The sequence below is a fragment of the Candidatus Eisenbacteria bacterium genome, assembly GCA_020847735.1.
Classification (GTDB): domain Bacteria; phylum Eisenbacteria; class RBG-16-71-46; order RBG-16-71-46; family RBG-16-71-46; genus CAIXRL01.
The window spans coordinates 1-57671 of sequence record JADLBL010000021.1; the positions used below are offsets into that span (position 1 = coordinate 1).

Annotated in this window: 45 protein-coding genes (1 of these 45 running past the window's edge); 30 read left to right on the forward strand and 15 right to left on the reverse strand. The window is 71.9% G+C overall.

The window, feature by feature from the left end:
* Positions 1–258 precede the first annotated feature (258 nt).
* From IT347_10915 to IT347_10935, 5 genes are read left to right on the forward strand one after another with little or no spacing between them, the layout of a single operon-like run.
* Entirely contained in the window at positions 259–1863 is a 1605-nt protein-coding gene (locus IT347_10915; GenBank protein MCC6350086.1) for an acyl-CoA dehydrogenase family protein, read from the forward strand.
* Positions 1864–1897: 34 nt separating this feature from the next.
* Positions 1898–2281 (forward strand): hypothetical protein, encoded by a 384-nt coding sequence (locus IT347_10920; GenBank protein MCC6350087.1) that lies wholly within the window; start codon positions 1898–1900, stop codon positions 2279–2281.
* 19 nt (positions 2282–2300) lie between these two features.
* Entirely contained in the window at positions 2301–3452 is a 1152-nt protein-coding gene (locus tag IT347_10925; GenBank protein MCC6350088.1) for an acyl-CoA dehydrogenase family protein, read from the forward strand.
* Positions 3453–3480: 28 nt separating this feature from the next.
* A complete protein-coding gene (locus IT347_10930; protein ID MCC6350089.1) occupies positions 3481–4260 on the forward strand; it encodes an SDR family NAD(P)-dependent oxidoreductase in 780 nt (259 codons plus the stop codon).
* A complete protein-coding gene (locus IT347_10935; protein ID MCC6350090.1) occupies positions 4257–5690 on the forward strand; it encodes an FAD-binding oxidoreductase in 1434 nt (477 codons plus the stop codon). The genes IT347_10930 and IT347_10935 overlap by 4 nt, the downstream gene beginning before the upstream one ends.
* A gap of 313 nt (positions 5691–6003) precedes the next feature.
* Here the strand turns inward: IT347_10935 and IT347_10940 are convergent, their stop codons facing one another.
* A complete protein-coding gene (locus IT347_10940; GenBank protein ID MCC6350091.1) occupies positions 6004–6516 on the reverse strand; it encodes a helix-hairpin-helix domain-containing protein in 513 nt (170 codons plus the stop codon).
* A 1329-nt stretch (positions 6517–7845) separates the two neighbouring features.
* Here IT347_10940 and IT347_10945 point away from each other — a divergent pair.
* Complete coding sequence (locus IT347_10945) at positions 7846–15333, forward strand: S8 family serine peptidase (protein ID MCC6350092.1); 7488 nt, start codon at positions 7846–7848, stop codon at positions 15331–15333.
* Between the two features lie 81 nt (positions 15334–15414).
* On the opposite strand, the gene IT347_10950 is transcribed toward IT347_10945, so the two are convergent.
* Complete coding sequence (locus IT347_10950) at positions 15415–16191, reverse strand: zinc ribbon domain-containing protein (GenBank protein MCC6350093.1); 777 nt, start codon at positions 16189–16191, stop codon at positions 15415–15417.
* Between the two features lie 263 nt (positions 16192–16454).
* On the opposite strand from IT347_10950, the gene IT347_10955 reads away from it, so the two are divergent.
* Entirely contained in the window at positions 16455–17651 is a 1197-nt protein-coding gene (locus IT347_10955; GenBank protein MCC6350094.1) for a hypothetical protein, read from the forward strand.
* A gap of 78 nt (positions 17652–17729) precedes the next feature.
* Here the strand turns inward: IT347_10955 and IT347_10960 are convergent, their stop codons facing one another.
* Together IT347_10960 and IT347_10965 are read right to left on the reverse strand one after the other, a co-directional pair.
* Positions 17730–20126: a hypothetical protein gene (locus tag IT347_10960; protein MCC6350095.1), complete on the reverse strand. Its 2397-nt coding sequence runs from the start codon at positions 20124–20126 to the stop codon at positions 17730–17732.
* Positions 20123–22291: a hypothetical protein gene (locus tag IT347_10965; protein ID MCC6350096.1), complete on the reverse strand. Its 2169-nt coding sequence runs from the start codon at positions 22289–22291 to the stop codon at positions 20123–20125. The genes IT347_10960 and IT347_10965 overlap by 4 nt, the downstream gene beginning before the upstream one ends.
* Before the next feature lie 1253 nt (positions 22292–23544).
* Between IT347_10965 and IT347_10970 the strand changes: the two genes are divergently transcribed.
* A complete protein-coding gene (locus IT347_10970; protein ID MCC6350097.1) occupies positions 23545–24537 on the forward strand; it encodes a hypothetical protein in 993 nt (330 codons plus the stop codon).
* Between the two features lie 136 nt (positions 24538–24673).
* On the opposite strand, the gene IT347_10975 is transcribed toward IT347_10970, so the two are convergent.
* From IT347_10975 to acpS, 6 genes are all read right to left on the reverse strand, one after another.
* Positions 24674–25306 carry an aquaporin gene (locus IT347_10975; protein ID MCC6350098.1) on the reverse strand — a complete coding sequence of 211 codons (633 nt, stop codon included), beginning with the start codon at positions 25304–25306 and terminating at the stop codon, positions 24674–24676.
* Positions 25307–25546: 240 nt separating this feature from the next.
* Positions 25547–26029: a methylmalonyl-CoA epimerase gene (gene mce, locus IT347_10980; GenBank protein ID MCC6350099.1), complete on the reverse strand. Its 483-nt coding sequence runs from the start codon at positions 26027–26029 to the stop codon at positions 25547–25549.
* Positions 26026–27699, reverse strand: coding sequence for a methylmalonyl-CoA mutase (locus tag IT347_10985; protein MCC6350100.1), 1674 nt, complete (start codon positions 27697–27699; stop codon positions 26026–26028). Before IT347_10985 ends, mce begins: the two co-directional genes overlap by 4 nt.
* Complete coding sequence (locus IT347_10990) at positions 27696–28214, reverse strand: biotin/lipoyl-binding protein (GenBank protein ID MCC6350101.1); 519 nt, start codon at positions 28212–28214, stop codon at positions 27696–27698. Before IT347_10990 ends, IT347_10985 begins: the two co-directional genes overlap by 4 nt.
* On the reverse strand, positions 28211–29725 hold the full coding sequence (locus IT347_10995) for an acetyl-CoA carboxylase biotin carboxylase subunit (protein MCC6350102.1): 1515 nt from the start codon (positions 29723–29725) through the stop codon (positions 28211–28213). Before IT347_10995 ends, IT347_10990 begins: the two co-directional genes overlap by 4 nt.
* A gap of 4 nt (positions 29726–29729) precedes the next feature.
* A complete protein-coding gene (gene acpS / locus IT347_11000; GenBank protein MCC6350103.1) occupies positions 29730–30104 on the reverse strand; it encodes a holo-ACP synthase in 375 nt (124 codons plus the stop codon).
* A gap of 212 nt (positions 30105–30316) precedes the next feature.
* Here acpS and IT347_11005 point away from each other — a divergent pair, with 212 nt between their 5' ends.
* The 13 genes from IT347_11005 to rpe all read left to right on the forward strand — a co-directional run bounded on the left by IT347_11005 (position 30317) and on the right by rpe (position 42404).
* Positions 30317–30862 carry a sigma-70 family RNA polymerase sigma factor gene (locus IT347_11005; protein ID MCC6350104.1) on the forward strand — a complete coding sequence of 182 codons (546 nt, stop codon included), beginning with the start codon at positions 30317–30319 and terminating at the stop codon, positions 30860–30862.
* Positions 30859–31245, forward strand: coding sequence for a hypothetical protein (locus IT347_11010; protein ID MCC6350105.1), 387 nt, complete (start codon positions 30859–30861; stop codon positions 31243–31245). The genes IT347_11005 and IT347_11010 overlap by 4 nt, the downstream gene beginning before the upstream one ends.
* Complete coding sequence (locus IT347_11015; protein MCC6350106.1) at positions 31242–31706, forward strand: hypothetical protein; 465 nt, start codon at positions 31242–31244, stop codon at positions 31704–31706. The genes IT347_11010 and IT347_11015 overlap by 4 nt, the downstream gene beginning before the upstream one ends.
* Positions 31703–32350, forward strand: coding sequence for a Spy/CpxP family protein refolding chaperone (locus IT347_11020; GenBank protein ID MCC6350107.1), 648 nt, complete (start codon positions 31703–31705; stop codon positions 32348–32350). The genes IT347_11015 and IT347_11020 overlap by 4 nt, the downstream gene beginning before the upstream one ends.
* A gap of 409 nt (positions 32351–32759) precedes the next feature.
* Positions 32760–33986, forward strand: a complete 1227-nt coding sequence (locus IT347_11025) for a hypothetical protein (protein ID MCC6350108.1) — start codon at positions 32760–32762, stop codon at positions 33984–33986.
* Positions 33987–34160: 174 nt separating this feature from the next.
* Positions 34161–35315 carry a tRNA guanosine(34) transglycosylase Tgt gene (tgt, locus tag IT347_11030; protein ID MCC6350109.1) on the forward strand — a complete coding sequence of 385 codons (1155 nt, stop codon included), beginning with the start codon at positions 34161–34163 and terminating at the stop codon, positions 35313–35315.
* A 27-nt stretch (positions 35316–35342) separates the two neighbouring features.
* Entirely contained in the window at positions 35343–35690 is a 348-nt protein-coding gene (yajC, locus tag IT347_11035) for a preprotein translocase subunit YajC (GenBank protein MCC6350110.1), read from the forward strand.
* Position 35691: 1 nt separating this feature from the next.
* Positions 35692–36243, forward strand: a complete 552-nt coding sequence (def, locus tag IT347_11040; GenBank protein MCC6350111.1) for a peptide deformylase — start codon at positions 35692–35694, stop codon at positions 36241–36243.
* A gap of 11 nt (positions 36244–36254) precedes the next feature.
* Positions 36255–37190, forward strand: coding sequence for a methionyl-tRNA formyltransferase (locus IT347_11045; GenBank protein MCC6350112.1), 936 nt, complete (start codon positions 36255–36257; stop codon positions 37188–37190).
* A 1211-nt stretch (positions 37191–38401) separates the two neighbouring features.
* A complete protein-coding gene (gene rsmB, locus IT347_11050; GenBank protein MCC6350113.1) occupies positions 38402–39910 on the forward strand; it encodes a 16S rRNA (cytosine(967)-C(5))-methyltransferase RsmB in 1509 nt (502 codons plus the stop codon).
* Complete coding sequence (locus IT347_11055) at positions 39907–40710, forward strand: PASTA domain-containing protein (GenBank protein MCC6350114.1); 804 nt, start codon at positions 39907–39909, stop codon at positions 40708–40710. Before rsmB ends, IT347_11055 begins: the two co-directional genes overlap by 4 nt.
* Positions 40711–40775: 65 nt before the next feature.
* The gene (locus IT347_11060; GenBank protein ID MCC6350115.1) at positions 40776–41594 is read left to right on the forward strand and encodes a YwiC-like family protein; all 819 of its coding nucleotides are present in this window, start codon (positions 40776–40778) and stop codon (positions 41592–41594) included.
* A gap of 144 nt (positions 41595–41738) precedes the next feature.
* Positions 41739–42404: a ribulose-phosphate 3-epimerase gene (rpe, locus tag IT347_11065; protein MCC6350116.1), complete on the forward strand. Its 666-nt coding sequence runs from the start codon at positions 41739–41741 to the stop codon at positions 42402–42404.
* 69 nt (positions 42405–42473) lie between these two features.
* On the opposite strand, the gene IT347_11070 is transcribed toward rpe, so the two are convergent.
* On the reverse strand, positions 42474–43655 hold the full coding sequence (locus IT347_11070; protein ID MCC6350117.1) for an acyltransferase: 1182 nt from the start codon (positions 43653–43655) through the stop codon (positions 42474–42476).
* A gap of 95 nt (positions 43656–43750) precedes the next feature.
* On the opposite strand from IT347_11070, the gene ffh reads away from it, so the two are divergent.
* The 6 genes from ffh (at position 43751) to IT347_11100 (ending at position 49689) form a co-directional block, all read left to right on the forward strand.
* A complete protein-coding gene (ffh, locus tag IT347_11075) occupies positions 43751–45136 on the forward strand; it encodes a signal recognition particle protein (GenBank protein MCC6350118.1) in 1386 nt (461 codons plus the stop codon).
* 180 nt (positions 45137–45316) lie between these two features.
* Entirely contained in the window at positions 45317–45718 is a 402-nt protein-coding gene (rpsP, locus tag IT347_11080) for a 30S ribosomal protein S16 (GenBank protein MCC6350119.1), read from the forward strand.
* Between the two features lie 269 nt (positions 45719–45987).
* On the forward strand, positions 45988–46323 hold the full coding sequence (locus IT347_11085) for a tetratricopeptide repeat protein (protein MCC6350120.1): 336 nt from the start codon (positions 45988–45990) through the stop codon (positions 46321–46323).
* A 15-nt stretch (positions 46324–46338) separates the two neighbouring features.
* Positions 46339–46914 carry a DUF1211 domain-containing protein gene (locus tag IT347_11090; protein MCC6350121.1) on the forward strand — a complete coding sequence of 192 codons (576 nt, stop codon included), beginning with the start codon at positions 46339–46341 and terminating at the stop codon, positions 46912–46914.
* 146 nt (positions 46915–47060) lie between these two features.
* On the forward strand, positions 47061–48344 hold the full coding sequence (serS, locus tag IT347_11095; GenBank protein MCC6350122.1) for a serine--tRNA ligase: 1284 nt from the start codon (positions 47061–47063) through the stop codon (positions 48342–48344).
* A gap of 52 nt (positions 48345–48396) precedes the next feature.
* Positions 48397–49689 carry a HAMP domain-containing histidine kinase gene (locus tag IT347_11100; protein ID MCC6350123.1) on the forward strand — a complete coding sequence of 431 codons (1293 nt, stop codon included), beginning with the start codon at positions 48397–48399 and terminating at the stop codon, positions 49687–49689.
* Between the two features lie 12 nt (positions 49690–49701).
* Here the strand turns inward: IT347_11100 and IT347_11105 are convergent, their stop codons facing one another.
* Positions 49702–50574, reverse strand: a complete 873-nt coding sequence (locus tag IT347_11105; protein MCC6350124.1) for a DUF4097 family beta strand repeat protein — start codon at positions 50572–50574, stop codon at positions 49702–49704.
* A 122-nt stretch (positions 50575–50696) separates the two neighbouring features.
* On the reverse strand, positions 50697–52376 hold the full coding sequence (locus tag IT347_11110; protein ID MCC6350125.1) for a M28 family peptidase: 1680 nt from the start codon (positions 52374–52376) through the stop codon (positions 50697–50699).
* 193 nt (positions 52377–52569) lie between these two features.
* Here IT347_11110 and IT347_11115 point away from each other — a divergent pair, with 193 nt between their 5' ends.
* The 3 genes from IT347_11115 to tsaB are packed head-to-tail and all read left to right on the forward strand — an operon-like array spanning position 52570 to position 55870.
* Positions 52570–54168 carry a response regulator gene (locus IT347_11115; GenBank protein MCC6350126.1) on the forward strand — a complete coding sequence of 533 codons (1599 nt, stop codon included), beginning with the start codon at positions 52570–52572 and terminating at the stop codon, positions 54166–54168.
* Between the two features lie 11 nt (positions 54169–54179).
* The gene (gene tsaE / locus IT347_11120; protein MCC6350127.1) at positions 54180–54647 is read left to right on the forward strand and encodes a tRNA (adenosine(37)-N6)-threonylcarbamoyltransferase complex ATPase subunit type 1 TsaE; all 468 of its coding nucleotides are present in this window, start codon (positions 54180–54182) and stop codon (positions 54645–54647) included.
* Complete coding sequence (gene tsaB / locus IT347_11125; GenBank protein ID MCC6350128.1) at positions 54644–55870, forward strand: tRNA (adenosine(37)-N6)-threonylcarbamoyltransferase complex dimerization subunit type 1 TsaB; 1227 nt, start codon at positions 54644–54646, stop codon at positions 55868–55870. Before tsaE ends, tsaB begins: the two co-directional genes overlap by 4 nt.
* A 62-nt stretch (positions 55871–55932) precedes the next feature.
* Here tsaB and IT347_11130 read toward each other — a convergent pair whose 3' ends face one another.
* Positions 55933–56955 carry a molybdopterin-dependent oxidoreductase gene (locus tag IT347_11130; protein ID MCC6350129.1) on the reverse strand — a complete coding sequence of 341 codons (1023 nt, stop codon included), beginning with the start codon at positions 56953–56955 and terminating at the stop codon, positions 55933–55935.
* Positions 56942–57671: the 3' portion of a cytochrome b/b6 domain-containing protein gene (locus IT347_11135; GenBank protein ID MCC6350130.1), read on the reverse strand. The gene runs 83 nt beyond the window's last position; the window shows 730 of its 813 coding nt (coding positions 84–813); its start codon lies beyond the right edge, outside the window — the gene reads right to left on this strand; it ends in the stop codon at positions 56942–56944. The genes IT347_11130 and IT347_11135 overlap by 14 nt, the downstream gene beginning before the upstream one ends.

Sequence of the window (57671 nt, forward strand, 5' to 3'; positions counted from 1 at the left end):
CCCCATACTGGAACCGGCGCATCGGACACCACCTTCGGGGGCGGGTCCATTCGCGGGGCGCGAGGGATTGAAGCACGCGCGATTTCGCGCCCCAGGGATCGCGCCTCGCGGGCCAACGGGCGGGCGGCCGCAAGAATCCAGTCCGCGGGCGCGTCGTGCGGGCTTGGACGGGCGGTGTTCGCCAGCGCGCATCTTGCTGAGCGAGCTGACCGCAGGGCGGCGCGCCCGCGCGCAAACGCGTCAAGCGGAAACTTCGCGATGCCTTCGCGCGTCGGGCGCCGCGCCCCGCTCGCGCCAGCGCCTCGAGCAGAAGCTTCGCGCCCGCCTCGCGCGCCGACCGCGACACCGCGCCCAGGCGCCAGCGCTTCGACCAGCAGCTTCGCGCCCACCACGCGAGCCGCCCGCCACACCGCGGACCGTCGCGCCAGCGCTTCAAGCACACACCTCACGCCCCACCCCCATGCCCCGCTCTCCGCGCCACCGCCGAGCGCCAGCCGGAGCCGACGACGCACCCACCGCGGTCGCCCGCGCGGTCCGGTCCTGCGCATTGCCAGCGCGACGTTTCGGAGGCAATATGCGACCCGCTCCGCGGAGGCGGCCGCTCCCGCCGTGGCACGCGCCGCGCGGAGCGCGACCAACCCCGAGGCCCTCCACCGCGAGGGCGGGAGAGCCCCACAGGTGCCCACGGAAACGGCCACGTCCGCCGGCCTCTCGTTCGAGCTGAGCGAGGAGGCCCTGCAGGTCCGCGAGATGGTGAGGGATTTCGCCGAGAGCGAGATCCGCCCGATCGCGGCGCGGATCGACGAGACCCACGAGTTTCCGACCGAGAACGTCAGGAAGCTGGCGGAACTCGGGCTGCTCGGCATGTTCGTGCCCGAGGAGTACGGCGGCGCGGGCATGACCTACCAGGCCTACGTGGTCGCGATCGAGGAACTCTCGCGCGTGTGCGCGAGCCACGGCGTCATCGCCTCCGTCAACAACTCGCTCGTCTGCTACCCGCTCATGACCTACGCGAGCCACGAGCAGAAGAAGCGCTGGCTCGAGCCGCTCGCGAAGGGCGAGCTGCTGGGCGCGTACTGCCTGACCGAGCCGAACGCGGGCAGCAACGCGGCGAATCAGCAGACGACCGCGGTGCTCGACGGCGACGAGTGGGTGCTGAACGGCTCGAAAATCTTCATCACCAACGCGGGGCCGGCCGACGTGCTGATCACCTACGCGGCGACCGACCGGGCCGCGGGCCCCAAGGGCATCTCGGCGTTCATCGTGGACGCGAAGGTGCCGGGCGTGCGCAAGGGCAAGAAGGAGCACAAGCTCGGCATTCACGCCTCGGACACGCGCGAGATCTACTACGAGAACGCCCGCATTCCGAAGGACTGCCTGTTCGGCGAGCTCAACAAGGGCTACTCGGTGGCGCTGGCGACGCTGGGCGGCGGCCGCATCGGCATCGCCGCGCAGGCGCTGGGCATCGCGCAGGCGTGCGTCGAGGCGGCGGTCGCCTACGCGAACACGCGCGAGCAGTTCGACCGCAAGATCGGCGAGTTCGACGCGATCCGGCAGATGCTCGCGGACTCCGCGGTCGAGCTCGAGACGGCGCGGCTGCTGGTGTACCAGTCCGCGTGGCTGCGCGACCAGGGCCGGCCGCACGTGAAGGAGGCCTCGCTCGCCAAGTGGCACGCCTCGGAGGCGGCCTCGCGCTGCGCGAACCTCGCCGTGCAGGTGCACGGCGGCTACGGCTACATGACCGAGTACCACGTCGAGCGCTACCTGCGCGACGCGAAGATCTGCGAAATCTACGAAGGCACCACCGAAGTGCAGAAGATGGTGGTGGCCGGCCAGGTGCTGAAGGAGCACGCGCTGTCCTGAGCCCGGCGTCCAATCCTCGAGGAGGTTCCAAGGCATGAAGCGTCCCGTTCGCCCCATCGCGCTGGTGATCCTCACGCTGTGCGCCCTCTATCCGGGCCTGACGTCGGTCTTCCAGGGTCTTTATCCGTGGGTCACGGCGCACGCCTTCGAACAGATGGGCCAGCAGGGGCCGTTCGTGGACATGCTCGTCAAGGTGGGGCTGCCGATCTGGGTGCCCAACCTGCTCAAGGCGGGCATCGGCCTGGCGTGGCTGGCCTCGGTGCCGGGCCTGTGGTTCGGCGAGGGCAGGGCGTGGCCGCTGGCTCTGCTCGCGGCGGCGGGCTCGCTGCTGCTGGGTCCGGGACCGGCGTTCATGGGCGTGGTCGGACTGATCTGCCTCACGGTCTTCCGCGAAACGGAACAGCACCGGCCGGCCTGAGGCCGCGCGAAGGGACGACGTGAACCTCGACCTGACCGAAGAGCAGATCCAGATCCGCGACGCGGTGCGCGAGCTGTGCCGCTCGGAGTTCGCCCCGCACGCGGCGGCGTGGGACGCCGAGCAGGGCGTGCCGCACTCGGCGATCGAGAAACTGGCCGAGCAGGGTTTCCTGGGCATGGCGATCCCCGAGGAATGGGGCGGCGTGGGCTACGACGCGCGCACCATCGTCATCGTGCTCGAAGAGATCGCGCGTGTCTCGGCGGCACTCGCGATCATGATCGCGGTGCACAACTCGGTCGGCGCCCTGCCGGTGTTCAGCTTCGGCAACGACGCGCAGCGCCGCCGCTTCCTGCCGCGGCTCGTGAGCCGCGAGCTCGGCGCGTTCTCGCTCTCGGAGCCCGCGGCCGGTTCCGACGCCGGCGCGCTCGAGGCGACGGCGGTGCGCGATGGCGACGGCTACCTGCTGAACGGCGCCAAGAACTGGGTCACGAACGGCATCAACGCGGGCGTCTACCTGATCTTCGCGCGCACCGACAAGGCGGCGGGCAACAAGGGCATCTCGGCGTTCATCGTCGAGAGGGGCGCGCCTGGTCTGGTGATCGGCAAGCCCGAGAACAAGATGGGCCTGCGCGGCTCCGAGACGGTGGCGCTCGCGCTCGACCACCTGCACGTTCCGGCCGACCAGTTGCTCGGCGCCGAAGGGGACGGTTTCAAGATCGCGATGAGCATGCTCGACGCCGGCCGGATCGGCGTCGCCGCGCAGGCGCTCGGGGTGATGACGGCCGCCTTCGAGGAGGCCGTGAAGTACGCGCAGCAGCGCCGGGCGTTCGGCGGCCCGATCGCGAGGATCCAGTCCGTGCAGTTCAAGCTCGCCGAAATGGAGCGCCGCGTGCAGTGCGCGCGGCTGCTGCTGCGCAAGGCGGCGTGGCTGCGCGACACGGGCCGGTCGTACACGCGCGCCGCCTCCATGGCCAAGCTGTACGCGAGCGAGGCGGCGACCTGGGTGACGCACCAGGCGATCCAGGTGCACGGCGGCTACGGCTACGTGAAGGAGTACGCGGTCGAGCGCTACTACCGGGACGCGCGCGTGATGGAGATCTACGAGGGCACCTCCGAGATCCAGCGGCTGGTCATCGCGCGCAGCGTGCTCAAGGACGGCGTGGCGGTCTGAGTCCGCGACCGGACCGCGCCCAGAACGCATGACCGCCGCCGCGACTTCGCCCTCCGCCCGCCCCGGCCGCTTCGGGCGGGCCATCGTGGTCGGCGCCTCGAGCGGCATCGGCGCGGCCATCGCGCGCCGCCTCGCGGCGGGCGGCACGGCCGTGGCGCTCGTCGGCCGCCGCGAGGCCGAGCTCGAGTCGGTCGCCAGGGCGATCCGCACCGCCGGCGGTCGTGCGCTCGTCGCCCGCCACGACGTGACCGATTACGCCGAAGTTCCCGCGACGTTCGAGCGGCTGGTCTCCGAACTCGGCGGACTCGACCTGATCGTGTACGCGGCCGGAATCATGCACGTGCCTGAGGAGGGCGAGTACGACTTCGCGAAGGACCGCGCGATGATCGAGGTCAACCTGCTGGGCGCGATGGCGTGGCTGAACCTGGCCGCGGCCCGGTTCGAAGCGCGCCGCGGCGGCACGATCGTCGGCATCTCGAGCATCGCCGGCGAGCGGGGACGGCGCTCGATGCCCGGCTACACGACCTCCAAGGCCGCGCTCACCGCCTGGCTGGAGGCGCTGCGGAATCGCGTCTCGCGCCACGGCGTCAACGTGGTGACCGTGAAGCCCGGCTTCGTGGACACCGTGATGACCCGGCACCTCGCCCGAAAACCCATGATCATTTCGGCGGAGCGGGCGGCCGATCTCATCCTCGAGGCGGCGCGTCGCGGCGGCAGCCCCTCGACGTTCGTGCCCGGCCGCTGGGGACTCGTGGCGTTCGTGCTCCGCCACATCCCATCGTTCCTGTTCCGGAAGCTCGACCTGTGACGACACGCCCGCGTTCGCTGCGCGCTTCGGCGCCGTGGCGGGTGCTCGACGGCTTCGGTAACTCGCTGCGCAGCGCCTCGCGCTGCGTGCAGCCGGGAAGCGTCGAAGAACTGGCAAGCGTCCTGCGGGCGGCGCGCGAGGAAGGGCTCACGGTCGCCTTCCGCGGCGCGGGCCGCAGCTACGGCGACGCGGCGCTCAACGACGGCCAGCTGGTGGTGGACCAGCGCGGGCTTTCGCGCGTGCTGGCGTTCGATCCCGCGAGCGGACGGATCGAAGCGCAGGGCGGCGTGACCATCGAGCAGCTGTGGCGCACCGGCCTGCCGCACGGCTGGTGGCCGCACGTCGTGCCGGGCACGATGTTCCCGACGCTGGGCGGCTGCGTGGCGATGAACGTCCACGGCAAGAACTGCTTCAAGGCCGGTCCGTTCGGCGACCACGTGCTGGAGCTGGACCTGATGACCGCGACCGGCGAGGTGAAGACGCTCTCGCGCGAGCGCGAACCGGAGCTGTTCCGCGCGGTGATCGCCGGGCTCGGCCTGCTCGGCGCGGTGACGCGCGTCCGCGTGCAGCTCCGCAGGGTCGAGAGTGCCCGGCTGCGCGTCGTTCCCATCCGGACACCATCGCTGGCGGCGATGTTCGACTGCTTCGAGGCGCGCCTCGCGAGCGCCGACTACCTCGTCGGCTGGGTGGACTGCTTCGCGGGCGGGGGCTCGCTCGGTCGCGGGCTCGTGCACCAGGCGAACTACCTCACCGCCGCCGAGGACCCGGCCGGCACGCGGTTGTTCGGGGCCGAACACCAGGAGCTGCCGCCGAGCATCATGGGCGTGCCGCGCTCGCTCGTGTGGCGGTTCATGAAGTTCTTCACCAACGACGCCGGCATGCGGATGGTCAACGCCGCGAAATACCTGCTGCCCGAGCACCCCGGCGGCGACGGCAGTTTCCTCGAGCCGCACGTGGCGTTCGCGTTCCTGCTCGACTACGTGCCGAACTGGCGCCTGGCCTACGGCGAGCACGGCTTCCTGCAGTACCAGGTGTTCGTGCCCGACGCGACCGCGCGGGCGACGCTGGCGGAGGTGCTCGAGCGTTGCCGCAGGCGCGGGCTCGTTTCCTACCTCGGCGTCTTCAAGCGCCACCGGCCGGACGAGTATCTGCTCTCGCACGGACTCGACGGCTGGTCGCTGGCGCTGGACTTCAAGCTGCCGAAGGACCCCGCGCCGCTGCGCGCGCTGCTCGGCGAGCTGACCGACCTCGTGCACGAGGCAGGCGGGCGCTTCTACGCCGCGAAGGACTCGGTGCTCGACGCGGCGCAGTTCGCGCGCGGCTACGGCGAGCGGCTCGGGCGCTTCCGCGCACTCAAGCAGGCCGTGGACCCGGAAGGGCTGTTCGCGAGCAATCTCGCGCGCCGGCTCGGCATCGTCGCGAACGACTGAGCCGGAGCCGCGCCGCGCGACGGTGTCTTCGCGACACCCGGCCCGCGGCGTCCGCGCGCCGGGTCCGACGGCCTCGGCGGGGCCGAGCCGCGATGACTCTCGCTTCGTGTCCTCCCGACGCGACAGAAAATGGGGGCGGTGAGCTCCCCCGCTCGACCGCCCCCGGGGAGGAGGACCGGCTGCTTCCTCCGCCCTTGTCACTGTCCGACCGCCGCGTCCGCCGGGCTCCCGCCCGCACGCGGGGAGGGGATCCCCGTGGCAGCGGGTGCGTCCGCCGCTTCCGGCGGGCGAAGTCCGGCGACCTTCGGCCGCGTTACTTCTTCGAGCCCTGGCTCGGCGCCTGCTTCGAGCCCTCGGCCGGCGCCTGCTTCGCACCCTCGGCCGGAGCCGACTTCGACACCTCGCCGGCCGCCTGCTTCGCGATCACGTGCGGCGCGAGCTTGGCGTACTCGCCGCGGTTCACGAGGCCGCGCGAAAGCAGCTCGCGCTTCGCCTTGAACGGCCGGCCCGCGACGATCTTGGCGGCGATCGCCTCGCCGATGCCGGGAACCTTCTCGAGCTCCTCCTTGCTCGCGGTGTTGATGTCCAGCCGGTCGGCCCTGGCCGGCGCGGCCTTGGCGGCGGTGGCGCTGGCGGTCTTCGCGTGCTCGCCGGCCGCAACCGCTGGAGCGGTCCTGGCCGCGGTCGCCGAAGTGGACGCGACCTTGGAAGCCGTCGCCTTCGCCGGCATGGGGCTCGCGGGGGTCGCGCTCGCGAGCGAGGCAAACGAACCGATCAGGACCAGGGCGCCAAGCGCCGACGCGACAGACCACGAACGACGAAGCATGGTGAAACCTCCGGATGGGGGACTCACGGAAGGCTCCTGCGCTCCCCCCGGGCGCGGAGTCGAGGTGTGCGGTCGCACACCAGGGAAAGGAAAGCGACCGCGGTGGCGCCGGCGGCGGCGCGCGCGCAGGCGGCGGCCCTGGGCCGTGGCCGGGCGTTCGATCGCGAGAGTCTGTGGAATGGGAAGGTGTGGCGGGCGCGCGGAGGTGGGCCGAAGGCGCGCGAAGAGGGAGGGGGTGGATTTCGCGTCGGGGCTCGCGCGCGGCGGGCCGCGGCCGGCCTCACGCAGCGATATCACGGAAGCGAAGCCGTTGCCGGCCTCCCATGCGAGCGCGCCGACGAGCGGCGGATCGAGCGGAACGCGAAACACTCCGAGAACCGCGGAGCGCGGGCCGTCGCGGTGCGGCGCATGCGAGGCGCGAGCCGCACGCGTGCGCGGGCGGTGCGGCAGGTGGCGCAGCGGTCCGCCGGCACCGGTGCGGGCGGGTTGCGTCGCGTGCCGGACGGCGGCGTGGTGCGCGCCGTGCGCGGCACGGCGGTGCGGGCGCGAGGAGGCGCGCACGTGCGTCGTGGAGCGGGCGGTGATCGCCGCGTGCGCGGGTCGCCCTGCGCGCACGTCGTGCGCGAACGCGCCGCCGGCGGTGACGCCGAGCGCGAAGGCGGCCAGAACCAGCGGCCGGATCATGGAGCGCATCGAACCCACGGAAACGCCGAGCCTCCGGGTGCACTCTCCGCGCCGGTGGTCGGCCCACAGGATCGACGGGTCAACGCGGCGCGGTGCTGCGGTGCAGATGCTCGATCCGACCGCGGAGCCAAGTGCGCGGGAATCCACACGGCGGCGTGAAATCACCGTCAAGCGATTGAGATCCTGTCGCGCCGCGATCCCGCATTTCATCAGCTCATGCGGAAGCGCCGCCCTCCGCCGCGGGGAGACCTCCGTCACTCCGAACTTCCGCCGGCCGACGCGCCGTGCGCCACCCGGGAATGCGTCAGACCCTTCGCGCCGCCATGGATGCGGCATCGTTCGACCGCCGGATCTTCGCCGTTCGCATACAAGGTTTTGCACCGCGTTACTCGACGGCCAAGGTGGCAATCTTTCTTCGAGAATGACGGAGCAACCCATAACTTTTCATTGACGCTGCCCGCGCGTCGGGAGTCTTCTGGCCGCCTTGTCGCAGCTTTTCGCGCGCGGCGCACTTCAGCCTTCGCGGAGGTTCCCCACCGGCATTCCGAGTTCGAACCACGGAAGAAGACGAGCAGCAGACCATGTTCACGCTCCGGTAAACGGCGCCGCCGACTCGGCGCTTCCCCAGCCCACTGGAGGCTGACCATGTCCCAGCGATCGTGGTATTCACGCATCCTCACGTTCGCCGCAGCGCTGATCCTCGCGCTGCCTGCCCTGGCGTCCGCCGCCCCCCCGCGGGCGATTCCGGGTGAGTTGATCATCCGCTACAAGAGCGGCGCCACACCCACCGCGCGCGCGGCCTACCTGTCACGACTCGGCGCCAGCCGCCTGCGCGCGTTCCCGCGCTTCAACATGGACTACGTGAAGCTGAGCGGGATCTCGACCGAAGAGGCCCTGCGGCGCTACTCGCTCGATCCCAGCGTCGAGTACATCGAGCCCAACTACGAAATCCATCTCGACGCGGTCCCGAACGATCCGCGCTTCCCCGAGCTCTACGGCATGCGCAACACCGGACAGACCGGCGGAACGCCCGGGGCCGACATCAAGGCGACCAACGCCTGGGACGTCTTCACCGGCGACCCGAACATCAAGATCGGCATCATCGACACGGGCGTGGACTACAACCACCCCGATCTCGCCGCCAACGTCTGGACGAACCCGGGCGAGATTCCCGGCAACAGCCTCGACGACGACGGCAACGGCTACGTGGACGACGTCCACGGCTACGACTTCTCCAACAACGACGGCGATCCGTTCGACGACAACGGCCACGGCTCGCACTGCGCGGGCACCATCGCCGGCGTCGGCGACAACAACGTCGGCGTGGCCGGCGTCAACTGGCACGCGAAGGTCATCGCCATCAAGTTCCTCAACGCGGGCGGGTCCGGCTCCACGGCCGGCGCCATCGCCGGCGTCCAGTACGCGATCGCCGTGGGCTGCCGGCTGACGAGCAACTCGTGGGGCGGCGGAGGCTTCTCGCAGGCGCTGCTCGACGTCATCAACCAGGCGGGCGCCACCGGCCAGCTGTTCGTCGCGGCCGCGGGCAACGCCTCGTCGAACACCGACGTGAGCCCGTCGTACCCCGCATCCTACGACTCGCCGTACATCATTTCGGTGGCGGCCACGGACCACAACGACAACCTCGCGTCGTTCTCGAACTACGGCGCGACGACCGTGGACCTCGCGGCGCCCGGAGTGGACATCCTTTCGTGCCAGCCGGGCGGCGGCTACCAGTTGCTGTCGGGCACCTCGATGGCGACGCCGCACGTCGCGGGCGTCGTCGGCCTGGCGATGGGCCGCTTCCCGAGCGCGACCAACCTGTTCATCAAGCAGCTCGTGCTGAACGCGGCGGACGTCAAGCCGCAACTCGCGGGCAAGTGCCTGACGGGCGGCCGGCTCAACGCGTTCCTCACCATCGCCGATCCCGACACCACCGAGCCGGGGTCGGTCTCCGACCTCGCGGTCACGGGGAGCGGTTCGAGCCACCTGTCGCTGACCTGGACGGCGACCGGCGACGACGGCGGCACCGGCCGCGCGTCCGCGTACGACCTGCGCTGGTCCACTTCGCCGATCACCGAAGCCAACTTCGCCGCCGCGACGCCGGTGGCGGGACCCGACCCGCAGCCGGCGGGCGGGGCGGAGGCCTGGGAGATCGGCGGCCTGGCGTTCAGCACCACCTACTACGTGGCGCTCAAGGCGCTCGACGAGTTCGGAAACACCGGAGCGCTTTCGAACGTGGCGACGGGCACGACGCTCGGCGCCCCCGACCTCGCCGCCTCGCCGGGCACGTTCGCGGCCACGCTGCTGACCGGCGCGGCCGAAACGCAGACGCTGACGCTGAGCAACGTCGGGCAGGGCACGCTCGACTTCACGATTCCGACGCCCGACCTGATGTTCACGCAGCCGGTGCGCTTCGAGTACGTGCCGCTCGCCAAGGGCGCCGACGACATCCGCGTCGGCCAGCCCGTGACGACCGGCACCGGAGGACCGGACGGGTTCGGCTACCGCTGGATCGACAGCAACGAGCCCGGAGGGCCGTCGTTCGCGTGGGAGGACATCACCGGCACGGGCGCGCAGCTCACGCTCTCGGGCGACGACGCCACCTCGGCCGCGGTGCCGATCGGCTTCGACTTCCCGTACTACGGCGGCACGTTCAACAGCCTGCGCGTCTGCACCAACGGCTGGCTGTCGTTCACGAGCGGCGCCACCGCGTACGACAACCAGCAGCTCCCGAACGCCGGGGCGCCCGACAATCTCGTCGCGCCGATGTGGGACGACATGGACTTCGGGAGCACGAACCGCGTCTACACCTACGGCGACGCCTCGCACTTCGTGGTTTCGTGGATCGGCGTGCCGCACTACCAGAGCGGCGGGCCGTACACGTTCCAGGTGATCCTCTTTGCGACGGGCGAGATCCGCTTCCAGTACCAGACCATCGGCGCGCCCGCCAACGGCGCCACCGTCGGCATCCAGAACGGAACGCGGAGCATCGGGCTGACCACCGCGTTCAACACCGACTACATCGCCGACGGCCTGGCCGTGCGCATCCTGCCGCTTCGCCAGTGGCTCACGGTCAGTCCGACCGCGGGCCGCATCGCCGCCGGCCAGAGCCAGAACCTGAACGTCGTCTTCAACGCGCTCGGCGTCGAGGGCGGCATCTTCGACGGCAACATCCGGATCGACAGCAACGACCCGGACGAGAACCCGACCGTGCTGCCGGCTCAGTTGCATGTGCTGGGCGCGCCGGACATCGCCCTGTCGCCGGCGACCGTGGACTTCGGCACCTTCTTCGTCGGCGCCAACCCGACGCGGACGCTGTCGGTCAACAATCCGGGCACCGACGCGCTGATCGTGAGCGGCATCACGAGCAGCGATCCGGATGTGCAGCCGGACGTGACCTCGTTCACCCTGAACCCGCACCAGACGCGCAACGTGGTCCTGACGTTCAGCCCGGCGACGACGCGGACGCTGAGCGGAACGGTCACGGTGGCGAGCAACGACCCGGACACGCCGAGCCTGAGCGTCAACGTGGTCGGCCAGTCCGTTCCGGCGCCGGTCGTGACCGCGACGCCGGACTCGTTCGACGTCGCGCTGCTCACCAACACCGCCACGTCGCAGACGCTGCGGCTGACCAACAACGGCGGCAGCAACTACGACTTCACCGCCGCCGCCGAGATCCTCGGCCAGAGCGGCACGGTGACGGTGCACGGCGACGCCGACAACGTGGACGTGCCCAAGGGCGGCACCGACACGCAGTTCGGCCCCGCGCCGGCCCGGGCCGGCGGTCCGGACGTGTTCGGCTACACGTACCAGGACAGCGACGAGCCGGGCGGCCCGACCTTCTCGTGGGTGGACATCAGCTCGACGGGCACGCCGATCCCGCTCAACGGTGACGACCAGAATCTCGGGCCGTTCCCGATCGGGTTCTCGTTCCCGCACTACGGCGCGAACTACCCGTCGTTCCGCATCTGCTCGAACGGCTGGCTCACGCTGAACGCGACGGCCACGCAGACGTCGTACAGCAACCTCGCGCTGCCGAACTCCGCCTCGGGCGCGCCGCCGAGCCTGCTGGCGGTGTTCTGGGACGACCTGTCGTTCTCGCCGACCACCTCGCCCAACGGCCGCGCCTACTATCAGTACGACGGCACGCGGACGATCATCCAGTACCAGAGCGTCTCGCGCCTGGGGGACAGCGCCTCGCCCAACACCTTCGAGGTGATCCTCTATCCGACCGGCGAGGTCGTCTATCAGTACCTGGCGATGAACGCCGTGACGAAGAACAGCGCGACGATCGGCATGCAAAACGGCGCCAAGGACGACGGGCTGCAGGTCGTGTACAACGCGCTGTACGTGAAGAACGACCTGGCGATCCGCTTCCGTCCGCCGGCCCGCTTCCTGACCGTGAGTCCGCCGAGCGGCAGCATCACGCCGGGCAACTTCCTCGACCTGACGGTCGGCTTCAACGCCGCCGGCCTGTTCGGCGGAACGTACGACGGCCAGGTGCACGTGACCGGCAACGACCCGGTGCGGCCGATGATCAACGTTCCCGCCACGCTGGTCGTGACGGGCGTGCCGGACGTCGCGACGAACCCGGACACGATCCCGTTCGGCGACACGTTCATCGGCTTCCCGAAGCTGCGCCAGCTGCAGGTGCAGAACGTCGGCACCGACGTGCTGAACGTGAGCGGCATCGTCTCGAGCGATCCGGCCTACGGCGTGGACCAGTCCACGTTCAGCGTGCCGCCGCTCGGGCAGGCGCTGCTGTTCGTCACCTTCAACCCGCCGGACGCCGCCGCGCATCCGGCGACACTGACGGTCAGCAGCAACGACCCGGACACCCCGGACCTGGTCGTGACGCTCGACGGCGCGGGAATCGTCGCGCCGGACGTGGACCCGCAACCGGCGTCGCTCGCGCAGACGCTGCCCATTCCGGGCACCGCCTCGCAGACGCTCACGCTCCAGAACCTGGGCGGCAGCAACCTCGACTTCGTGGTCGGCGCGCTCCTCACCGCGGCTTCGGTCCCGCATTACGAGTGGACCGAGCTCGGCAAGGACGAGACGGACACGCGGCCCGGCGTTCTCGGCAGCGGCGGTCCCGACGTGTTCGGCTACCGCTGGGTGGACAGCGACGACCCCGACGGGCCGGCGTTCGACTGGGTGGACATCACCACGATCGGCACGCCGGTGACGCTGCCCGGCAGCGGGGACGACGCCAACGCGACGGGCATTCCGCTCGGCTTCAGCTTCCCGTTCTACGGAAGCACCTACTCGACCGTGAACGTCTGCAGCAACGGCTGGCTGTCGTTCACGAGCACGTTGACGAGCCTCTCGAACAGCGCGCTGCCCGCGAGCGGGGCGCCGGAGAACCTGCTCGCGCCGTTCTGGGACGACCTTAATCCGGGCAGCAGCACCACCCGGCTGTGGCGCTACAGCGACGGCACGCGCTTCATCCTGTCGTACGTGGGCGTGCCGCGCTACGGCTCGGGCGGACCGTACACGTTCCAGGTCATCCTCTATCCGAGCGGCCGGATCGTGTACCAGTACCTCGACATGCAGGGCACGCGGCTGAACGAGGCGACGGTCGGCATCCAGAACGGCGCCGGTGACGACGGCCTCACGGTCGTCTTCAACGACGCCTACGTGCACGACGGCCTCGCCGTGCAGCTCTCGGTGCTGCCCGAGTACCTGACCGTCTCGCCCAGCACCGGCACGATTCCCGCCGGCGGCTCGGCGGCGCTCAACGTGAACTTCAACACCAACGGACTGTTCGGCGGCACGTACGACGGCGCGATCCGGATCGCGAGCAACGATCCGGACGAGGGCGTCAAGCTGGTGCCGACGCACCTGACGGCGGTCGGCACGCCGCACATCGGGGCTCAGCCGGCGGCGCTCGACTTCGGTTCGCTCTACGTCGGGCTCACCGCCGACCGGAGCGTGTCGCTGCGCAACGTCGGCAGCGACCCGCTGACGATCACCGGGTTGTCGCTCGACAACGCGACCTGGGCGGTCACGGACGCGCCCGCGTTCCCGGTCACGCTCGGCCAGAACGGCTCGCTGCCGCTGACCGTCCGCTGGACGCCCACCGCGGCGTGCGCACCGTGCACGGGCAACCTGCTGGTGGCTTCGAACGATCCGGACGCGGCCACGCTCGCCGTGCCGCTGACGGGCGTCGGCGTCATTCCGCCGGAGATCGGCGTGACGCCCGACAGCCTCAAGGTGGCGCTGGCCACGACGCTCGGGCCCACCGCGCTCACGACGACGAAGAAGCTGGTGATCGTGAACACCGGCGGCAGCGACCTCGACTGGACCGCGCAGGCGCTCTCGGCGCTGCCGGCGAGCCTCGCCAGCCCGAGCGCCGAGGCGGCCAAGAACGACGCCGGCGCCCCCGGCATCCTCGGCAACGGCGGACCGGACGCGTTCGGCTACCGCTGGGTGGACAGCGACGACCCGTTCGGGCCGGCGTTCAGCTGGGAGGACATCAGCGCCGTCGGGACGCCGATCGCGTTCACCGGCGACGATCAGAACCTCGGCTGGATCCACCTGCCGTTCTCGTTCCCGTTCTACGGCTCGTCGTTCGACTCGATCCGAGTGTGCACGAACGGCTGGCTGTCGTTCTCGAGCACGCTGACGTCGTACTCGAACAGCGCGCTGCCGAGCGGGGGCACGAGCGGCCCCGAGAACCTGATCGCCCCCTTCTGGGACGACCTGACGTTCAGCAGCTCGGGAGCCGCCTACTACCACTACGACGGGACGAAGTTCATCGTCTCGTTCGTGGCCGTGCCGCATCTGTCCTCGGGCGGTCCCTACACGTTCCAGGTGCTGCTGTATCCGAGCGGCACGATTGATTTCCAGTACCTGGACATGCAGGGCGACCGGCTCGACGAGGCCACGGTCGGCATCCAGAACGCGACCCGGGACGTCGGCCTGCAGGTCGTGTACAACGCCGCCTACGTGAAGAACAACCTGCGCGTGCGGCTGACGAACCGGCCGGGATGGCTGACGGTTTCGCCGCCGGGCGGCACGACGCCCGCGGGCGAACGCGACACGGTTCTGGTCACGTTCGACGCGACGGGTCTTGCCGACGGTGACTACTCGGGCCTGGTGCGCGTCGCGAGCAACGACCTCGACGAGCCGCTGGTGTCGGTGCCGGCGGATCTGCACGTCGGGGTGGTCGCGGCGAAGGTTCGCATCGAGCCGGGCGTCCTCAACCGCGCCTCGTGGGGCCGCTGGGTGCTGGGCAAGGCCTGGGCGCCGCAGGGCATGGACGCGCGCAAGATCGTGCGCTCGAGCCTGCTGCTGCAGCGCACCGTTCCGGCGGATCCGTGGTTCTGGCAGTGCTTCGAGGACGGCAACGAGCCGGTGTTCGGCTGGCGCTGGTGGGCCTGGTTCAAGTTCAACCGCCAGGCGCTGCTCGACGTGCTGCCGGACGGCAACAAGGTGATGGTCGAGATGATCGGCCGGGTGGACGACACGTCCTGGTTCCAGGGCTGGGACTCGGTGCGTGTCCTGAGGCCGCGCGTCTGCTGGGGCGGTGGATGGCACGCCACCAATCCGGATCAGCCGATGCCGAACTCGATCAACGCGCAGGCCATCGCGCCGCTGCAGCTCGTGGACCCGGCCGGGGCGACCGCGACGCGGTTCGAACTCTGGTATTCGCCGGACGCGGGCGAAACCTGGTCGCCGATAGACACCATGATCACCTCGCGCGATTTCAGCTGGGTCGTGCCCGAGGACGCCACGGACCAGGCGATGCTCGAAGTGGTGGCGTGGGACGACGAGGGCGTCATGGGCTCGCGGGTCACCAACCTGTTCGCGATCATGAACGGCACGACCGATGTGGACGACCGGCCGGCGCCCGACCGCTTCTCGATGCGTCTGGCCGGCCGCAACCCGGCCGCGAAGGCGCTGCTCGAGTTCGGCATGCCGGTCGCGGGACACGCTTCGGTTCGCGTCTTCGACGTGCGGGGCGCGCTCGTTCGCGAACTCGCCGGCGGCACGTACGCGGCGGGCTGGCACCGGCTGTCGTGGGACGGCTCCGGAGCTTCCGGCGCGCCGGCGCAGCCGGGCGTGTATTTCGTGCAGGCGAACGCCGGCGGCCAGCGGCTGCTGTCGAGGTTCGTGCTGCTCAAGTGATCCCGGGTCTTTCACGCTGAAGCGCGTCGCCCCGGCGGAGGGATCCGCCGGGGCGACGTGCGTTCGGCGGCGCCGGAAGCGTCAGAGGTAGCGTCCGCGAACCTTGCGACTTTCGCCCTCGGCGCGCCAGGCGCGCACGAGCACGTACGCCATCCACAGGATCGCGACCGCCATGACGATCACGCCCAGCACGTGCGCCGTGCGCGCCAGCTCGTGCTCGTGACCCAGATGGCCGGACTCGGTCAGCAGGTACTCCCAGTCGTGGAATCCGTAGGGCGTGCTCTCGCCGGTGTTGCCGCCGAGCAGCGGCAGCTCGCCCGTGCCGGCGTCGTCCATGTAGGGGGCGATGTCGAGGAAGTTCTCGCCGAACCACCACAACGCGGCGCCCGCGCCGAACGGGTCGCGCGTCTTGAAGAGCAGCACGAGGCAGCAGACGAGCGGCATCAGGAACTGCGCGAGCGTGCCGCCCAGGACGCGTACGAAGTCGCCGAATGGAGCGAACAGCACGTGCCCCGCCTCGTGGAACGGCAGGTTCACGAGGTGCAGCAGCGAGCGACCGGCACCGTTGCTCTCGGGACTGAACGCCCACAGCCGGGCTCCCCAGGCCGCGAGCAGCAGCAGCAGCGCCGCGCGCCCGGCGAGCGCCAGGCGCGAGCTTCCCGGCATCGGCGTGAAGAGCCGGGTCAGCAGCCAGCTCGAGGCCGCCGTGCCCGCGGGCGCGTAGACGGTGAACCTGGGATCCACCGGCACGCTGCCGACGATGGGTCCTTCCAGGCCGGCGCGACGAAACACCTGCCCGCAGTAATCGCACAGCAGGTTGCGGTCGTCCTGTTCCATCCGGCACTTCGGGCAGAGCATGGCGGAGCTTCCTCCAGGCTGCGAGGCGCGGGGGGGGGCAGGAGCGCCCGCGGCACCTCCGGTATCGGCATGCCTGGGCGGGCGATTCATGGGGGGTTCGGAACGCCGCGGGATTCGGGCCATCGGCTCGGCGCCGGGTCCAACAGCCCGGTCGTGCGCCGCCGGCCGTTCGGGCCTTCAGGCGCACCGGTTCCCTGGCCTATGCTGCGCGCATGAGCGACTCCGAGCGCACGACCTCGCGAGCCGGGAGCGATCCTCGGCCCATGGCAGCGCCCACGGCCGACGTGACGACGCCGCGTTCGGCGCCGATCGCGGCCCCGCCGCCGGCGCCCGCCGCGGCCGCGTCGCCGACGCCCGCCGACCTGCGCGTGCAGGGCGAGGTCGTGCTCTACCGGCTCTACGATCTCGGCTACGAGATCGATCTGGACCGTGTCTTCGCGCTGCTGGCCGAGAGCGCGCCCGAGCGCCCGCTTCCGGTGCGCGGCGAGGCGCAGGCGATCCACATTCCCAACCCTCCGGTCACCGCCGCGCTGGGGACCGAGACCCTGAGCCTCGCCGGCTCGCCGTGCGCCGCCGACTTCTCGGTGCGCGTGTTCGACTTCGGCGTGCTGTCGCTGCGGGCGCGGGTGGCGTTCCCCGCCGAGACGCCCTGGCGCGAGTACGTGGCCGCGGGCACGGCGCTGGCGAACGCGCCGCAGTGGCGCGAGGTGTTCCTGCGCGTGCGCGAGCGTTTCGTCGCCCGCATCGCCCCGGCGATCACCAAGCCGGGGGACTCGCCGGTGAGCGAGGACTACGCCGTCTTCCGCGTCAACCGCCTGTGCGGCCCCGACGGCGGCCGGCTCGGCAGCGAGGCGCTCCGCGAGGAGGACGTCGCGCGACTGCTGCTCGGTGAGACGCGGCCGCTGTCGGCCGGTGCGCGACGCGACCTGCTCTCGCAGCGCTTCACCTACTTCGAGGACGACCTCGCGGTGCTGACCTGGAACGCCGCGCTGGTCGTCGAGCCCGTCCCCGAGGACACCGACGTGCAGTACGTCCTCGAGTTCGCGAACGCCCAGCTGCTCGAGCTGCGTTACTACGACGCGCAGCTCGACCGCGAGCTGCCGAGGATGTACGACCGCATCGAGCAGGCGCGGCGCGGTCTGCCGCTGTTCGATTTCCGATACAGCCGGCTGCTGGCCTCGCTGCAGGCGCGCGTCGCCGACGCCACCGAGCTGGTCGAGCGCACCGAGAACTCGCTCAAGATGACCGACGACGTGTTCCTGGCCCGCATCTACGCGGCCGCGCTCGAGATCTTCCGCGGCCGCACCTGGCGCGCCGGCATCGCCGGAAAGCTGGCGATCGTCCGCGACGCCTACACCATGCTCAACGGCGAGTCGCAGGCCCGGCGCTCCGAGATGCTCGAGCTGGTCATCGTCCTGCTGATCGTGCTGGAGATCGTCGTTGCGTTCTGGCGGGCGTAGGGCGGCGGCCGGCGGTGCGAGTGCGCTCGAAGGTCGCGACCAGCGACAGACCGGTCAGCGGTACCCGTCCTTCGCGACTCAACGGATGATCACGAACCGGCCGACCTGGTGGCCCGAGGGACCGTCCACCGTGAACAGGTAGATTCCGGAGGCGACGTCCTGTCCGTTTCGGCTGATCAGGTTCCATGCGACCTGGCCGTCGCCCTGAGTGCCGTCGTGATCCATCGAGGCGACCAGATCCCCCGCGACCGTGTAGACACGAATCGTGCAACGTTCGCGCGGCAGGCCCATGAAATCGAGGTGCCGGGTGAACGGGTCGCCGGGCACGGGTGTCCGATCCCAATCGGCATGTCCCCGATAAGGGTTCGGAACGACCCATGCGCGCGGCGGCCCCGGGCGGGCCAGCGCATGAGGAACGAGGCGCCGGGTGTAGTCCGGGACGAACGGGCTCTCGCGCTCGGCGAGCAGGGAGGGCAGCGAGTCGGCGGGCGCGTGCGCGCGCGCGAAGGAGGTGACGACGTAGTTGTAGTCGGCCCCGTTGTGCAGATTTCGATCCACCACGCGATAGCGGCCGATCGGGTGCCTGGGAACGCCACCCGTTTCCCCGTCCGGCGCCAGTGACGAGTCCGTGATCGCGGCGAGCGGCAGCCCGCCGCTGCCCGACGTGTCGGCCTTGTAGATGGCGATGCACTGCCACTGATCGCTCGGTGGCAACTGGCTCACGCGTCTCCAGTCGTCGAGCCGGTAGAGCTTGTAGCCGCTGAAGGAGTAGGTGGAATCCCCGGTCATTCCCGCCCGGAGGGCGCTCTCCGGCGAGTCGTCCCATTCGATCGTGACCTGCGAATCGCCGGCCGCCATTCGGGACCGTGGCGGGGAAGGAGTCGGTCCCGCGATCGTCCAGCGACGGACGGTGTCCGTCCCGTCGAAACCGGTGCAGAGATCGCAGTCGAAGTCGGTCCACACGCAGGTTCCCGCGGCGTAGGTCACCGCGACGACGCTGTCGGGGCCCAGCCATCCGGGGCCGTGCTCGATGAGCGGGTCCGTGTAGAACTTCTCCGGGCAGTTCGGGTCGTAGGTGAAGGTGATGCCCGGCGGCGGTTCATAGCACATCTCGTGTCCGGTGATCCCCGTCTCACCGAGATACCAGGCGCGCCCGGCCGCGTCGGGCTTCAGGTTGTAGCGGCTTCCACGTGACAGCAGCCGGGCCGTCGCGGCCTCTCGCGGAATGCTGTCTGGAACCGACGCCCCGACGAGCGCGACGCTGAACTCGACACTTGCGCCCGGGGCGAGATAGGGGAACGGACCGCACGAAACCAGCACGGCATAGTCGTGCACTCCGTCTTCGCGAATGACCGGCCAGCTTCCCTCGAGGGCCTCGATGCGGCCCTCGTCCAACGCGGGGGGCCCGCCCTGGCCGGGCGGCATGTCCTGGGCGAACACGTAGGTGCGGAAGGTCGTGTCCTTCGCCGGAGCCCGGGCGTGCGACCGGGCTTCCCGCACACCCGGCAGCGCCTCGTTCCTGAGAAGGGCGAGTGGATCGGTGGTGTGCGTGAGAGGCACGACGGCGCCGCATGGAAGCCCGGAATCCGGGTTGTCATCAGCGACGACGACCGCCTCTCCCGACAGTCGGGTCAGGCAGGTCTTCCAGTTGTCGCCACCCGCCCTCGCGTTTGCGACTCCCTCGGGGACCAACAGCTCGTAGGGCAGGCGCATGACCCGGTCATCCAGATGTCCGCCCCGACTCGCCGCCTCGCGCGAATCGAGATCCACATAGAGCCCGAGGCGTAGATCGGTCAGCATCCGGTCCCCGGTGTTCGTAATCACAAACCGGAGGCCGGCGATGTCCTCGGCGTCTGCCTGGGTCCAGGCGAACGCCTCCTGGTGCACCGAGAGTCCCAGGGGGACATGCTGCTCGCCCGACGAGCTGTACAGGACGGCTTCGGGCTGGTCGTCCGTGTATTCCGCCGTCAGGAGTTGCTGCGAAGGCAGATCGAAGTCCTCGTCCACGAGGCCATCGCCGTCATCGTCGCGGCCGTTGAGAATCTCCTCGTCCACGCGGCCATCGCCGTCGTCGTCGTAGTTCCACCGCGTCCCGGGTTCGCCCGCCATCGCGCCCCTGACTCGATCGGTCGGATCCAGCGTCGGGCGCCACTCGTACATCGGGCCGCCTGAAACACGGCGGACGCCGTCCGGCTTCGTCGCCGCGACCCACAACTCCGCGCGGCCCAGCAGTTCGTGACCGGATCCGCGCGGAAACTCGAAGGAGGGATCGAACGAGCGGCCGACGCCGAACCACGGGTTGCCGATGACGCCGATATTGCTCACGCGCATGGCGAAGCGCCCGGCAAGGAGGAGCGGGCCGTGGTTCTCGATATCCATGACCGCCGGAGCCGGACGAGCCATCAGCAGCAGAACCGCCAGAAGGAGTCCCTGGCGCGCCGCACGGGCCTGCGACCTCGTCCGGGCCTGGCTCATCTGGGGATGGGCCTCCGCGTCAGGCCCCACATGCGCTGCAGGACGAAGTCCGTGACCTGAATGGCCTGATCGCGACGGAAGTACCACAGGGGAAAGCCCGAGAAGATCACCTGGGAGTTTTCACTGCCGTGGTAGACGGTCATGAGCGGGAAGCCCGTGCCCGACTGCCCGCCGACCGTCTCGTAGAGCGTGTCCAATGCCGAGGCGAGGGAATCGGCGGGCAGCCCCGGGAGATGCTCCCGCACGATGTTGGGCTTGCTCAAGTACTCCGAGTAGAAGAGCGTCGCGTAGAACTGCTGTCCGGTTCGCTGCGGCGGGAGGGGATCGGTCGCGGGGGACTTCTGAAGCAGGGTCGGCGGCAGCTGGGAATAGTCGGGCGCCCCAGGCCAGCCACCCACGGCCCGGTTCGAACGCCGCGCCTGGAAGCTCCGGTAGGTGGTGAACTCGCTGCGCCAGTGCGTGTAGCTCGACATGAAGCGGCCGGGGACGAGCTCGCCGTTGTCGCTCCGGAAGACGTTCTGGGCGTCGCCGATCACGCTGTAGTCCCGGTTCGAGGCGTAGCCCGCTCCACCTCCCATGAGCCACAGGCGGCCGCCCGCCCGCATCCACGAGATGAGCGGATTCTGCACTCCCGGTTGCGAGACGAAGCGAAACAGCGGCATGGGCTCGTAGCTCGTGTTGAAGATGCCGTCGAAGCTCGTCGCGCTCTCCCCGTCCACGATCCAGAGGATGTTTCGATACCGTCCCAGCAGGGACAGGCCGAAGTCGTCGAGCCGGCTGAAGTGGGTGCCGACCGTGTCGAAGTCGTAACCCGCGAACAGTCCGGGGCTCGAGAGCGTCCCGGCGGGATAGCATCTCCACGGCACGCCTCCGGTCGCGTAGAGGAACGTGTCCAGCTCGGCGGCCGTCGGCCAGGCCAGGGAGGGCGGCTGCGCACATCCTCCTGCGCCGGCCCGGTCCACGCGGAGAAAGGTGTCGTCCACGATGAGCAGGCTGCGAGCGAATGTGGGCCGGACGACATTGACCAATGCGCCGACCAGCGACACCTGCCCCGCATCGTCCCGGACCTCGAGGTAGAACCGAAAGGTCGCGGAGGAGGATCCCGCGGGCGGCGCGAGTCCCAGGACGTCGAACGATCGGGACGTGGACCAGCGACTCCAGTGGTGAATATCCAGGTTCTCGTCGGTGCGCGGCGACTCGTCGTCAATCGAGGCGAGGTCCACGGCCCAGCGGGCATCGAGGACGAGGCTGCCGCTCGGTGAGACCGCGCTCCAGCCGATGCTCACGGGGGATCCTGAGGCGAAATCAACGTTGGGCCACGCGCTCGTGTCGAGAATGACGCCTCCACTCGCGAACTCGTAGCTGAGGAATTCGGTCCGCAACGTCACGCGCGGTCCGGAGGTCGCAGCGGCTTCAACGTCGAACTGCAGGAGGTTCTCGTCCAGGGAGAGTACCGGCGACCAGGCCCCGGCTCGATCGATCGCGACGAGCGCGAAGAGATAGGCCTGCCCCGGCGTGAGATCGCGAAGCACGAGCGAGGTGTCCGCTCCACCCAGCGAATCCCAACCCGCGAAACGCGGTGCAAACAGGGTTCGAAGCGTGTCCGGATTCTGCCGGATCGCGTTGAGCGACGGCGTCGAACTCTCGCTGAAGAGCCGCCACCGGTACTGCGCCGGGAGATGTGAGGTCACACCATCGGGGTCGGAGCCCTGCCACGTGACCCGGAAGGCGGGCGACACCTGCCGCAGCAACAGCGTCGAGGGGCGTGGGCTCGTGATGTGGACGCTGGGCGCGATGGTCGTCGCGTCGAAGGAAACGTGTGCGGGCACGGACCGCGCGCCCCGGTCGTCCATGGCGACGACCACGAATGTGTGGTAGCGGCGCCCGGTGGGAACAAGCCCCGCCGCCACGCTGTCGGCGGCGAAGGTGAACGTCTGGCGGTTCGCGGTGGTCTCGATCCAGGTCGTGTCGGAACCGGACTGGGCCGGCGGGTCAATCGCGTAGCGAAACGCGAGCACTCTTCCGTCCGCGTCCTGCCCGGACCAGCGGATCTCGCAGACATAGGTGGACGGATCGAGCTGATTGGAGGGGTATTGGGTGACGCTGACCGTCGGGAGCTGGTTGGGGAATGGAACGCCCAGGTAGCTGCCGCTTCCGCAGCCCACGGAGGCGCTCAGCGCGAGCGGCAGGAGCCACCCAACCGTCGCATTCGAACGTCCGCCAAGTCGAGGGCGGTGCCCACGAACCGTGGGGCAAGTACGTGGCGCCATGAACAGTCCCGTGATCATCCGAGAGGGTCCTCCACCCCGCCGCTGCGCGCCGAACGTGTCCGTGCGCGGCGGTCCCAACCCTCAGCCGTGGATGACCCTCGGTCAGGGGCCAGCGCGATCTGGCGGATCTTTCGACCTTAAGTCACGGCATCAAAGGATTGGCGGTTGCACCCACGCCTAGTCGTCACATCCGACGACCTGCGAACTCGGGGGGCACTTGGTCCCGGCGGCGGGTTGGTTGCTCAGCCCGGACCATCCGCCCGAACCGTGCACACGAACGGCCCAGTAGCAGGTGTGACAGTCGTCCAGGTCCGCGATCTGCACGCACACTTGCGTGTTCTCGGTGCAGAAGCCCGACGCACCGAAATAGTATCCGGACCATCCCGGTTCGTTCATCGAGCCATCCCAGTAGCGCACTTCATAAGACGTGGCGCCAGTTGGGGCGGAGAAGACGGCGGCGGCGGTCCACCGCCCAGTGGTGATGGCAAGAGTGGTCACCGCGCCGGGTGGATCGGCTGCGGCCACGGGGGGGGGGGGGGATAGGAGAACCAGACACGCGGCGCACGTGAGGGCGAACGATTTCATTTCCGGCTCCTCAGCCTGGAGACTCGGTGGTGGCTCCGCCGGCTGTCGGCGTAGTCGTGGCCGAACTCGCGTCGGGGGCGCGCGTGGAAACCGTAGTCAACCGGCTGAGGAGGGGCAAGATGATTCCTTCCTGAAGTCCTGGCTCCAGAAGATGGTTTTCAATGTCTCCTGGGGACGTGGAGGGGATTCGGAGCGCATCCGAGCGTGAGGCCGTCAGCGTGCGCTGGCGGGCGACGCCGAGGCTTCGGCTGGAGTCTCCCTCCCCCGGGGTCTAGCCCGACCTATTCATGAGCCCATGGCCTGCAAGTGACGGATGCCCGCGAATCGCTGCGTCGCAGGGCTGGCCAGCTTCCTCGACGTGTCACCGACACGACTGCGCCGCTGGCCAGCCCTGCTCCTTGCGCTTCACGGGCATCCGTCACTTTCGGCTCACGGTTCATGAATAGGTCGGGCTAGCATCCCGCCGCGCACCGGGGGCAGGGCGCGGAGTCGCCGCGCTTGCCCGGCGCGGGTCGCGGTCCGCGGGGCCATGCGTTCCTCGCGGGCACGGGGGGAGGTCGAGGATGCGAGAAGCTCGCGGGTCTGGATTCCGTCACCGGATCGCTCCGGGACTCTGGACCGCCCTGCTTGCCGGGGCGGCGTTCGTTACTCCGGCGACGGCCGCCTGGAGCGGCACAGCGTCGCCTGATGCGACCGCGGGCGGCAAGGCTGCGCCTGTGGCGGTGAAGGGCGGGGCGACGGCCGCCACGGGCGGCGCGACGACTCCTGAAGCGCTCTGGCAGCGGCTCGGTCTGCCGCGCTACCAGCAGCCGGCCGCGTACAGCGAGGACCTCGTCGTCAGCGCCGAGGGCAAGACCTACACGATGAAGCGCGCGGTCGAGGGTCCGCGGGTTCGGACCGACATGACCATGGACGGCCAGAACATGATCATGATCGAAACGGGCGACGAACGCGGGACGTTCTACACGCTCGTGCCCGATCGAAAGCAGGCCGTCAAGCAGTCGCGCGCCTCGATGGACGAAATGATGGGCGGCAGGATGAGCACGATGGAGGCGAAGTCGGCCGGAGAGTCCGGCGAGGCGCCGGCTCCGGAGATGAAAGCCGAAGACCTGGGAGACGACACGGTCCAGGGCATCGCGGCGCGCAAGCTGCGCCTGATCTCCAGTGATGGCGACGTGCTGGCCTGGTTCGACAAGGCCTCGGGCCGGCCCCTGCGCATGCAGGGCGGCGTGGACGGCAAGGTCTCGACGATCGAATGGCGGAACTACGCCGAGGGACCGCAGAGCGCGAAGCTGTTCGAGGTTCCCAAGGGCTACAAACTGGAAGACATGGACGAGATGGCCGCGCAGATGCGGAAGATGAAGGGCATGGGCGGCATGGCACGGGGCATGATGTCCGGAATGGCGCAGGGCATGGGGCAGAGCATGGGCTCGCAACTCGGCTCGGCCTTTGGCGGAGCGCTCGGCGGACCGCTCGGCGCCGCGGCCGGTCAGTACATCGGCGGGCGCCTGGGCAGCGCGATCGGGAAGAAGGCCGGCGACGTCGTGACGCCTTGAGAGTCTCGCGGGTGCGGCCTCGCGCGCGCGCCGGCGCCGGGGGTGGCGAACCTTCGAAAGTAAACTTCGGGCCCCGCGCAGCGCGGGGCCCGAAGCGTTCAGCGGCAACGCGCCGATGCGCCCGCGCGCGAGCCGCTCACTCGTTGCCCTGCGACTTGAAGGCCCACGCGGCCACCACGCCGCCGAGGAGCGGGCCGACGAGGTAGATCCAGGCGAGATGGAACGGGCCGCGGGCGAGCGTCGCGTCCACGAGGATCGGCCCGAGCGCGACGGCCGGGTTGAAGGCGCCGCCCGAGATGCCGCCGCCGGCGACCGCGCCGAACGTGACCGTGAAGCCGATGGCCAGCCCGTAGTACGAGTTCCCCTGTGTCTTCGCCGAGGTCGCGGTCTGCAGCACGACCAGGCACAGCGCGAACGTGAACAGGAACTCGACGAGCAGCGACTCGCTGATCGTCGCCGAGGGCGAAGGGAAGAAGTGCATGGTCTGGTTCATGACGACGCGCGAGACGAGCGCGGCGAGCACCGCCCCGACCATCTGGAAGAACCAGTAGGGCAGGAGCTGCTTCATCGGCAGCTTGCCGCGCAGGGCGACGGCCAGCGAGACGGCGGGGTTGTAGTGGCCGCCCGAGATGTGGCCGCCCATGTAGACCATGACCATGAGCGAGGCGCCGATCGCGAGCGGCGCCAGCGGTTGATTGCCGAGAACGCTCAGGCAGACCGTGAGGACGAGAAAGAAGGTGCCGATCGTCTCGGTCAGGTATTCGCGCATCTGTTCCTCCCCTTGCGGGCGGGCCCGGAATCACCCGGCTCCACGTGTGCGGCACGGCGGGTGTCCGGCGCGAGGGCAAGAGAGGACGAGCGGAAGGGCGGCGGACTCCCGGACGACCGCGACATCGGACCATCGGCGACGGGCGGAAGTCAACGGAAATGGCCGCCCGCGCGGGCGGGGACATCCCGGTGCCCGAAGCGGCGGTTGAGCCGCACGGCGGGCGGACCGCCACGGCGGTGATCAGGTCTGGCGTTTCGCCCCGCACAGCTCGATCAGCACGCCGCCAAAGCTCTTCGGGTGCAGGAACGCGACGCTCGAGCCGTGCGCGCCGGGTCGAGGCGCTTCGTCCACGAGCCGCGCGCCGGAGGCCTTCGCGGCGGCGAGCCGCGCGGCCAGGTCGGCGACCTCGAGGCTCACGTGGTGCAGACCGGGCCCGCGCTCGCGCAGGAACCTCGCGACCGTGTGCGAGTCGTCGAGCGGCTGGAGCAGCTCGAACGTGACCGGCCCAAGGTGCACGAACAGCACGCGCAGGGTTCCGCCGTCGAGCACCTCCTCGGCGCCGCGGGTGCCGCCGAGCGCGGCGACCAGGGTCGAAGCGAGCGCCTCGGCGTCGGCCGTCGCGATCGCGATGTGCGAGAGCGCCTGAACCGCGGCGCGATCGGGCCCGGTGGCGCCGCCCGCCGCGGCGCCTTCCGGGCTCCTGGGGATCCCGTGGCCGCTCATATCCGCTCTCCCGGGTGATGCACGCCGAACACGTCGCGCATCGCGTCGCAGACCTCGCCGAGCGTCGCGCGCGCGACGAGCGCCGCGAGGATCGGCGGGACGAGATTGCCGGTGCCGCGTGCCGTCTCGGTCACGCGCGCGAGTGCGGCGCCGCTGGCCGCGCGGTCGCGCGCGGCGCGCCACTGGCCGAGGAAGGCCGCGCGTTCGGACTCGACGCGGGGGTCCTGCGAGAACGGCGGCGCCGGCACCGGCGCCCCGTCGGCGTAGCGGTTGACGCCGACCACCACGCGCGCACCGCTTTCGACGTCGCGCTGCCACTGGTAGGCTGCGAGGTGGATCTGCTCCTGCGCCCAGCCCGAGGCGATGGCCTCGAGCATGCCGCCGAGGGCGTCCACGCGCTCCAGCAGGACGCGCGCGCGCGCCTCGAGATCGGCGGTCAGCGCCTCGACGAAGTACGAACCGGCGAGCGGGTCCACGGCGTCGGTCGCGCCGCTCTCGTGCGCGATCACCTGCTGGGTGCGCAGCGCGAGCAGCGCCGACTCCCGCGAGGGCAGCCCGAGCGCCTCGTCGAAACTGTTGGTGTGCAGCGACTGCGTGCCGCCGAGCACCGCGGCGAGGGCCTGCAGCGTCACGCGCACGACGTTGTTGTCGGGCTGCTGCGCGGTCAGCATCGAGCCGGCGGTCTGCGTGTGGAAGCGCAGCTTCGCGGCCTCCGGGTCGGTCAGGCCGAAGCGTTCGGCGAGCAGCCCGGCCCACATCCTGCGCGCGGCGCGGAACTTCGCGACCTCCTCGAACAGGTGGTTGTGGGCGTTGAAGAAGAACGACATGCGCTTCGCGATGCGCGCGAGGTCGAGGCCGCGGGTCCGCGCGGCCTCCAGATAGGCGAGCCCGTCGGCGAGCGTGAACGCCAGCTCCTGCACGGCCGTCGCGCCGGCCTCGCGCATGTGGTAGCCGCTCACCGAAATCGAGTTCCACTGCGGCGTCTCGCGGGCGGTGAACTCGAACACGTCGGTGATGAGCCGCAGCGACGCCGCGGGCGGATAGATGTACGTGCCGCGGGCGATGTACTCCTTGAGCACGTCGTTCTGCACGGTCCCGCCGAGCTTCGCGCGCGGCGTGCCGCGCGCGTCGGCGACCGCGACGTAGAACGCCAGCAGCAGCGGGGCGGTGGCGTTGATCGTCATGGACGTGGTCACGCGATCGAGCGGGAGGCCGTCGAGCAGCGCCTCCATGTCGGCGAGACACGAGATCGCGACGCCGACCTTGCCGACCTCGCCGCGCGCGAGCGCGTGGTCGCTGTCGTAGCCCATCTGCGTGGGCAGGTCGAAGGCCACCGACAGTCCGGTCTGGCCCTGCGCGAGCAGGAAACGGAAGCGCTCGTTGGTCTGGGCGGCGCTGCCGAAGCCGGCGTACTGGCGCATCGTCCACAGGCGCGAGCGATACATGCCCGGATGGATGCCGCGCGTGTAGGGCGGCTCGCCGGGCGGCGGCGTGCGCGCGTCGAGGTCGGCGGGCAGGTCGGCGGGGTGGTAGACCGGCTTCACGCCGATGCCGCTCGGGGTCGCCCGCGGCGCGACGTCGGGCTGCGGGCCCGCCGCGCGCTTCCGCGCCGGGCGCCGGGCGGGCTTGCGGCCCGCGCGAGAAGACCCGCGCCGCGCCGCGCGCTTCACGCCGCGCTCCCGGGCTTGATGCGCACGAGCACCTGGCCCGCGCCGACGGCCGCCTTCTCGGCGACCAGCACCTCGGAGACGACGCCGTCCGCGTGAGCGGTCAGCTCGTTCTGCATCTTCATCGCCTCGAGCACGACCACGGCCTGGCCGGCGTGAACCGGATCGCCGGGCCGGACGCGAATCGCGACCACCGCGCCGGGCATCGGCGCGGTGACGGTCTCGCCCGCGGTCTTCGCTCGCGCGGCGCCCTGCTGACTGAGCATCTTCTCGAGCGGATGCCGCGCCTCGACCGGCACCGTCTGGTTCTGCCAGGTGACGCGCAGGCCGCCCTCCTCCCCGACGACGCACACCTCGTACGAGCGGCCGTCCACCAGCAGCGACCAGACGCGGCCGTCGGGCAGGCGCACGAAATCCGCGTCGAGCTTGCGGCCCTCGACCTCGAGCACCAGGCGTTCGCCGAGCGTCGTGAACTCGACCTCGGCGTCGTGGCCGTCGAGCGTGACCCAGACCTTCATCGTCCGCCCCGCTCGCGGCCGCGCCACTTCCAGACCGACGAATCGCCCGAGCGGTTGCCCTCGCGGCGCACCACCGCGACGCGCTGGCGCTCCTCGTGCGCGTGCAGGGCCGCGGCGAGCAAGGCCACCTCGTTCATCTCCGGCCCCGCGTGCAGCACCGCGGGCGTGAAGTGCTCCTCGAGGAAGCGGGTTGACAGGCGCCCGGCCGCGAACTCGGGGTGGGCGCACAGCCACTTGTGGAACCCGACGTTGTGGCGCGGGCCGTCGAGCACGATCTCGCCGAGCGCGCGCAGCATGCGGCGCCGCGCCTCGTCGCGGTCGCGTCCCCAGGTGACGAGCTTGGCGAGCAGCGAATCGTAGAAGAGCGGAATGTCGTAGCCGCGATAAACGCCGCCGTCGGTGCGCACGCCGGGGCCCTGCGGAAAGCGCACGCGCTCGATGCGGCCCACGCTCGGCATGAAGTTGCGAGCCGGATCCTCGGCGATGATGCGCGTCTCCATGGACCAGCCGCGCGGCGCGGGCGGTTCGTCTCCGAAGGAAAGCGGCAGGCCCTCGGCCACGCGGATCTGCTCGGCGACGAGGTCGAGGCCCGTGACCATCTCGGTGACGGGATGCTCGACCTGCAGGCGCGTGTTGACTTCGAGGAAGTAGAAGCGCCCCTGCTCGTCGAGGATGAACTCGACCGTGCCCGCCGACAGGTAGCCGACTTCCCTAGCGACCCGGCACGCGGCGGCGCCGAACTCGGCGCGCGTCTTCGCGTCGAACGCCGGGCTCGGCGTCTCCTCCAGCAGCTTCTGGTGACGGCGCTGGACCGAACACTCGCGCTCGCCGAGGAACACGACCCGACCGCCGGAGTCGGCGAGGATCTGCGCCTCGACGTGCCGCGGGCGCTCGATGAAGCGCTCGACGAACACGCGGTCGTCGCCGAAGGCGGCCTTCGCCTCTCCGCGCGTCAGCTCCCAGGCGGCGTCCAGTTCGGCGTCGCCGCGCACGACGCGCATGCCCTTGCCGCCGCCGCCGGCGGCGGCCTTGAGCATGAGCGGGTAGCCGATGCTCTTCGCGAAGGACTTCACCTCGGCCAGCGAGCCGACCGGTCCCGGCGAGCCTGGAATCACCGGCACGCCCGCGCGCACCGCTGCCTCGCGGGCCATGAGCTTGTCGCCGAGGGCGGCGATCGTCTTCGGGCTCGGCCCGAGGAAGGCGATGCCGGCGTCGGCGCAGGCCTGGGCGAACCCCGCGTTTTCGGCGAAGAACCCGTAGCCGGGATGGATCGCGTCGGCCTTCACGCGCTTCGCCGTCTCGAGCACGCGCTCCAGGTTCAGGTAGCTCTCGCGCGAGGGGCCGGGCCCGACGGGGTAGGCCTCGTCGGCCATCAGCACGTGCAGCGCGGTGCGGTCGGGGTCGCTGAAGATCGCCAGCGAGCGGCGTTCCAGCTCGCGCAGCGTGCGAATGACGCGCACCGCGATCTCGCCGCGGTTGGCGATCAGCACGCGCTGGAGGCGCTTCGCCATCGCCTCAGCCCTCCAGCACCACGCAGGCGACCGCGAAGCCGCCGTCGTGCGAGAGCGTGAGGTGCGAGGCCGTCGCGCCCAGGGCGGTGAAGCGCTCGAGCGCGACACCCGAGAAGCGCAGCGTCGGCACCCGGCCGCCCGGCTGCACGACCTCGATCTGCGTCCAGCCGACGCCGCCCGCCATGCCCGTCCCGAGCGCCTTCGACGCCGCCTCCTTGGCCGCGAAGCGCGCCGCCAGGTGCGGCGCGGGGTCGGCGAAGTGCTTGCAGTACGCCTGCTCGCCGGGCGTGAACAGGCGCTTTTCCATCCGCTCGCCGAAGCGGCGGAGCGAGTCGGCGATGCGTTCCACCCTGCAGATGTCCACGCCGATGCCTCGCACGGCCACGGGCCGCCTCCGGGTTGGTCCGAAATCAGATGCTCTCGGAGCCGTCGGACTCTACGCGGGCCGCCGCGCGGGGGTCAAAGCCCTCGCGGGTGCCGCAGGAGACGGACTACAGTCGGGTGTTCACCGGCCCGCACGCACGCGGCGGGGAACTCCGGCGGGAGTGGTTCGTCCATCCCCTCGAAAGGCGGGCACGCGCTCTGGCCGACATGGACGAACAGGATCTGATCGCGCGTTTGCGGGCCCGCGACCTCGAGGCGCTGGGGGAGGTCTTCCGGCGCTACGGAGACTCCATGACCACCCTCGCGGCCAGCATGCTGCGCAACCGCGCCGAAGCGGACGACGTCGTCGAGGACGCGCTGCTGCGCATCCACGCCGGCGCGGCCGCGTTCCGCGGCGAGCGGGGCCTGCGCACCTGGGTGCTGCGAATTACCGCCAACCTGTGCCGCGACCGGCTGCGCCGCCGCAAGTTCGTCGCGGGCACCGTTGAGGATCTGGAGCCCGCCGGGCTCGGCTTCGACCCGGTCGAAGACTGGGATGGAGCGATGGATCAGCGCGTGCTGGCCCGCGAGCTCGAGCGCGCGATCGCCGCGCTGCCGGCCGACCAGCGCGAAGCCGTGGTGATGCGCCACCGCCTCGGACTTTCGCATTCCGAGATGGCCGAGGCGCTGGGAGTGCCCGAGGGCACGGTGAAGTCGCGGCTCTCGCGCGCGCTCGCCGTGCTCCGCCAGTCGCTGGAGGGTTTTCCCCGATGACGAACGACGAACGACCCGACGAGGCCCGGCGCGAAGCGCGGCTCGCGAAGCTGATCGGCGCGACGCGCGCCAATTCCGACCCCGCGGTGCTCGCGCGCGCCTTCGCCCGTATCCGCGCGAGCGAGCGCACACCCGGCATCGCCCTGTGGCTGGCGCGGCCGGTGGTGCTCGCGGGCGCGGGGGCGCTGTTCGTGGCGTGCCTGACGGGTACGTTCGTGATCTCACGCAGCGCGAGCGCCACCGCCGGAACGACCGAGACGAACCTGATCTCGACGCTGGTGGGCGAGGAGGATCTGGGCCTGCCGGTCGCGGCGGGCGACGTCCCCGCAGGCGGTGCGGCGAACAGCGGCGCACGCGGCGACAGCGGCGGGGTGTCCCGGTGAACCGGCCGGCCATCATCCTCGCGCTCGTCGCGACGTTCCTGATCGGCGGCTCGCTCGGGCTGGTTTCGGGCCTCCTGATGTCGTGGCGCTTCCACCGCGCACCGGCATGGCTCGAGGCAGGTCGCGCGCCCGGCATGCGCGGCCGCGGCGATTTCGGTGTGCCCGGCGGCGAACGCGGGCGGCGGGTGATACGCCGCACGCTGGTGATGCCGCGACTGCGCGAGGCGCTGGAGTTGACGGACGCGCAGGTCGCGCGGATCGAACCGCTGGTCGAGGAGGCGCACCGCTCGATGGGCGCGGCGCGCGACAGCCTGCGCGCACGCATCGAACGCATCCTGACGCCCGAACAGCGCGATCGCTGGCGCCGGCTCGAGGCACGGCGGCGAAGTCACGAAGACTCACGAGGCTCGCGCGACCGCGAGATCCACACGCCACCACGCTCCGAAGGAGGCCAACCATGAAAGATCAGGTGACCGCTTCGCTGCGCCTCGCGGCCGGGCTCGCGCTCGCGCTGGGCGCGTGCCTCACCGCCGCCGCGAACCCGGCGGCCGCGCAAGCCCGGGAGAAGATCGTACGCGTCGAGCGCAGGGACGGGGACGCGCCGGCCGAGGTGCGACGCGAGAGCCGCGACGACCTGGGTCTGCTCGCCTCGGACCCGGGCGGGGCCCCGCGGCGCGTCGTGATCCGCGAACGCACGGATCGTCGCGGCATGGGCCGTGGAATGCGCATGCATCGAGGTGGAATCGGCGCCTTCGCGACGCTCGATTTGACCGAGGCGCAGCGCACGAAGCTGGCCGACCTCCGCGACCGCCAGCAGCGCAGGGCGATCCAGGCGCGCGCCGACCTGCAGATCGCGCGGCTCGACCTGAGGAAGCTCCTGCGCGCCGGGACGCCCAGCGGCCCCGCCATCAACTCACAGATCGACCGGATCTCGCGGATGCGCGCCGATCTGCAGAAGAGCCGCGTCGCGACGATGCTCGAAGCGAGGTCCGTGCTCACTCCCGGGCAACGGCAGCAACTGCGCGAACGCGGTGCGGGCGGCATGCGGGATGAGCGCTTGAGGTCGCAGGGCGAGCCGGGCGGAGGCGCACCGCGGTCGGACTGACCCGGCGGGCGTGGTCCGCGCGCGGCCGGACGGCGTGGAACGGCGCAGGGGCGAGGCGCCCCTGCGCCGATCGCGTCTGCTCGCGGCTCGTGTCCGGCCGGCGACGCGCATCCCGCACGGCGGGGCCGCGCGATTCGCGCTGGGGCCTTGCGCGCGGGCGCGCGGCGCTGCGCGCGTTGGCCCCGAGGCGGATTTCACGAAAGCACGATCCCGGATTGCACTGCGCCATTTCACCGCGTGCGTTCCGCGGCTTCGCAGTCCGCACGGCCGCTCCGGGCGTATTCGCTCAATCGGCGCGGTGGCGCGCTTCTTTCAGTGAGCTCGCGGTGCGATCGCGCGCGTGCGCGGTCCACCGGCGGCGGACCCTGCGTGGGGCAGGGCCCGTTCGCCCGGTGCCGGAGGCTGCGAGATGTCGATGCTCCGTTCGTCCCTGCAAGGTGCGCTGGTCCTGGCCGCGAGCGTCGCGCTCGCGAACGCCGCCGATGCGCAATGCGAGATCACGGGACGCACCGTGATCTGTCCCGACTCCAGCGTCACGCTGTGCGCGCCGGCCGGCGCCGGCTACATGTGGGTGGACGCGGAGGGCAACGTGCTCTCGCGCAACCAGTGCATCGTGGCGGTGATGCCCGACGTCTACCGCGTCTACACCTACGACCCCGCTCGCGACGACTGGTGGGGGCCCTGCTCGTTCCAGGTGAGAGCAGCGCCACCCGAGTCGTGCATGGTCGCGCCGCCGCCGCCGCCGCCGCCGCCCCCGCCTCCCCCGCCTCCCCCGCCGCCTCCTCCGTCGCGTGACACCCTGGCCTGCCCGATGCCGGCGAGTTGGTGGACGCGCCAGTGCCGGCCCGGGGGCGCGAAGGGAGTCGAGCTGAGCTCCGAGGACCTTGCCGCGGTCGGAGAGTGCGTGGACGAGCGTTCCGCGAACTTCGGCTTCGCGGATCGCGCCGCCGGCTTCTGCGGCGTGCTCAACCGCGGCCAGAAGATGGACCTGCGCCAGCGCACGCAGCGTCAATACGCGGCGGTGCTCGCCAACCTGTGCGCGCGCGCGTCGGCTTCGTCGCGGCGCAGCGGCGCCGCCTTCGGGCTCGGCGCGGAGGCGGTCTTCCGCGCCTGCTCGCGCTCGACGACCGTCGGCGACTGGGCGCTCGCGACCGAAACGGAACTGGCCCACCTGAGCGGCGCCTCGCTCAAGGACAAGGCCGTGCGCGCGGCCTACCGCCGCATCTTCGGCGAAGCGTGGGCGATCGGCCATGGCGTCGGCCTGGCGCGCGCGTGCCCGCTGCCGCCGGAAACCGTGGAAGCCGAGGACCTCTCGGTGCTGGCCGCGCTCGGGCCCGACGCGGAGGATTTCGACGCCGCGCTCACGCCCGTGGCGATGCCGAATCCGTTCCACGGCTCGACCCGGCTCGCGTTCACCATCGCCGACGCCGCCGGCGCCGACGTGGAGATGGGCGTGTTCGACGTCGCCGGCCGCCGCGTGGCGTCGCTGGCCCGCGGCCGGCTCGGCGCCGGCGCGCACGTCGTCCAGTGGGACGGCCGCGGCCTCGACGGCGCGCGCGCCCGCGCCGGCATTTACTTCGTGCGCGGCCGCATCGGCCAGGCGGAAATCTCGACGAGCGTGATGAAGGTCGAATAGTCCGGGGGGGACAGCCCCCTTCGTCCGGGGGGACCACAGGCGGGCCCGCGGCGCCGGTTGCGCCGCGGGTCCGTGTCGCTTGACCCCGCGCTCGGCCGCCGCCTACTGTCCGGGCCACGAACGTGCGCTGCACACGGCCCTGCGCCCGCGGGCGCGGCCGCTCAACCCCCTGGCATGACCTTCTCCTTCCAGCTCGAACATCGCGACGGCGGAACCGCGGCGCGCGCGGGTCGGATCACGACCGCGCACGGCGAGGTGCTGACCCCGGCCTTCATGCCGGTGGGCACCGTGGGCTCCGTCAAGACGCTCACGCCCGACGACTTGAAGGGCGCGGGCTGCGACGTGCTGCTCGGCAACACCTACCACCTTTATCTGCGCCCGGGCGTGGACACCGTGCGCACGCTCGGCGGGCTGCACCGCTTCATGGGCTGGCGCGGCGCGATCCTGACCGATTCGGGCGGCTTCCAGGTGATGAGCCTGAACGAACTGAACAAGGTGAGCGAGGAAGGCGTCGAGTTCCGCTCGCACCTCGACGGCTCGAGGCACCTGATCGGGCCCGAGACCGCGATGCGCATTCAGGACGGTCTGGGCGCCGACATCGCAATGAGCTTCGATCAGCTGATCGAGCTGCCGGCGCCGATCGAAAAGGTGCGCGAAGCGGTGGACCGCACGCTGCGCTGGGCCCGGCGCGGGCTCGACGAGCGCGCGAGGCTGCGCGGGGAGGGCCGCGGCGTCATGGCGCTGTTCGGCATCAACCAGGGCGGCACCGACGCGGCCGAGCGCGCGCGCTGCTTCGCGACGCTGCGCGGGCTGGAGTTCGACGGCTACGCGCTCGGCGGCCTGTGGGTGGGTGAGGGCCGCACGCTGGGGCTCGAGATGGTCGAGCGCGACTGCGCCGAGTTTCCGGCGGACCGGCCGCGCTACCTGATGGGCGTCGGTCACCCGGTGGACGTGGTCGAGGCGGTGGCGCGCGGCGTGGACATGATGGACTGCGTGCTGCCGACGCGGAACGCGCGCCGCGGAACGGTGTTCGTCTCGACCGGGCGGCTGGTGGTGCGCAACGCCGCCTACGCCCGCGACGAACGCCCGCTCGATCCCGAATGCGACTGCGACACCTGCCGGAAGTTCTCGCGCGCCTACCTGCGCCACCTGTTCGTCTCGGGCGAGCTGCTCGGGATGCGCCTGGCGTCGGTGCACGCGGTGCACCAGATGATCTCGCTCGTCCGCCGCGCGCGGACGGCGATCGCGGACGGTCGCTACGCGACGTTCCGCTCGGAGTTCCTCGACAAGTTCCGCAGCAACGAGACGCTCGTCCGGGCGGCCTCGTAAGCCCCTTCCTCCTCAAGGAGAGAACCGATGTTCCTCGTCACGGATGCATGGGCGCAGGCCCCGGGCGGTGCGGCGGCGGGCGGGCCGCTGGAGCAGTTCTTCAGCGGGCCGATGTCCACGATCGTCATGTTCGGACTGATGTTCGCCATCATGTACTTCATGCTGATCCGCCCGCAGAGCCAGGAGAAGAAGAAGCTCGAGAAGGCGATCGGCGAACTGCAGAAGGGCGACAAGGTGCTGACCACGAGCGGCATCGTCGCGACGGTCGTGTCCATAGACAAGAACCGCGCGGTGCTCAAGATCAACGACGACGTCAAGGTCGAGTTCGTGCGCAGCGCGATCGCCCAGGTCCTCAAGCAGCCCGAGGTGAAGTGAGGTGAGCGTCCGGCGCGTCGTCATCTACGGCGATCCGGTGCTGCGGCGGAAGGCCGGGGCGGTGACCTCGTTCGACGACACGCTGCGCGCGCTGGTGGCCGACCTGTTCGAGACCGCCCGCGCGTACAACGGCGTCGGCCTGGCCGCGAACCAGGTCGGCGTGCCGCAGCGCGTGTTCATCATTGACGTGCCGATCGGCGAGGGACTGCGCGACCGCTTCGCGGTCGTGAACCCGGTGATCGACCGGCGCGAAGGGAAGGAGTCGGGCGAGGAGGGCTGCCTGTCCATGCCGGGGTTGTACGAGGACGTGGTGCGCGCCGAACGCGTGCGCGTGCGCGGCTTCGACGAGCACGGCAAGCCCGTCGAGCGGGTCGTCGAGGGCTACCTGGCGCGCGCGGTGCAGCACGAGGCCGATCACCTCGACGGCGTGCTGTTCACGGACCGGCTCTCGCCGCTCAAGAAGCAGTTCCTGCGCCGCCAGCTCGACGAGCTGGCGCGCGGCGAGATCCCCGAGGGCTACCACCCCGGGGAGCGCTCCGAGGAGCGGCTCTGAAGCCACGCGTCGTGTTCATGGGCACGCCCGAGTTCTCGGTGCCGTCGCTGCACGCCGTGGCGGAACGCTGCGAGGTGACGCTGGTCGTCACCCGGCCGGATCGCCCGAGCGGGCGCGGCCGCGCCGTGCGCGAGTCGGCGGTCTCCGAGGCGGCGCGCGGCCGCGGGCTGCCAGTCGTGAAGCCGCAGGACATGAAGGCCGCCCAGGTGCGGGAACGGCTCGCCGCCGAGCGCGCGGACGTGTTCGCGGTCACGGCCTTCGGCGCGATCCTGACCCGCGAGGTGCTGGCGTTGCCGCGCGCGGGCTGCGTGAACCTGCATGGTTCGGTGCTGCCCGATCTGCGCGGCGCGGCGCCGGTCCAGCGCGCACTGTGGGAGGGCCGCGAGCGGACGGGTGTGTGCACGCTGTTCATGGACGACGGCATTGACACGGGCGACGTCGTGCTGGTGAAGGACGCCGCGATCCACGACGACGACGACGCCGGCACGCTCGCGGCGCGGCTCGCCGCGCTCGGCGCGCCGCTGCTCGCCGAGACCTGCGTGCTCGCGCACGAGGGCCGGGCGCCGCGCGCGCCGCAGGATCGCGCCGCCGGCTCGTACGCGCGGAAGCTGAGGAAGTCCGACGGCGCGGTGGACTGGACGCTGCCGGCCCGCGTCTCCTGGAACCGTGCAAGGGCGGTGACGCCCTGGCCGGGCGCGACCGCGGGATTCGCCGGCCGTCGCGTGATTATCGTGTCGTCGCGCCCCGAAGCGGGCGCGGGCGGTGTCCCGGGGGAAGTGAGGGCCGTGGACCGCGAGGGTGTGGTGGTCGCCTGCGCCGAAGGCGCGTTGAGGTTGGTGAAGGTCAAGCCCGAGGGCCGCGGCGAGCAGCCGGCGGCGGAGTGGGCGCGCGGCGCGCGCCTCGAAGAGGGCATGCGGATGCAATCCGGGAAGGAGTTCCTGTCGTGAGCGAATCGAGGAAGCCGAAGTCGGGACCGCGTGGCCCGCGGAAGTCGTCGGGGCCCGGTGCGGGCCCGCGCCCGTTCAAGCCGCGGAGCGAAGGCCGGCCCGCGCCGAAGAGCGGACCGGGCGGGCGCTCGTTCCGCTCGCGTGACGAAGGCGGTCCGCCGCGTGCACGCACCTTCCGGCCGCGCGAGGAAGGCGCGGGACCGCGGGTGTACAAGCCGCGTGGCGAAGGCGCAGGACCGCGGGCGTACAAGCCGCGTGGCGAAGGCGCGGGACCGCAGGCGTACAAGCCGCGTGGCGAAGGCGCGGGGCCGCGGGCGTACAAGCCGCGTGGCGAAGGCGCGGGGCCGCGGGCGTACAAGCCGCGTGGCGAGGGCGCGGGACCGCGGGCGTACAAGCCGCGTGGCGAAGGCGCAGGACCGCGGGCGTACAAGCCGCGCGGGGAGCGCGCCGGGGAGCGCTCGTTCCGTCCGCGCCGCGAAGGCGCACCGACGGGCCGGCCGCGCTTCGAGCGTTCGGCGCCGCGTGAGGATCGTGCGGGTCGTCCGCGCGCGTTCCGCCCGCGCGAGGAGGGCGCGGCTCCGCGAGGGCGCACGTTCCGTCCACGCGAGGAGGGCGCGGCTCCGCGCGGGCGCGCGTTCCGTCCGCGCGAGGAGGGCGCGGCTCCGCGAGGGCGCACGTTCCGTCCACGCGAGGAGGGCGCGGCTCCGCGAGGGCGCACGTTCCGCCCGCGCGAGGAAGGCGCTGCTCCGCGAGGGCGCGTGTTCCGTCCGCGCGAGGAGGGCGCGGCTCCGCGCGGGCGCACGTTCCGTCCACGCGAGGAGGGCGCAGCTCCGCGAGGGCGCGTGTTCCGTCCGCGCGAGGAGGGCGCGGCTCCGCGAGGGCGCACGTTCCGCCCGCGCGAGGAAGGCGCTGCTCCGCGCGGGCGCGCGTTCCGTCCACGCGAGGAGGGTGCGGCTCCGCGCGGGCGCACGTTCCGACCGCGCGAGGAAGGCGCTGCTCCGCGAGGGCGCGCGTTCCGCCCGCGCGAAGAGGGCGCGGCTCCGAGGCCGTTCCGCCCGCGCACCGAGGGTGCGGCGGGGCCGCGTGGCTTCCGTCCGCGGCGCGAGCAGAGCGCGCCCGCCGGCCGGCCGCGCTTCGAACGTCCGGGCCAGCGTCCCGAGCGTGGCGAGCACGAGCGCTCCTCGCGCTTCGACCGCGGGCAGGACGGCGCGGTGAACCGCTCGCGTCCGGCGTACGAGCGCGATTCGCGTGTGCGCTGGCGACGCGACGGACGGCCGTCGCCGGCCACTCCGCCGGCGTGGCAGCGGCGGCGCGCCGAGGTGTCGGGCGTGCCGGTCGAGGACCACACGCGCCGCGCGCCACGCGCGACGGCGTTCGAGGAGTCGGCGCCGCCGCTTCCCGGCGACCCGCGCGAGGCGGCGCTGCGCATCCTGCACGCGGTGGACACGCGCAGCGCGTTCAGCGACCGGCTGCTCGACTCCGCGCACCAGCGCGCGGGAGAGGATGTCCGCGACCGCGCGCTGCTGCACGAGCTGGTGAAGGGCACGCTGCGCTGGCGGGGGCGGCTCGACTGGGCGCTGGATCCGCGCGTGCACATCGGCCTGCAGGCCGTGCAGCCGTGGATCCGCAACGTCCTGCGCCTGGGCGCCTACCAGATCCTGATGCTCGACCGCATCCCGGCCCACGCCGCCGTGGACGAGTCGGTGAAGCTGGCGCACAAGTACGGACATCCGGGAGCGGCGGGCCTGGTGAACAGCGTGCTGCGCCGGCTCGCCGAGGAAAAGGCGACGCTCGAGTGGCCCGCCGGCGACGACGCCGAATCGCTCGCGGTCTTCGGCTCGCACCCGCTGTGGATGGTCGAGCGCTGGCTCGCCCGCTTCGGAGCCGCCGAGACGCGGGCGCTGCTGCTCGCCAACAACCGCACGGTGCCGACCGGCCTGCGCGTCAACACGCTGCGCGGCACGCGCGAGCAGTTGATCGCGAAGCTCGCCGGGGAAGGCGTGACCGCGACACCGGCGTCGCTCTCGCCCGACCTCGTGTGGGTCGAAGGCCACCAGTCGCCGGGCAACCTCGCCGCGTTCAAGGGCGGCTGGTGCACGGCGCAGGACGAGAGCGAGGCGCTCGTCGGCCGCGTCGTCGCGCCCGAGCCGCACGAGCGGCTGCTCGACCTGTGCGCCGCGCCGGGGGGCAAGAGCACGCACCTGGCCGAGCTGATCGGCGACGAGGGCGAGGTATGGGCGATGGAGCGCGACGCGCACCGGGTGGCGTCGCTCGAAGCGACGATCGCGCGGCTGGGACAGCACGCGATCCACGTCGTGCACGGCGACGGCCGCACGTACACGTTCCCGATGCCCTTCGACCGGGCGCTCGTGGACGCGCCGTGCTCGGGGCTCGGCGTGCTCGCACGCCGCGCCGACGCGCGCTGGCGCAAGGGGCCCGAGACGTTCGCCGAACTGTCGGCCGTGCAGCTCGAGCTGCTCGACGCGGCCGCGCGGCGGGTGCGCCCCGGCGGCGTGCTGGTCTACAGCGTCTGCAGCTTCGAGCCCGAGGAGACCGACGCGGTGATCGCGGCGTTCCTCGCTTCGCACCCCGAGTATCGGGTGGAGAGCGTGGCCGGCTCGGTGCCCGCGCAGGTGGTGACGCCGGAGGGGTTCCTGCGCGTGCTGCCGCAGCGCGACGGCTGCGACGGCGCGTTCGCCGCGAGGCTGCGTCGGTCGTGAGCGAGCGGCCCCCGCGGGAGGAGCCGCACGCCGGCAGCGGCGGCGGACCGCCGCCGTTCGTCGAGCGGCGCCGCGGGCATCCGCTGCGCGAGACGCTGCTGGTGTCCGCGGCGGCGCTGCTCGCGTTCGCGGTCGGGCTCGGCATCTTCAACCGCGTCCTGATGCCGCGGCTCATCCACAGCGGCGGCGAGGTGCGCGTGCCCGACCTTCAGAACCTGTCCATGGACCAGGCCGAGCAGGCCCTGAAGGCGTCGGGGCTGCAGCTGTCGCGGGCGGGGGAGCGCTTCGACCCTTCGGTGCCGCGCGGCTTCATCCTCGCGCAGGACCCCGACCCGGACACGCCGGTCCGGCGCAACCGCCGCGTGCTCGTCACGACGAGTCTCGGCGAGGAGTTCAGCTCCGTGCCGGAGCTCTTCGGTGAGTCGCGCCGGGGCGCGCAGCTGCTGATCGACCGTGCCGGACTGCGCGTCGGCGGGGTGACGCGCGCGCCGAGCGAGGACGTGGGCCAGGACCTGGTCGCGGGCTCCGACCCGCCGGCCGAGACGGTGCTGCCGCGGGGCACGGCGATCTCGCTGCTCGTCTCGACCGGCCCGGGCCCTGAGGTGTACGTGATGCCCGACCTGGTCGGACGCGAGATCAGCGGCGTGCGTCGCCAGCTCGAAGGGCTGGGCTTTCGCGTGCTCGTTCCACCCGCGGCGGCCAGCGTCGGCCCGATCGTTTCGCAGTCGCCGCCCGCGGGCTCGCGGGTCACGACCGACACGCAGATCGTCCTGCAGGCGACCGGCCGGCTGATCCGATGAGCGGCGGCCTCGAGGATGGGCGCGTGCCCTTCGCCCGCGTGCGCGGCGCCGGCACGCGCTTCTAAATGAGCCACGCCCCGTCGGCCACGCCCGCGGCGCCGGCCCCGCCGCTCACGCGCATCGTCATGCCTCCCGAGCACGGCGGCTGGGCGTTCCTCGGCGAGCCCATCCTGCTCGGCCTGATCGTCGCGCCCTCGTGGGCGGGCGCGTGCGTGGCGCTCGCGGCGCTCGCCGGATTCCTCGCGCGCCAGCCGCTGCGGCTGTTCATGGGCGACCGCCGCCGTGGCCGGCGCTATCCGCGCACCGCGCTCGCCGAGCGCACGTTCGCGGTGCTCGCCGTGGCGGGCGCCGCGGCGCTGGCCGGCGCGCTGGCGCTCGCGCGCGGGCCGCTGCTGCTGGCGCTGGGAACGGCCGCTCCGCTCGCCGCGGCGGCGCTGGCGCTCGACCTGGGCCTGCGCTCGCGCGAGGCGGCGGCCGAGACGCTCGCGGTGCTGGCGCTCGGAGGGACCGCGGCGGGCATCGCGCTCGCGGCCGGTCATTCGCCGCCGCTGGCCTTCGGGCTTTGGGCGCTGCTCGCGCTGCGCGCGCTGCCGACGATCGCGTTCGTCCGCGCACGCTTCCGGCTCGACAAGGGCGAGCCGGCCAACCCGGCGCTCGCGCTGGCGCTGCACGCGGCGGCGTTCGCGCTCGCCCTGGCGGTCGCGGCCGCGGGCTTCACGCGCGCCCCGCTGGCGTGGGGCTACGGCCTGCTCGCCGCGCGCGCCGCGTACATGCTCTCGCCCCGGCGGCCGCGCTGGCGCCCGGTGTGGCTCGGCCTGTTCGAGCTGGCCGCCGGTCTGGCGCTGGTCGCCCTGATCGCGCTCGCGGCGCACGCCGCGCGCTGAGTCGCGCGGGCGGCCGACGCGCCCGCGCAAGCGCCGGCCCGCGGACCGTTCGCACGTCGGGCGGGGAGGGTCCGGCGATAGGAACCCGCTGCGAGCGCGGCGTTCCGGTTGCGTGCGCGCCGGGGTTCGGCCAGCATGCCGCGCATGAACGCCACCGCTCCCATCGCCGCGCCCAGCATCCTGTCGGCCGATTTCTCGAGGCTCGCCGAGGAACTGGCGATCGCCGATCCCGAGCTCGACTGGGTGCACTGCGACGTGATGGACAACCATTTCGTGCCGAACCTGACGTTCGGGCCGATCCTGATCGCGGCGACGCGCAAGCTCACGCGGGCGTTCGTGGACGTGCACCTGATGATGGAGCGGCCGTGGGCGATGGTGGAGGAGTTCCGCCGGGCGGGCGCCGACCAGATCACCGTGCACCTCGAGGCCTGCGCCGAGACGCGCGAGGTCCTGCGCCAGATTCGCGAGACGGGCGCGAAGGCCGGACTCGCGCTCAAGCCCGCGACGCCCTTCGGGGCGGTCGCGCCCTACCTGCCCGACCTGGACACGCTGCTGGTGATGACGGTCGAGCCGGGCTTCGGCGGCCAGTCGTTCATGCCCGGGATGCTGGACAAGGTCCGCGCCGCGCACGCCGAGCGCGCGAAGAAGAACCTGGCGTTTCGGATCGAAGTGGACGGCGGCATCCACAGCGAGACGGCCCGCCTCGCCCGCTCCGCGGGCGCCGACGTGTTCGTCGCCGGCAACAGCGTGTTCCACGCGAGCGATTCGCGGGCGGCCCTGGCGTCGCTGCGCGAGGCGATCGGGACGTAGCGAGCCGGGGAAGTTCGAATCGGCGACGCCCGCGACCCTTCGCGACAGGGCGGCGGCGCCGGGCTGTCCTCAGCGCGCCGCGTCTCCCAGCCTGCCGCCCGACCAGCGCCGGACGATCTCGCTCCGCAGCGGACGCTCGAGCCGCGCGTAGAAGAACGCGCAGACCAGGTTCAGGAAGACGTACTCCGCCGGCAGGCGAAGCGGCCCCAGCTTCTCGGCGAGGCCCACGAACGGCGCGGCCAGCAGGCTCGTCTGGATGAGATAGAAGCCGTACGAGACTTTTCCCAGAGCGACGCCCAGCGGATGCGAGAGCGCCCGCGCAACCGGCTGGTCCTCGCGGGTCAGCGCCAGGATCAGCAGGCCCGCCAGCATCGCGATCCCGAGGCTCGAGGCCAGGCCGGCCAACATCGCGTCGGCGCGCGCCGCGGCGTCCTTGACCGCCATGAGCGCGACGATCCCCGCGAACGCGCCGAGCGCCGCCCGGGTCGCGCGATGGCCCGCCAGCGCGCGCTCGGGCCAGCCGTCGCGGTGCAGGAAGGCGCAGGTCATGCCGATCGCGAACTCGGGAAAGCGTCCGGCCAGCGTCGCGTGCAGGACGTGCTCCGGATCGGCCATGAAGCCGAAGGGCGTCCAGTGCTTCGCGGTCACGACCGCCAGGACGAGCGCGCCCGCGCCGGCAAGGACCAGCGTCGCGGCGGCGAGGACCGACAGCAGCGCGATCCCGTCGCGGCGCGACAGGCGGGCGGACGGCGGCGCGCGCCGTAGCGCGAGCCCGGCGATCGCCGCGAACAGCAGCGGCGCGACCGCGTAGAAGCTTTCCTCGATCGTCAGCGACCACGCCGTCGGCAGGCCGCGGTAGCGCAGGTCCCAGAAGAAGCCCTGCGTCATGGACAGGGTGACGAGCCACGACGCCTGCGGCCGTTCGCCGAAGAAGATCATTCCCAGGTGCTGCAGGACCGCGAACGCGAGGAACAACGGCCCGATGCGGGCGACGCGCTTGACGAAGTACTCGCGCAGCGTCACGGCGCCGGCGGCGAAACGGTCGTAATAGAGCCGGGTGATCAGGAACCCGGAGAGCACGAAGAAAATGGAAACGCCGACCGCGCCCGAGCGCCAGATCGGCAGGAACGGATCCCACAGGGTCCGGCCGGCCGCGCGCGCTTCCTCCACGTAGAGCGCCTGGTAGTGATAGAGAAACACCAGCAGCGCGGCCAGCGCCCGCAGCGTGGTGAGTGCGCGGATCTCCTTCATGGCCCTCCTCGTCGCGGGACGCCGCCGCGCTGGTGCGGACCGGGCGCGGCGCGCCGCACGCTACACGCGCCGTCCACGCGCGTACAGGCCGGGCGATGCGCTGTGATAGGGTTCCCGCCCCTTCCTTCCCGCAGGAGAATCCCGCAGTGTTCGAACAGCTCAGCGAGCGCGTCACCGGCATCCTCCGCAAGCTGACCGGGCAGGCGCGCCTCACGCCCGACAACATCCGCGAGTCCATGCGCGAGGTGCGCCGGGCGCTGCTCGAGGCCGACGTGCCCGTCGCGGTGGCGAAGGAGTTCGTCGCCCGCGTCGAGGAGCGCGCCGTGGGCGAGGACGTCCTCAGGAGCCTGACGCCCGGGCAGCAGGTGGTCGGAGTCGTGCGCGAGGAGCTCGAGAAGCTGCTCGGCAACACGACCGTGACGCTGGCCGGCTCGCCCTTCATCCCGACCGTCGTGCTGCTCGCGGGTCTGCAGGGCTCGGGCAAGACGACGTTCGCGGGCAAGCTCGCCGTGTGGCTCAAGGCCCGCGGCAAACGCACGCTGCTCGCCAGCGCCGACGTCTACCGCCCGGCCGCGATCGACCAGCTCGAGCGCGTCGCCCAGCACGCCGGCGCCGGCTTCTGGCGCGCGCCCGAGGGCACTCCGCCGGCGGCGATCGCCGCCGGCGCGCTCGACGAGGCGCGCCGGCGCGGCTTCGACTTCCTCGTGCTCGACACCGCCGGGCGCCTGCACATCGACGAGGAGCTGATGTCCGAGCTGGCCGAACTCAAGAAGATCGTGCGCGCGCACCAGGTGCTGCTGGTCGTGGACGGCATGATCGGACAGGAGTCGGTGCGCGTCGGGGAGACGTTCGCGACCCGCGTCGGCGTGGACGGGCTCGTGCTGACCAAGATGGACGGCGACGCGCGCGGCGGCGCGGCGCTGTCGCTGCGTCACGTGACCGGCAAGCCGATCCTGTTCCTGGGTACCGGCGAGAAGCTCGACGGCCTCGAGGTCTTCAACGCCGGCCGGCTCGCCGGCCGCATCCTCGGCATGGGTGACGTGCTCGGCCTGGTGGAGAAGGCACAGCAGGCGGTGACCGAGCAGGACGCGCTCAAGCTGGCCGAGCGCATGAAGAAGTCGGACTTCACGCTCGAGGACTTTCTCGCGCAGCTGCGGCAGGTGAGCAAGATGGGGCCGCTGGAGGATCTGCTCAAGATGATGCCCGGCGTGCCGAAGGACGCCGCGGCGAAGCTGGGCCCGCAGAAGGAGACCTTCCGGCAGTACGAAGCGATCCTGTGCAGCATGACGATCAAGGAGCGCCGCAATCCGCGGCTGCTGGACGGCAGCCGCCGCCGCCGCATCGCCGCCGGCAGCGGCACGCACGTCTCCGACGTGAACCGCCTGATCCGCGATTTCGAGCAGGCGCGAACCATGATGAAGGCCCTGAAGAAGGGCCCGCGCGGCCTCGCCGGCCTGCGCGGGCGGATGCGCCCCAGATAGTTCGGCCGGGTTGCGCGCGGGCCGCCCGATAGGGCACTATGCCCGCCCTTTGCGGCCCCGTGGGCGCGCGCCCGGTGTGCGCGCGCCAGGCGATCACGGCGGCGTCGCGGGAAGCACCGAAGCGCGAAATCGGTCCGCGCCGCGCGGACCCGAAGGCATTCCGACTGGAGGCAACACAGCATGGCGGTCGTCATTCGCATGAAGCGGGCCGGCGCGAAGAAGCGGCCCTTCTACCGGATCGTCGTCGCGGACTCCCGCCGTCAGCGCGATGGCCGGTTCGTCGAGATCCTCGGCTACTACGATCCGATCGCGAAGCCGTTCGCGGTCAAGATGGACGAGGAGAAGGTCAAGGGCTGGATCGCGCAGGGCGCGCAGCCCTCCGAACAGGCGGCGTCGCTGTTCCGCCGCGCCGGCATCTACGCCGCGCGGGCGAGCAAGCCGACGAAGAAGGACGGCGAGGCGGCGAAGGCCCCGGCCACGCGGGCGAAGCCGCGCAAGGTCACCGATCGCCGCAAGAAGAACCAGGCGGCGCGCGTGAAGAAGAAGGCCAACCCGAAGAAGCCGAAGCCGAAGAAGAAGTAACGGTTCGCCGGCGCGTGCTTCGCATACGCCGGGAACGCGCGACACGGACGTGACCCACGCACCCTGGGCGCCAGCAGGCGCCTGATGCGGTCGAACCGCCAGGTCCAGACCGCGGCGAACGCGAAGCACCCCTCGATCCAGCACCGGCCCCGAGGCCATGACGGCAGCGGGGCTTTCGCTTGGGGCGTGCGCGCACGCCCGCGGCGCCCGCGCCGTGACCCGCCCGCGGGCTTGCCCGGGAGTCGCCGCCTCTGCATAGTGCCGCTCCCATGCGCGCACCCGGATTCGCCCTCGCGGCGCTGCTCGCCCTGACGCCGGTCGCCGGTTGCGCCCGCGGCGCGCCCCCGGCCGCGCGGCCCGGCTCGTTCCAACGCTCGCAGGCGCTGATCGATTCGGGCAACGTCGCCTATCGCGCCGGCGAGTTCGCGACCGCCGCCCGCCGCTACGCGAGCGCCGCGGTCGCCGAACCCGACGATCCGGCCGCCTACTACGGCCTCGGCATGGCGCTGGCGAAGCTCGGACGGGACGACGAGGCACGCCAGGCCTACGCGAAGGCGCGCGCGCTCGCGGGCGCTCAGCTCGAGGACAGCACCGCCCACCCCTGAGCTCACGGAGGAGTCGTGACCCGAGGGCGTCTGGAAGCCTTCAGCGACGGTGTCGTCGCCATCATCATCACCATCATGGTGCTGGAGCTGAAGGTTCCGCACGAGCCCAGCTTCAGGGCCCTGCTGCCGATGTGGCCGGTGTTCCTCAGCTACGTCCTGAGCTACGTGATGGTCGGGATCTACTGGAACAACCACCATCACCTGCTGCACGTGGTGCAGCACGTGAACGGCCGGGTGCTGTGGGCGAACCTCCACCTGCTGTTCTGGCTGTCGCTGCTGCCGTTCGTGACGGCGTGGATGGGCGAGACCGGTTTCGGCGCCGTGCCGGCGTTCGCCTACGGCGTCGTGCTGCTGATGGCGGCGATCGCCTACTACCTGCTGGTGCGCGCGCTGCTGGCGCTGCACGGCTCCGAGACGGCGCTGGCGCGCGCCATCGGCGGCGACTTCAAGGGCAGGATCTCGGTCGTGATGTACCTGACCGCCCTCGCGACCACGTTCTTCGTGCCCGGCCTGGCGCTCGCCCTGTACGCGGCGGTCGCGGTCGTCTGGCTGGTTCCCGATCGCCGCATCGAGGACACGCTGAAGCCCTGACGGATCCGCGCGGCCCGCGCCGGTCCGGGGCCGTGCCGGCCGCGCCGGCGCGCTTGCGCCGTGCTGTCGTTTCGGGTTTGCTCTGCGCGCCTGTTCGCGCCGCGCCGCTGCGGGCCGCGCGGCCTTCCTTCCGGGACGGGGACCCCATGCACGACTTGAAATTCCTGCGCGCCAACCGCGACAAGGTCGAGGCCGGCATCGCCCTGAAGGGCATGACGGTGGACCTCGGCCGCTTCTATCAGCTCGAGGAACGGCGGCTCGCGCTGCTGCACGAGACCGAGCAGCTCAAGGCGAAGCGCAACGCCGCGAGCGAGGAGATCGCCGGGCTCAAGAAGTCCGGCGGGGACGCTTCGGCGCAGATCGCCGAGATGCGCGCGGTCGGCGAGCGCGTCAAGGAGCTCGACGCCGAGCTGCGCACGCTCGAGGAGGAAAGCACGACGCTCGCGGGCTGGATCCCGCAACTGCCGCACGCGAGCGTGCCGCCCGGCCGCGACGCGGCGCAGAACCAGCTCGTGCGCACCTGGGGCGAGGTGCCGAAGTTCGACTTCGAGCCGAAGCCCCACTGGGACCTGGCCACGAACCTCGGGCTCCTCGACTTCGACCGCGCGAGCAAGATCTCGGGCTCGGGATTCCTGCTCTTCACCGGCCTCGGCGCGCGCCTCGAGCGGGCGCTCATCGCCTTCATGCTCGACCTGCACACCACCCGGCACGGCTACCGCGAGTACTCGCCGCCGCACGTCGTGCGCCGCGCCGCGCTGTACGGCACCGGGCAGCTGCCCAAGCTGGAAGGCGACATGTATCACATCGGCGAGGACGACCTGTTCCTCAACCCGACGGCGGAAGTGCCGGTCACGAACATCTGGCGCGACGAAATCCTCGAGCCCGGCACGGTGCCGATGCGCGCGACCGCGTACTGCGCTTCGTACCGCCGCGAGGCGGGTGCCGCCGGCCGCGACACGCGCGGCATGGTGCGCGTGCACCAGTTCGACAAGGTCGAGCTGGTCCGGATCGTGCCGCCCGAGACGAGCTACGACGAGCACGAATCGCTGGCGCGCGACGTGGCCGACGTCTTCGAGGCGCTCGAGCTGCCCTACCGGGTCGTGCTGCTGTGCAGCGGCGACATGAGCTTCGCCGCCGCGAAGTGCTACGACTTCGAGGTCTGGTCGCCCGGCACCGGCGCCTGGCTGGAATGTTCCTCGTGCTCGAACTTCGAGGATTTCCAGTCGCGCCGCATGGGCATGCGCTTCCGCCGGGAGGCCGGGGCGAAGGTCGAGTACCCGCACACGCTCAACGCGTCGGGCGTCGCGCTGCCGCGCACGTTCGCGACGCTGCTCGAGAACCACCAGCGCGCCGACGGGTCGGTGGCGATCCCGAAGGCTCTGCGTCCGTACCTCGGCGGCCTCGAGGAACTGAGGCCGGCGAACGCCTGACCCCGCGGTGGAGCGGCGGCCCGAGGGCCGCCGCCCGGGAGGCCCTCGCCCCATGGAACAGCCGGACGCACCCGGACCGCTGCGCGGCACGCTGCTGCTCAGGACCGGCCTGTTTGTCGGCGGCGGACTGCTCGTGGCGGCGGTCTTCCTGTTCACCAACCAGATGGTGGGGCGGCTGTCGGCGCAGGTCTCGACGACCTCCGGCGTGCTCGCGCGCCTGTGCGCGCAGGCCTCGTTCCCGGCGACCGACAACCCGCAGATCCGCGCGATCTTCACCGATGTCATCGCGAACATCGACTTCCCGATCGTCATCACCGACACGACGGGGCTGCCGCGCGCCTGGCGGGAAGTCGGGGTGGATCCGGCGCTGGTGCCGAGCGAGTCGCTCGACAGCCTGACGATCGGCCTGCCGATTTCGCCGCCCGTCTCGGCGCGCATCCGCAAGGTCAGCGCGCGCATCCCCGAGCTGGACCGGCGCCATGCCCCGATCCCGATGACGGAGCCGAACACCAGACGCGTGCTCGGCATGCTGCACTATGGCGAGCCGCCGGTGCTCGACCGGCTGCGCTGGATGCCGTATCTGGCCGTCGGCGGAACGGGACTGCTGCTGCTGCTCGGCATGTCGGGCCTCGCGGGCATCCGCGCGGCCGAGAAGCGCACGATCTGGGTGGGCATGGCGAAGGAGACGGCGCACCAGCTGGGCACGCCGCTGTCGAGCCTGCTCGGCTGGGTCGAGCTGCTGCGCGCGCACGTCGAGTCGGCGCCGGCGGGCGGACCGGCGACGATTCCCCGCCAGGAGCTGGGCGAGACGCTCGACGACATGGAGCGCGACATCGAGCGGCTCAGCCGGATCGCGCAGCGCTTCAGCCAGATCGGCTCCGCCCCGCAGCTGCAGCTGCAGGACGTGACGCCGGTCGTGCGCGAGGCGGCGGCCTACGTGCGCCGCCGGCTGCCGCAGCGGGCCGGCGGCCTCGAGCTGCGAGAGCGCTACGGCGAGGTTCCGCCCATCAACCTGAACCGCGAGCTCATCGAGTGGGCGGTCGAAAACCTGCTGATCAACGCGCTCGACGCCGTGGACAAGCGGCCGGCGGTGATCGAGGTCGCGGTCGAGCGCCGGGCCGAGACCGAGGAGGTCGAGATCACCGTCAGCGACAACGGCCGCGGCATGACGCGCGAGCAGCAGCGACGGGCGTTCGAGACCGGCTACTCGACGAAGCGCAGGGGCTGGGGGCTGGGACTGGCGCTGGCGCGGCGGGTCGTGCAGGAGTACCACGCGGGCCGCATCGAGATCCGCAGCAGCGCCCCGGGCCAGGGCACCGTGATGGTGATTCGCTTCCCGACCTGACGCCGGCCGGCGCTACGGCGACAGCGCGAGCGTGATGTCGCCGTCGGCGCTGCGCACCCGCAGCGGAACGCTGCCGCCGTTGAGGGAGCCGGCGAGCGTGTCGTGGCGGATCGCGCCCCGGGTCGTGACGGGCAGGTCCACGCGCAACGCGCCGTCCCGGGTGCCGGCGTCGAGCAGGACGCTCAGGTCACGCGGAATCCGCAGCGTGATCGAACCGTCGCCGCTCTCGACGTTCCAGGCTTCGGCCGCCTGCGAGCCGGCGCGAACGGTGGCCTCGAGGCGGCCGTCGCCGGTCCGCAGGTCGAGCCGGTCGAAGCGCCCCGCGACGCGCAGCCGGCCGTCGCCGGTGCGCGCGAGGAGTGAGCCGTCGAGGCTGTCGGCGTCAATGCCGCCGTCGCCGCTCATGAGCACGACGTCGCCGCGCAGGCCGGTCGCGCGGATGGCGCCGTCGCCGGACTCGAGGGCGATCGCGCCCTGCAGTGCCTCGCAGTTGATGCTGCCGTCGCCGCTGCGCGCCGACAGGTCGCAATCCCCGGGGACGGTCACGTCCACTTCGAACTTCGTTTCGATCGCGCCGAAGACGACCCAGTCGTGCTGCTCGCGCGCCACGATGCGCACGGTGTCCCCCGACTGTTCGAGTTCGACCTTCGGCTCGCGCGGGCCGCTCGTCAGGCCCCAGGAGCTGACCGAGTAGTGGACGCGCGCGACCACCCTGCCGCCTTCGCCGCGGTGGACGCGGACCCTGGCCTCGTCGGTCACAATGCGAATCACCGGCGTGCTGGACACGTTCCAGGACTTGTTCCAGTCGCGGACCTTCGCGGCGTGGGCCGGGGTGGCCAGCGTGAGGGCCGCGAGCGCGGCGGCGGTGAACACGATGGGGCGCATGAAAGAACCTCCCGAGGTCGGTGGCGGACGACGGGCTCTACGGCGAGTCGGTGGCGCGGGTTGCTCTCGGCGCAGGCCCGCCCCCGGCTGTTTCGCGCCGGGTGGGGCCGGGCAGCCGGGAGTCAGCGCCGCGCGCCGAAGCGGCGCCCGAAGAAGTCGCCCTCGATCCAGCGCGGGGCCTGCGGGGCGTCGGCCGCCAGCCAGGCGGCGAGGAAGGCCATGCGCGTGAATCGCGCGCCGCCCTCCCAGTCGAACGGCTGCGCCAGGTCGTCGCCCGGAGCGTGGTAGCGCTCCTCCCTCCACTTGCGCACGGCTTCGGCCGCTTCGGGGGTGCCGTCGTCGCCCGAGACGGGGAAGATCGCGGGCACGCCCTGCTTCACGAACGAGAACTGGTCGCTGCGCACGAACACGACCTCCTCGGGCGAGGGATCGGGCACGACCGCGAGGCCGGCCAGTCTGGCGGCCCGCTCGAGCACCGGCCCGAGGCTCGAGTGCTCGGCCCCGATGGCGACGACGCGCGTCAGCGGGTTCAGCATCAGGATCATGTCGAGGTTGATGTCGCCGACCAGGTCCAGGCCCGCGGGGGCGGACCTGCGGGCGAGGAAGTCGGAGCCCTGCAGTCCGTTCTCCTCGCCGGTCAGCGCCACGAACAGGATCGAGCGACGCGGGCGGATGCGCAGGCGCGTGAACGCGCGCGCGACCTCGAGCATCATCGCCGTGCCCGAGGCGTTGTCGTAGGCGCCGTTGTAGATCGAGTCCCCGTCCACCGGCTGGCCGATGCCGAGGTGGTCGAGGTGGGCGCTGACGACGATCGCCTCGTTCGCGAGGCGCGGGTCGGAACCGCGCAGCAGGCCGAGCACGTTCGCGCTCGCCGCGGCCGACTGGCGGGTCACCACCCGGGCCCGCACGCGCGGCTCGAGATCGAACCCGCCCGCCTGACCCGAATCGGCGGCGGTCGCCGCGTCGCCGAACGATTTCGGCGCGCCCGCGAAGACGGCCGCGACGCCGTCGGGTGAGAGGCGCGCGCTCAGCTCGAGAAGCGCCTGCACGTTCGCGGGTGCGCCGCCTTCGTCCACCCATCGGTACCTCGGCAGACGCGACTGCCGGCGCGTGCGGTCCCACGGCTGGCGGACCTGGTCGGCGGGCTTGAGCACCTGCAGGATTCCCACCGCGCCGCGCGAGACCGCGGCCTGCTCCTTGACGAGGCTGTGCGAGTAGTAGGCGCGCTCGTCGTGCGGAAAGCGGGGCGGCGCGCCGCGGAACTCGACCACGACCTTGCCGCGCACGTCGAGCTCGGCGAAGTCGTCGTGCCCCAGTTCGGGCGCCGAAACGCCGAATCCCGCGAACACGATCGGCGCGTCGGTGGACCAGACCTCGCGCAGGAAGTCGGGCTGGACCAGGGCGTCGCGCCCGAGCGCAAGCGGCTGCTCGGCCTCGCCGCGGACGAGCGACAGCGTCGTGCGCTCCTCGTCGAGCACCGCGCGGCGCAGCGGCACGCGCTGGTGGAACAACGAGTCGCCCGCGGGTTCGAGGCCGAGCGCGGCCATGCGCGCGGCGACGTAGGCCGCGGCGAGGTCGTAGCCGCGCGTCGCCGTGCCGCGGCCCTCGAGCAGGTCGTCGGCGAGGAACGCCACGTCGGCGTGCAGGCGGCCGCCCGCGATCTCGCCGGCCGCCGCGGTGACGGCGGCGGGAATCGGCTGTGCCGGCGTCGCCGCCGGTGCGGTTCCCGCCGCAAGCGCGGTGAACGCCGCGGCGAACAGGACGGCCACGGGGAGCGCGCGGAAGTCTCGGCACGTGATCACGTCGGCCTCGCGATGGGCGGTGAAGGAACTGCGACCCGGAGGGCAATGTAGTGCAGTTCGCCGCGGGCGGCACGGACCGGCGGGGGGCCGGACGGCGTCGCGGGTGAACGCCCGGCCTTGACCGGTCCCGCCGGGCCGCCGAACATGCCCGCGCCGCGACCCCCGACCCACCCCGCCGCACACACGGGACGCCATGCCGACCGAAACCCGCCGACATATCCTCTGGGCCGACGACGAAATCGACCTGCTCAAGCCGCACATCCGGTTCCTCGAGCAGAAGGGCTACGAAGTCACCGCCGTGCCCAGCGGCCACGACGCGCTCACCGCGCTCGCCCGGGAGCACTTCGACGTCCTGCTCATTGACGAGATGATGCCGGGCCTGGGCGGCCTCGAGACGCTGGCCGAACTCAAGTCCCGCGAGGCGGCGCTGCCGGTCATCCTCATCACCAAGAGCGAGGAGGAAACGCTCATGGAGGAGGCGATCGGCAGGCGCATCACCGACTACCTGATCAAGCCGGTCAATCCGTCGCAGGTGTTCCTCGCCTGCAAGCGGGTGTTCGACGCGCAGAAGCTGCAGGACTCGCAGCGCGCCCGCGAGTACGTGGGCGAGATGCAGCGCTGGCAGTCGCTCGACCTGCGCCGGCTCGACTGGGAGGGCTGGTCGAACCTCGCCGTCGAGGTCTCGAAGTGGGACGTCTCGCTCGACGGGGCGCCCGAGGCCGGACTGCAGCAGGCGCACGGGGACTTCCGGCGCGGGCTCAACGCCGAGTTCTCGAAATTCATCGAGGAGCGCTACCCGGGCTGGGTCCAGGCGGCGTCGAAGGGCGGGACGGAGAACCGGCCGACGCTCTCGACCGACGTCGTGCGCCGCGCGGTGGTGCCGCACCTCAAGGCCGGGCGGCGGGTGATCTTCATCATCGTGGACTGCATGCGCCTGGACCAGTGGTTCACGCTCGAGCCGCTGCTCGAGGACTGGTTCGAGGTCCAGCGCGAGTACTACTGCTCGATCCTGCCGACCGCGACGCCCTACTCGCGCAACGCCATCTTTTCGGGCCTGCTGCCCGCCGACATGCAGCGCCGCCACCCGGACCTCTGGCAGGAGACGGCCGGCGACGAGCGCGCGCGGAACCGCTTCGAACGCCAGCTGCTCGACTTCCAGCTCGAGCGGCTCGGCGCGACGCCCGCGACGCCGCCCAAGTACCTCAAGATCTACGACGTGGACGAGGCGCACGCGACGCGGCGCCAGATCAACTCGTTCGGCGGCGTGCCGCTGGTCTCGATGGTGTTCAACTTCCTCGACATCCTCGCGCACGGCCGCAGCGAGAGCGACATCCTGCAGGAGCTGGCGCCCGACGAGGCGGCGTTCCGCGCGGTGATGAAGGCGTGGTTCACGCACTCGCCCCTGTACGAGATCTTCCAGGCGCTGGCGACGCAGGACTGCACCGTGGTGGTGACCACCGATCACGGCGCGGTGCTCGGGCGGCGGTCGGCGCTCGTGTACGGCAACCGCGAGGCCAGCACGAACCTGCGTTACAAGTTCGGGGTCAACCTCAACACGGACGCCAAGAACGCGATCATCGTGCGCAAGCCGGCCGAGTACCTGCTGCCCGACGACGCGGTGAGCAAGAACTACGTGCTCGCGCGCGAGGACTACTACTTCGTCTATCCGACGAAGTTCCACGAGTACGAGCGCCAGTACCACGGCTCGTTCCAGCACGGCGGCGTGTCCATCGAGGAGATGATCCTGCCGCTGGTGACGCTGCGGCCGAAGGCCCCGCGAACCGGAACGTGAGCGCGACAGGGGTGCGGCGGACCGCGTCGGTCGGGGAGACCGAACGCCTCGGCGCGGCGTTCGCTCCGGCGTTGCGCGCCGGCGACGTGCTCGCGCTGAACGGCGAGCTGGGCGCCGGCAAGACGCGGTTCGTGGCCGGTCTGGCGCGCGGCCTCGACCCGAAGGCGCGCGTGCGCAGCCCGTCGTTCACGCTCGTCAACGAGTACGCCGGCACGCCGCGCCTGTATCATCTCGACCTCTACCGGCTCGTCACCGGCGAGGTGGACGGGCTCGGACTCGACGAATACGCCGAGCAGGGCGCGCTGGTGGTCGAGTGGGGCGAGCGCCTGCCGGCCCACTGGCTGGCGGACGCGCTGGCGCTGCGCTTCACGCCGGGGGAGGGAGACCTGCGGGAGATCGAGGCCTCCCTGCCCGCGGCCGGTTCCGTGCGCGGCCGCGAACTGCTCGCCGCCTGGCGGGCGCTGCCGGAGCGCGCGTGACCGGGCTCGCGATCGAGGCCGCCACCGAGCACGTCGAGGTCGCGGTCGTCTCGCCCGACGGCGTGCTCGCGCACCTCGTCGAGAACGTCGGTCACGGCCACACGCGCCGCCTCACGCCGCTCGTCATGCAGGCGCTGGCCGAAGCGCGGACGGCGCCGGATTCGCTCGCCTGGGTCGGGGCCGACCTCGGGCCGGGCTCGTTCACCGGCGTGCGCGTCGGGCTGGCGACGGCCCGGGCCTTCGCGTTCGCCTCCGGCGCGCGGTTGTCCGGCGCCTCGAGCCTCGCAGCCCTCGCGCACGCTTCGCCGGCGCGCCGCGCACTCGTCGTGCCGCTTGTCAACGCCGGCCGGCGCGATGTCTACGCGGGCTTCTACCGAGTGGACGCGCGCGGCGCCACCTCGCAGCTCGCCGCGCCGCGCGTGCTGCCCGCCGAGGCCCTGCGCGAGGCGGTCGCCGAGGCGCTGGCGCTGCTTCCCGGGCACACGGTGCGCTTCATCGGACCCGGCGCGGGGCGCGAACGCGAGCGGCTCGAGCGGTGGCATCCGACCTCGACGGCGCTGGAGTTCCGTCACGACGGGCTCTCGGCCCTCGATCTCGCGGCCGCTGTTCGCCTCCCGGACGGCCCCGGCGGAGGCCTGCCCGCGGCCGGGCGCGAGGCGGAGCCGGTGTACGTGCGCTCGGCCCAGGCCGAGGAGCGGGTTCGCCGGGCGGTCTCGGGAGCGGTTCCGATCACGCTGCGGGACCTGCGGGAGGACGATCTGCCGGCGGTCGTCGCGATCGAGCAGCGCGTCTTCGGCGACCCGTGGCCGGAATCGCTGTTCCGCGAGCTGCTGACCACTCCCGAGCGGAGCAGTGCGGCGGGCCGCTACTTCTCGCGGGCGCGCGTCGCCGAGCGCGAGGGCGCCATCGCCGGCTACGCGGTCAGCACCGTCGGCGAGCCCGCCGCGAGTCTCGAGAACCTCGCGACCGCGCCGGGCCAGCGGCGCAACGGCGTCGCGCGCGCGCTGCTCGCCGACCTGTTCGAGCACGGCGCGACGCACGGCGTGCGCACGGTGACGCTCGAGGTGCGGGCGTCCAACGCCGCCGCCCAGGCCCTCTACCGCGCCTACGGCTTCCGGCTGGCCGGCCTGCGGCGCGGCTACTACACCCACCCGCTCGAGGACGCGCTGCTCATGACCGCGCCGCTCGACACGGCGCTGGCGATCGCGCGCGGCGAAGGCTGACAGCCGTCCTCGCGGACGGTCGCGATGCCCCGCGTCCAGCGCGCCGCGCGCGCCGCGGCCCGCTAGAGACCGTCGTACTTCGAGTAGCCGCGCTCGGCCCAGTAGTCGCGGGGCTCCGCGGCCGTGTACTCGAGCCCGGTGAGGGCCTTGATGTTCTTGAGGCCCAGCTTCATCGGGGCGACGAGCCGCAGCGGGGCGCCGTGCGCGACCGTGAGCGGCCGGCCATCCAGGTGGGTGGCGAGCAGCGTCTGCGTGTGGCGTGCGGTCTCGAGATCCAGGGAGACGTAGTAGGGATCGGGATTGCCGCGATAGTCGAGGTTCACGGCCGAGCGCATCGAAGCCCAGCGCGCGCCCGGTGCGGGCGGATAGGCGGCGAGCAGGTCGGCGAAGCGCACGCCACCCCACCAGGCGACGCAGCTCCAGCCCTCGACGCAGACAAGCCGCGTGCGCTGCTCGCGAAACGGGAGCCGCGCGAGGATCTCGCCGGCGGTGAGCTCGCGCGTCGTGCCGTCCGCGAGCCCCGAGAGGCGCAGCCGCCACGAGGCGAGGTACTCCGGCCCGGGCGTGCGGCCGTTGTAGTTGTTGCGCAGCGCTCCCGGCACCGAACGCTCGTACGTGCGGACGCGGCGGTCGCGCGAATAGAGCGCCTCGGCGACGTCGTCGTCGAAGGTGAGCGCGTGGTTCAGCGCCGCCTCGCGGCGCTCCCGGGTGAGTCCGACGCGCGCGGCGAACGTGTCGAGCACGTCGTGCCCGGCCTGCGGCAGCAGCCGCGAACGCGTCCGATCGGGCAGCAGCCACCAGGAGCCGAGACCGGCCGCGAGCGCGCCGAGCGCGAACAGCAGGAAGTCGCGCCGCGAGCGCGCGTCGAGTGCCCTGCGGGGGACGGACTCGACCGTCTCCGGCGGCTCGGCGAACGGCGAACGCCGCACGGGCGCAGGCGCGGCGGCGGCCGGTTTCGCCGCCGGCGCGTCGGGCTCGCGAGCCTCGTCCCCGGGCGGCGGCGTCGCGGCCGGCGCCGCGGGTTCGCGCGGTCCGGCCGCCGCGGGCGCCGCCTCGTCCTCGCGCGGGCGCTCAGGCGTGTCCATGACCGTCCTCCTTCAGGCGCTTCGTCCAGCCCGTGATCATCGAGCGGAACGTGTCGAAGCCGTCGGCCGCGACCAGGATCACGTGCGGCACGACGAAGACGGCGAGCACGCACATGGACACGAAGTGCACCACGCGGGCGCCGTCGTAGTTCACGAACATTCGCTCGAGCCAGCCGAGCTGCACGGGCTTGTGCATCGCCCAGCCCGAGGCAACGACCAGCACTCCGAAGACCGGCATGGACAGGTAGGCCGCGCGCTGCAGCGCGTTGTACTTGCCCGCCACCGGCGGGTGCGGCCACGGACGGCGCCGCAGCGCGGCCGGGAGCGCGCCGAGGTAGTAGCGCAGCATGGCGAACGCCTCGGCGCCGTCGCCGCGGCGCGGCAGCAGCGCGCGCCAGCCGCCGCCGGCGGCGAGGCCGACCGCGTAGAGCAGCCCGTTCGCCATGAACAGGTAGGCGAGCGCCCAGTGGAGACGCAGCGAGGTCGCGAGCATCCGGGTGCCGAGGCTCAGGTGGTCGTAGATCCAGTTGCGCGGGTCGCCGCCGGTGTCGTGGAGCAGCCGGGCGATCCGGACGCTGAGCGTGGCCAGACCGTCGCGGGTCCCGCTCGCCGGGTCGAACGCGTGCCGGAACACCGGCGCCGCCCAGTAGATCGCCAGCCCCGAAGCGACGAGCCCTGCGAGCAGCGGAACGTTGGCCCAGTGGGAGAAGCGGACG

Coding starts and splice junctions, on each gene's coding strand:
- IT347_10915 (MCC6350086.1), top strand. CDS start 259: ATGCCTTCGCGCGTCGGGCGCCGCGCCCCGCTCGCGCCAGCGCCTCGA.
- IT347_10920 (MCC6350087.1), top strand. CDS start 1,898: ATGAAGCGTCCCGTTCGCCCCATCGCGCTGGTGATCCTCACGCTGTGC.
- IT347_10930 (MCC6350089.1), top strand. CDS start 3,481: ATGACCGCCGCCGCGACTTCGCCCTCCGCCCGCCCCGGCCGCTTCGGG.
- IT347_10940 (MCC6350091.1), bottom strand. CDS start 6,516: ATGCTTCGTCGTTCGTGGTCTGTCGCGTCGGCGCTTGGCGCCCTGGTC.
- IT347_10945 (MCC6350092.1), top strand. CDS start 7,846: ATGTCCCAGCGATCGTGGTATTCACGCATCCTCACGTTCGCCGCAGCG.
- IT347_10950 (MCC6350093.1), bottom strand. CDS start 16,191: ATGCTCTGCCCGAAGTGCCGGATGGAACAGGACGACCGCAACCTGCTG.
- IT347_10955 (MCC6350094.1), top strand. CDS start 16,455: ATGGCAGCGCCCACGGCCGACGTGACGACGCCGCGTTCGGCGCCGATC.
- IT347_10960 (MCC6350095.1), bottom strand. CDS start 20,126: ATGAGCCAGGCCCGGACGAGGTCGCAGGCCCGTGCGGCGCGCCAGGGA.
- IT347_10970 (MCC6350097.1), top strand. CDS start 23,545: ATGCGAGAAGCTCGCGGGTCTGGATTCCGTCACCGGATCGCTCCGGGA.
- IT347_10975 (MCC6350098.1), bottom strand. CDS start 25,306: ATGCGCGAATACCTGACCGAGACGATCGGCACCTTCTTTCTCGTCCTC.
- mce (MCC6350099.1), bottom strand. CDS start 26,029: ATGAGCGGCCACGGGATCCCCAGGAGCCCGGAAGGCGCCGCGGCGGGC.
- IT347_10990 (MCC6350101.1), bottom strand. CDS start 28,214: ATGAAGGTCTGGGTCACGCTCGACGGCCACGACGCCGAGGTCGAGTTC.
- IT347_10995 (MCC6350102.1), bottom strand. CDS start 29,725: ATGGCGAAGCGCCTCCAGCGCGTGCTGATCGCCAACCGCGGCGAGATC.
- IT347_11005 (MCC6350104.1), top strand. CDS start 30,317: ATGGACGAACAGGATCTGATCGCGCGTTTGCGGGCCCGCGACCTCGAG.
- IT347_11010 (MCC6350105.1), top strand. CDS start 30,859: ATGACGAACGACGAACGACCCGACGAGGCCCGGCGCGAAGCGCGGCTC.
- IT347_11020 (MCC6350107.1), top strand. CDS start 31,703: ATGAAAGATCAGGTGACCGCTTCGCTGCGCCTCGCGGCCGGGCTCGCG.
- IT347_11025 (MCC6350108.1), top strand. CDS start 32,760: ATGTCGATGCTCCGTTCGTCCCTGCAAGGTGCGCTGGTCCTGGCCGCG.
- tgt (MCC6350109.1), top strand. CDS start 34,161: ATGACCTTCTCCTTCCAGCTCGAACATCGCGACGGCGGAACCGCGGCG.
- yajC (MCC6350110.1), top strand. CDS start 35,343: ATGTTCCTCGTCACGGATGCATGGGCGCAGGCCCCGGGCGGTGCGGCG.
- IT347_11060 (MCC6350115.1), top strand. CDS start 40,776: ATGAGCCACGCCCCGTCGGCCACGCCCGCGGCGCCGGCCCCGCCGCTC.
- rpe (MCC6350116.1), top strand. CDS start 41,739: ATGAACGCCACCGCTCCCATCGCCGCGCCCAGCATCCTGTCGGCCGAT.
- IT347_11070 (MCC6350117.1), bottom strand. CDS start 43,655: ATGAAGGAGATCCGCGCACTCACCACGCTGCGGGCGCTGGCCGCGCTG.
- ffh (MCC6350118.1), top strand. CDS start 43,751: ATGCGCTGTGATAGGGTTCCCGCCCCTTCCTTCCCGCAGGAGAATCCC.
- rpsP (MCC6350119.1), top strand. CDS start 45,317: ATGGCGGTCGTCATTCGCATGAAGCGGGCCGGCGCGAAGAAGCGGCCC.
- IT347_11085 (MCC6350120.1), top strand. CDS start 45,988: ATGCGCGCACCCGGATTCGCCCTCGCGGCGCTGCTCGCCCTGACGCCG.
- serS (MCC6350122.1), top strand. CDS start 47,061: ATGCACGACTTGAAATTCCTGCGCGCCAACCGCGACAAGGTCGAGGCC.
- IT347_11100 (MCC6350123.1), top strand. CDS start 48,397: ATGGAACAGCCGGACGCACCCGGACCGCTGCGCGGCACGCTGCTGCTC.
- IT347_11105 (MCC6350124.1), bottom strand. CDS start 50,574: ATGCGCCCCATCGTGTTCACCGCCGCCGCGCTCGCGGCCCTCACGCTG.
- IT347_11115 (MCC6350126.1), top strand. CDS start 52,570: ATGCCGACCGAAACCCGCCGACATATCCTCTGGGCCGACGACGAAATC.
- IT347_11130 (MCC6350129.1), bottom strand. CDS start 56,955: ATGGACACGCCTGAGCGCCCGCGCGAGGACGAGGCGGCGCCCGCGGCG.